The 55,842-nt window shown below is 66.9% G+C and carries 56 protein-coding genes and 2 tRNA genes (1 of these 58 only partly in view); 19 read left to right on the plus strand and 39 right to left on the minus strand.

The genetic code is table 11. The features are described 5' to 3' along the window. Positions 1–573 (minus strand): biotin carboxylase N-terminal domain-containing protein (locus tag JK358_RS36720; RefSeq protein WP_307817909.1); only part of this gene is annotated, 573 nt, incomplete at its 3' end. A 294-nt stretch (positions 574–867) separates the two neighbouring features. On the opposite strand from JK358_RS36720, the gene JK358_RS36725 reads away from it, so the two are divergent. Further along, positions 868–1,458, plus strand: a complete 591-nt coding sequence (locus JK358_RS36725; RefSeq protein ID WP_201957952.1) for a hypothetical protein — start codon at positions 868–870, stop codon at positions 1,456–1,458. Between the two features lie 92 nt (positions 1,459–1,550). Here JK358_RS36725 and JK358_RS36730 read toward each other — a convergent pair whose 3' ends face one another. Next, positions 1,551–2,369, minus strand: coding sequence for an alpha/beta fold hydrolase (locus tag JK358_RS36730; protein ID WP_201957955.1), 819 nt, complete (start codon positions 2,367–2,369; stop codon positions 1,551–1,553). A 96-nt stretch (positions 2,370–2,465) separates the two neighbouring features. Then, positions 2,466–3,101 (minus strand): membrane protein YczE, encoded by a 636-nt coding sequence (gene yczE / locus JK358_RS36735; RefSeq protein WP_201957956.1) that lies wholly within the window; start codon positions 3,099–3,101, stop codon positions 2,466–2,468. 89 nt (positions 3,102–3,190) lie between these two features. Between yczE and JK358_RS36740 the strand changes: the two genes are divergently transcribed. Further along, entirely contained in the window at positions 3,191–3,367 is a 177-nt protein-coding gene (locus JK358_RS36740; protein WP_201957958.1) for a DUF1737 domain-containing protein, read from the plus strand. A gap of 4 nt (positions 3,368–3,371) precedes the next feature. Here JK358_RS36740 and JK358_RS36745 read toward each other — a convergent pair whose 3' ends face one another. Then, on the minus strand, positions 3,372–3,743 hold the full coding sequence (locus tag JK358_RS36745; RefSeq protein ID WP_201957965.1) for an SgcJ/EcaC family oxidoreductase: 372 nt from the start codon (positions 3,741–3,743) through the stop codon (positions 3,372–3,374). Beyond that, positions 3,730–4,638, minus strand: coding sequence for an IclR family transcriptional regulator (locus JK358_RS36750; RefSeq protein WP_201957967.1), 909 nt, complete (start codon positions 4,636–4,638; stop codon positions 3,730–3,732). Before JK358_RS36750 ends, JK358_RS36745 begins: the two co-directional genes overlap by 14 nt. Positions 4,639–4,745: 107 nt before the next feature. On the opposite strand from JK358_RS36750, the gene JK358_RS36755 reads away from it, so the two are divergent. Both JK358_RS36755 and JK358_RS36760 read left to right on the plus strand, forming a co-directional pair. Further along, positions 4,746–5,957 (plus strand): DUF445 domain-containing protein, encoded by a 1,212-nt coding sequence (locus JK358_RS36755; protein WP_201957969.1) that lies wholly within the window; start codon positions 4,746–4,748, stop codon positions 5,955–5,957. 218 nt (positions 5,958–6,175) lie between these two features. Then, complete coding sequence (locus JK358_RS36760; protein ID WP_201957971.1) at positions 6,176–7,597, plus strand: short-chain fatty acyl-CoA regulator family protein; 1,422 nt, start codon at positions 6,176–6,178, stop codon at positions 7,595–7,597. Positions 7,598–7,606: 9 nt separating this feature from the next. Here JK358_RS36760 and JK358_RS36765 read toward each other — a convergent pair whose 3' ends face one another. The 6 genes from JK358_RS36765 to JK358_RS36790 form a co-directional block, all read right to left on the minus strand. Beyond that, positions 7,607–8,104 carry a hypothetical protein gene (locus JK358_RS36765; protein WP_201957972.1) on the minus strand — a complete coding sequence of 166 codons (498 nt, stop codon included), beginning with the start codon at positions 8,102–8,104 and terminating at the stop codon, positions 7,607–7,609. 7 nt (positions 8,105–8,111) lie between these two features. Continuing rightward, the gene (locus JK358_RS36770; RefSeq protein ID WP_201957973.1) at positions 8,112–8,843 is read right to left on the minus strand and encodes a sterol desaturase family protein; all 732 of its coding nucleotides are present in this window, start codon (positions 8,841–8,843) and stop codon (positions 8,112–8,114) included. Beyond that, positions 8,824–9,564 carry a FadR/GntR family transcriptional regulator gene (locus JK358_RS36775; protein WP_201957974.1) on the minus strand — a complete coding sequence of 247 codons (741 nt, stop codon included), beginning with the start codon at positions 9,562–9,564 and terminating at the stop codon, positions 8,824–8,826. Before JK358_RS36775 ends, JK358_RS36770 begins: the two co-directional genes overlap by 20 nt. Positions 9,565–9,726: 162 nt before the next feature. Then, positions 9,727–10,653, minus strand: a complete 927-nt coding sequence (locus JK358_RS36780) for an EamA family transporter (protein ID WP_201957975.1) — start codon at positions 10,651–10,653, stop codon at positions 9,727–9,729. Between the two features lie 79 nt (positions 10,654–10,732). Then, the gene (gene recG / locus JK358_RS36785; RefSeq protein WP_201957976.1) at positions 10,733–13,009 is read right to left on the minus strand and encodes an ATP-dependent DNA helicase RecG; all 2,277 of its coding nucleotides are present in this window, start codon (positions 13,007–13,009) and stop codon (positions 10,733–10,735) included. Between the two features lie 25 nt (positions 13,010–13,034). Beyond that, positions 13,035–14,861 (minus strand): DAK2 domain-containing protein, encoded by a 1,827-nt coding sequence (locus JK358_RS36790; protein ID WP_307817910.1) that lies wholly within the window; start codon positions 14,859–14,861, stop codon positions 13,035–13,037. A 333-nt stretch (positions 14,862–15,194) separates the two neighbouring features. Here JK358_RS36790 and rpmB point away from each other — a divergent pair, with 333 nt between their 5' ends. Further along, positions 15,195–15,386 carry a 50S ribosomal protein L28 gene (gene rpmB, locus JK358_RS36795; RefSeq protein WP_039799620.1) on the plus strand — a complete coding sequence of 64 codons (192 nt, stop codon included), beginning with the start codon at positions 15,195–15,197 and terminating at the stop codon, positions 15,384–15,386. 89 nt (positions 15,387–15,475) lie between these two features. After that, positions 15,476–15,976, plus strand: coding sequence for a GNAT family N-acetyltransferase (locus JK358_RS36800; protein ID WP_307817911.1), 501 nt, complete (start codon positions 15,476–15,478; stop codon positions 15,974–15,976). Here the strand turns inward: JK358_RS36800 and JK358_RS36805 are convergent. The 3 genes from JK358_RS36805 to JK358_RS36815 are packed head-to-tail and all read right to left on the minus strand — an operon-like array spanning position 15,960 to position 17,896. After that, positions 15,960–16,214, minus strand: a complete 255-nt coding sequence (locus tag JK358_RS36805) for a hypothetical protein (RefSeq protein WP_201957978.1) — start codon at positions 16,212–16,214, stop codon at positions 15,960–15,962. The genes JK358_RS36800 and JK358_RS36805 overlap by 17 nt on opposite strands. A 35-nt stretch (positions 16,215–16,249) precedes the next feature. After that, positions 16,250–16,927 carry a uracil-DNA glycosylase gene (locus tag JK358_RS36810; protein ID WP_201957980.1) on the minus strand — a complete coding sequence of 226 codons (678 nt, stop codon included), beginning with the start codon at positions 16,925–16,927 and terminating at the stop codon, positions 16,250–16,252. A gap of 48 nt (positions 16,928–16,975) precedes the next feature. Then, complete coding sequence (locus JK358_RS36815; RefSeq protein WP_372440805.1) at positions 16,976–17,896, minus strand: thiamine-phosphate kinase; 921 nt, start codon at positions 17,894–17,896, stop codon at positions 16,976–16,978. A 192-nt stretch (positions 17,897–18,088) separates the two neighbouring features. On the opposite strand from JK358_RS36815, the gene JK358_RS36820 reads away from it, so the two are divergent. Continuing rightward, entirely contained in the window at positions 18,089–18,832 is a 744-nt protein-coding gene (locus JK358_RS36820; RefSeq protein ID WP_201957986.1) for a DUF3515 domain-containing protein, read from the plus strand. On the opposite strand, the gene JK358_RS36825 is transcribed toward JK358_RS36820, so the two are convergent. The 3 genes from JK358_RS36825 to JK358_RS36835 form a co-directional block, all read right to left on the minus strand. Next, complete coding sequence (locus tag JK358_RS36825) at positions 18,833–19,126, minus strand: DUF6191 domain-containing protein (RefSeq protein WP_201957988.1); 294 nt, start codon at positions 19,124–19,126, stop codon at positions 18,833–18,835. A 105-nt stretch (positions 19,127–19,231) separates the two neighbouring features. Then, on the minus strand, positions 19,232–20,329 hold the full coding sequence (locus JK358_RS36830; protein WP_201957990.1) for a D-alanine--D-alanine ligase family protein: 1,098 nt from the start codon (positions 20,327–20,329) through the stop codon (positions 19,232–19,234). Between the two features lie 44 nt (positions 20,330–20,373). Further along, positions 20,374–21,369: an NAD(P)H-dependent glycerol-3-phosphate dehydrogenase gene (locus tag JK358_RS36835; RefSeq protein WP_201957992.1), complete on the minus strand. Its 996-nt coding sequence runs from the start codon at positions 21,367–21,369 to the stop codon at positions 20,374–20,376. A gap of 240 nt (positions 21,370–21,609) precedes the next feature. Here JK358_RS36835 and cofC point away from each other — a divergent pair, with 240 nt between their 5' ends. The 3 genes from cofC to JK358_RS36850 all read left to right on the plus strand — a co-directional run bounded on the left by cofC (position 21,610) and on the right by JK358_RS36850 (position 25,516). Further along, positions 21,610–22,293 (plus strand): 2-phospho-L-lactate guanylyltransferase, encoded by a 684-nt coding sequence (gene cofC / locus JK358_RS36840; protein ID WP_201957994.1) that lies wholly within the window; start codon positions 21,610–21,612, stop codon positions 22,291–22,293. A 62-nt stretch (positions 22,294–22,355) separates the two neighbouring features. Next, on the plus strand, positions 22,356–24,560 hold the full coding sequence (locus tag JK358_RS36845) for an RNA degradosome polyphosphate kinase (protein ID WP_201957996.1): 2,205 nt from the start codon (positions 22,356–22,358) through the stop codon (positions 24,558–24,560). A gap of 44 nt (positions 24,561–24,604) precedes the next feature. Beyond that, positions 24,605–25,516: an NUDIX hydrolase gene (locus tag JK358_RS36850; protein ID WP_201957998.1), complete on the plus strand. Its 912-nt coding sequence runs from the start codon at positions 24,605–24,607 to the stop codon at positions 25,514–25,516. Positions 25,517–25,609: 93 nt separating this feature from the next. On the opposite strand, the gene JK358_RS36855 is transcribed toward JK358_RS36850, so the two are convergent. The 3 genes from JK358_RS36855 to leuC form a co-directional block, all read right to left on the minus strand. Then, positions 25,610–26,245 (minus strand): HU family DNA-binding protein, encoded by a 636-nt coding sequence (locus JK358_RS36855; RefSeq protein WP_201958000.1) that lies wholly within the window; start codon positions 26,243–26,245, stop codon positions 25,610–25,612. Positions 26,246–26,400: 155 nt separating this feature from the next. Then, positions 26,401–27,009, minus strand: a complete 609-nt coding sequence (gene leuD, locus JK358_RS36860) for a 3-isopropylmalate dehydratase small subunit (RefSeq protein ID WP_201958002.1) — start codon at positions 27,007–27,009, stop codon at positions 26,401–26,403. Positions 27,010–27,056: 47 nt separating this feature from the next. Next, positions 27,057–28,481 carry a 3-isopropylmalate dehydratase large subunit gene (leuC, locus tag JK358_RS36865; RefSeq protein ID WP_201958003.1) on the minus strand — a complete coding sequence of 475 codons (1,425 nt, stop codon included), beginning with the start codon at positions 28,479–28,481 and terminating at the stop codon, positions 27,057–27,059. Between the two features lie 155 nt (positions 28,482–28,636). Here leuC and JK358_RS36870 point away from each other — a divergent pair, with 155 nt between their 5' ends. Further along, entirely contained in the window at positions 28,637–29,338 is a 702-nt protein-coding gene (locus JK358_RS36870; RefSeq protein ID WP_201958005.1) for an IclR family transcriptional regulator, read from the plus strand. A gap of 484 nt (positions 29,339–29,822) precedes the next feature. Here the strand turns inward: JK358_RS36870 and JK358_RS36875 are convergent, their stop codons facing one another. After that, positions 29,823–30,794 (minus strand): Acg family FMN-binding oxidoreductase, encoded by a 972-nt coding sequence (locus tag JK358_RS36875; protein ID WP_201958013.1) that lies wholly within the window; start codon positions 30,792–30,794, stop codon positions 29,823–29,825. Between the two features lie 135 nt (positions 30,795–30,929). Continuing rightward, positions 30,930–31,589: a response regulator gene (locus JK358_RS36880; RefSeq protein ID WP_201958015.1), complete on the minus strand. Its 660-nt coding sequence runs from the start codon at positions 31,587–31,589 to the stop codon at positions 30,930–30,932. Between the two features lie 142 nt (positions 31,590–31,731). Between JK358_RS36880 and JK358_RS36885 the strand changes: the two genes are divergently transcribed. Continuing rightward, entirely contained in the window at positions 31,732–32,235 is a 504-nt protein-coding gene (locus tag JK358_RS36885) for a pyridoxamine 5'-phosphate oxidase family protein (RefSeq protein WP_201958017.1), read from the plus strand. A 90-nt stretch (positions 32,236–32,325) separates the two neighbouring features. On the opposite strand, the gene JK358_RS36890 is transcribed toward JK358_RS36885, so the two are convergent. From JK358_RS36890 to JK358_RS36905, 4 genes are all read right to left on the minus strand, one after another. Then, a tRNA-Glu gene (locus tag JK358_RS36890) sits at positions 32,326–32,398 on the minus strand. Positions 32,399–32,460: 62 nt separating this feature from the next. Further along, positions 32,461–32,532: transfer RNA gene (locus tag JK358_RS36895), tRNA-Gln, on the minus strand. Positions 32,533–32,663: 131 nt separating this feature from the next. Beyond that, positions 32,664–34,133 (minus strand): glutamate--tRNA ligase, encoded by a 1,470-nt coding sequence (gene gltX, locus JK358_RS36900; RefSeq protein ID WP_201958019.1) that lies wholly within the window; start codon positions 34,131–34,133, stop codon positions 32,664–32,666. Positions 34,134–34,146: 13 nt separating this feature from the next. Next, complete coding sequence (locus tag JK358_RS36905) at positions 34,147–34,920, minus strand: fumarylacetoacetate hydrolase family protein (RefSeq protein ID WP_201958021.1); 774 nt, start codon at positions 34,918–34,920, stop codon at positions 34,147–34,149. A 327-nt stretch (positions 34,921–35,247) separates the two neighbouring features. Between JK358_RS36905 and JK358_RS36910 the strand changes: the two genes are divergently transcribed. After that, positions 35,248–36,426, plus strand: coding sequence for an MFS transporter (locus JK358_RS36910; protein ID WP_201958023.1), 1,179 nt, complete (start codon positions 35,248–35,250; stop codon positions 36,424–36,426). A gap of 208 nt (positions 36,427–36,634) precedes the next feature. On the opposite strand, the gene JK358_RS36915 is transcribed toward JK358_RS36910, so the two are convergent. Beyond that, positions 36,635–37,642 (minus strand): 3-isopropylmalate dehydrogenase, encoded by a 1,008-nt coding sequence (locus JK358_RS36915; protein ID WP_201958031.1) that lies wholly within the window; start codon positions 37,640–37,642, stop codon positions 36,635–36,637. 230 nt (positions 37,643–37,872) lie between these two features. After that, positions 37,873–39,471, minus strand: a complete 1,599-nt coding sequence (gene serA, locus JK358_RS36920; RefSeq protein WP_201958036.1) for a phosphoglycerate dehydrogenase — start codon at positions 39,469–39,471, stop codon at positions 37,873–37,875. Positions 39,472–39,666: 195 nt separating this feature from the next. On the opposite strand from serA, the gene JK358_RS36925 reads away from it, so the two are divergent. Next, positions 39,667–40,758, plus strand: coding sequence for an alkaline phosphatase family protein (locus JK358_RS36925; RefSeq protein WP_201958042.1), 1,092 nt, complete (start codon positions 39,667–39,669; stop codon positions 40,756–40,758). A 65-nt stretch (positions 40,759–40,823) separates the two neighbouring features. Here JK358_RS36925 and JK358_RS36930 read toward each other — a convergent pair whose 3' ends face one another. The 6 genes from JK358_RS36930 to JK358_RS36955 all read right to left on the minus strand — a co-directional run bounded on the left by JK358_RS36930 (position 40,824) and on the right by JK358_RS36955 (position 46,186). Further along, positions 40,824–41,240 carry a globin domain-containing protein gene (locus JK358_RS36930; RefSeq protein ID WP_201958044.1) on the minus strand — a complete coding sequence of 139 codons (417 nt, stop codon included), beginning with the start codon at positions 41,238–41,240 and terminating at the stop codon, positions 40,824–40,826. Positions 41,241–41,272: 32 nt separating this feature from the next. Continuing rightward, positions 41,273–42,010 (minus strand): DivIVA domain-containing protein, encoded by a 738-nt coding sequence (locus tag JK358_RS36935; RefSeq protein WP_201958054.1) that lies wholly within the window; start codon positions 42,008–42,010, stop codon positions 41,273–41,275. Beyond that, the gene (locus JK358_RS36940; RefSeq protein WP_201958056.1) at positions 42,001–43,173 is read right to left on the minus strand and encodes an FAD-binding oxidoreductase; all 1,173 of its coding nucleotides are present in this window, start codon (positions 43,171–43,173) and stop codon (positions 42,001–42,003) included. The genes JK358_RS36935 and JK358_RS36940 overlap by 10 nt, the downstream gene beginning before the upstream one ends. Positions 43,174–43,439: 266 nt before the next feature. Beyond that, complete coding sequence (locus JK358_RS36945; RefSeq protein WP_201958059.1) at positions 43,440–43,577, minus strand: hypothetical protein; 138 nt, start codon at positions 43,575–43,577, stop codon at positions 43,440–43,442. Between the two features lie 198 nt (positions 43,578–43,775). Then, on the minus strand, positions 43,776–43,982 hold the full coding sequence (locus JK358_RS36950) for a cold-shock protein (RefSeq protein ID WP_201958060.1): 207 nt from the start codon (positions 43,980–43,982) through the stop codon (positions 43,776–43,778). 161 nt (positions 43,983–44,143) lie between these two features. After that, positions 44,144–46,186 carry an ATP-binding protein gene (locus tag JK358_RS36955; protein WP_201958070.1) on the minus strand — a complete coding sequence of 681 codons (2,043 nt, stop codon included), beginning with the start codon at positions 46,184–46,186 and terminating at the stop codon, positions 44,144–44,146. 330 nt (positions 46,187–46,516) lie between these two features. Here JK358_RS36955 and JK358_RS36960 point away from each other — a divergent pair, with 330 nt between their 5' ends. Next, positions 46,517–47,557, plus strand: a complete 1,041-nt coding sequence (locus JK358_RS36960) for an MBL fold metallo-hydrolase (protein ID WP_201958071.1) — start codon at positions 46,517–46,519, stop codon at positions 47,555–47,557. A 17-nt stretch (positions 47,558–47,574) separates the two neighbouring features. Here the strand turns inward: JK358_RS36960 and JK358_RS36965 are convergent, their stop codons facing one another. Next, positions 47,575–48,027, minus strand: coding sequence for a winged helix-turn-helix transcriptional regulator (locus JK358_RS36965; RefSeq protein WP_201958073.1), 453 nt, complete (start codon positions 48,025–48,027; stop codon positions 47,575–47,577). An 82-nt stretch (positions 48,028–48,109) separates the two neighbouring features. On the opposite strand from JK358_RS36965, the gene JK358_RS36970 reads away from it, so the two are divergent. After that, positions 48,110–48,784, plus strand: coding sequence for a nitroreductase (locus JK358_RS36970; protein WP_201958075.1), 675 nt, complete (start codon positions 48,110–48,112; stop codon positions 48,782–48,784). Between the two features lie 3 nt (positions 48,785–48,787). Here the strand turns inward: JK358_RS36970 and JK358_RS36975 are convergent, their stop codons facing one another. Then, on the minus strand, positions 48,788–49,420 hold the full coding sequence (locus JK358_RS36975; protein ID WP_201958077.1) for a TetR/AcrR family transcriptional regulator: 633 nt from the start codon (positions 49,418–49,420) through the stop codon (positions 48,788–48,790). A 55-nt stretch (positions 49,421–49,475) separates the two neighbouring features. On the opposite strand from JK358_RS36975, the gene JK358_RS36980 reads away from it, so the two are divergent. Both JK358_RS36980 and JK358_RS36985 read left to right on the plus strand, forming a co-directional pair. Next, positions 49,476–50,144: a class II aldolase/adducin family protein gene (locus JK358_RS36980; protein ID WP_201958079.1), complete on the plus strand. Its 669-nt coding sequence runs from the start codon at positions 49,476–49,478 to the stop codon at positions 50,142–50,144. Further along, on the plus strand, positions 50,141–51,055 hold the full coding sequence (locus JK358_RS36985) for a carbohydrate kinase family protein (RefSeq protein ID WP_201958081.1): 915 nt from the start codon (positions 50,141–50,143) through the stop codon (positions 51,053–51,055). Before JK358_RS36980 ends, JK358_RS36985 begins: the two co-directional genes overlap by 4 nt. Before the next feature lie 9 nt (positions 51,056–51,064). Here the strand turns inward: JK358_RS36985 and JK358_RS36990 are convergent, their stop codons facing one another. Together JK358_RS36990 and JK358_RS36995 are read right to left on the minus strand one after the other, a co-directional pair. After that, positions 51,065–52,045, minus strand: a complete 981-nt coding sequence (locus JK358_RS36990; protein ID WP_201958083.1) for a NaeI family type II restriction endonuclease — start codon at positions 52,043–52,045, stop codon at positions 51,065–51,067. A 30-nt stretch (positions 52,046–52,075) separates the two neighbouring features. Beyond that, positions 52,076–53,158 carry a DNA cytosine methyltransferase gene (locus tag JK358_RS36995; protein WP_232852536.1) on the minus strand — a complete coding sequence of 361 codons (1,083 nt, stop codon included), beginning with the start codon at positions 53,156–53,158 and terminating at the stop codon, positions 52,076–52,078. A 144-nt stretch (positions 53,159–53,302) separates the two neighbouring features. Between JK358_RS36995 and JK358_RS37000 the strand changes: the two genes are divergently transcribed. After that, on the plus strand, positions 53,303–54,154 hold the full coding sequence (locus tag JK358_RS37000; RefSeq protein ID WP_201958087.1) for an NgoMIV family type II restriction endonuclease: 852 nt from the start codon (positions 53,303–53,305) through the stop codon (positions 54,152–54,154). 26 nt (positions 54,155–54,180) lie between these two features. On the opposite strand, the gene JK358_RS37005 is transcribed toward JK358_RS37000, so the two are convergent. After that, positions 54,181–55,842, minus strand: the 3' portion of a protein-coding gene (locus JK358_RS37005; RefSeq protein ID WP_232852537.1) for a Z1 domain-containing protein. 1,266 nt of this gene lie beyond the right edge of the window; only the last 1,662 of its 2,928 coding nucleotides appear in the window; its start codon lies beyond the right edge, outside the window; the stop codon is at positions 54,181–54,183.

Genomic DNA, 55,842 nt, shown 5'->3' on the forward strand with positions numbered 1-55,842 from the left:
CGCCGATTCGGCCTCACGGGAGGCGGCCTCGATCGATTCCCGCAGCTGCGCGGGATCGGCGACCCGGCGCATACCGCGCCCGCCACCGCCCGCGACGGCCTTCACGAAGATCGGGAAGTCCATGGTCTGCGACGCGGCCAGCAGCGCGTCCACATCCGCGGACGGCTCGCTGGACTTCAGCACCGGCAGTCCGGCGGCCTTGGCGGCGGCGATGGCCCGCGCCTTGTTGCCGGTCAGCTCCAGCACCTGCGCGGACGGCCCGATGAAGGTGATGCCCTCCCGCGCACAGGCGGCAGCCAGGTCCGGGTTCTCGGAAAGAAAACCGTAACCCGGGTAGACAGCGTCCGCCCCCGCGCTCTTGGCCGCCTTGATGATCTCCTCGATCGACAGATACGCCCGGACCGGATGGCCGGGCGTACCGATCTGGTAGGCCTCGTCGGCCTTGAGCCGGTGCACGGAGTTCCGGTCCTCGTAGGGAAACACCGCCACGGTGCCGATGCCGAGTTCGTAGGCTGCGCGGAACGCTCGGATGGCGATCTCGCCGCGGTTGGCGACCAGGACTTTGGAGAACATTCGCCTAAGGTACCTGCCCCCGGATCTCGAACAAGCATCGAACGTCGCTTCGCAGCAATCTTCACAGTCACACCCCGGGCGATTGCGAATCTGTGTTAACGGCCAGGCAACATGGCCGGTAGTCCGGCTCCGGCGCGAATCGGCCATGATTTGCCGGGATGCTAAGCAGGGCAGGCGGCCTCGCGGCCCACGACCCGCGCGCGGCTGGGTAGGCTCTCACAGCGTTGGGCCGAGGTGTGAGCTGCCGTGGCCGCGCACGGTTTGGAGGTAGGCGTGCCACCGGCACAAGAGGATATGGATCCGACGGAAAGCCCTGCGGCGCAATCCGATCGCGCCCGCACCCGCGGCGTCTCGTGGAAGACGGTCGCGGGGGCGCTGGTCCTGGTCGCCACGCTGGTCGTGCTGGCCCTCGAGATGTCGCCCGGCCGCGACCACTCCCAGGCCGGGGCGCCGAGCCGCACGGTGGCCACCCCCACCTCGGCGATAGCGAATTCGCCCCTGGCCGCCGCGAATCCGCCACTGCCCGAGACGGATTCACCGGTGAGCGGAAACGACGTCCCGGTGAGCGAAACAGTCGCGCCCCCGCCGCCGGGCGGCGCGATCAGTGCCGCGCCGAGCCCGGAACCCACCGTCGAACCGGTCGAGCGGATCGAGACCGGCAGCCCTGCGACCACCCCGCCGGTATCGAGCGCGCCTGTCCCCGATGGGAGTTCGGCGTCCGCACTGGAGCAGTGCCACCACTACGCCGCACTGGTGCAGCAGGTCGGAGCCGACGGGGCGATCAGCGTGCTGCGCGACAGCCCCGCCTGGGATATGACCTCGGCCCAGGATCAGGCGATCGCGATCGAGGCCGTCCGCCTGGCCGAGGCCGGAGCCTGCGGCTGAGCGAGTCCGCAGGACGTCATCCCGGCGTACGCCTCACCTGCCCCCACCGCGTGTCCCCGTCATCCCGACGTGCTCGACCAGGCGATCAAGCCTCACTCTCGGGTGAGGAAGTCCAGGGTGTCGGCGATCAGCCGGGGATCTTTGACGACGCCCATATGCGTCGCACCGCGGTAGACGATGGCTCGGCCGTCCGGAATCCCGGCGGCGGTGCGGCGGAGGTTCTCGACCGGATAGGCGGCGTCCCGGTCACCGCCCAGTACGAGCGCCGGGGCGGTGATCTCGGCCAGCCTGCCGGTCAGGTCGAAGGGGTCCTCGGCGCGCACGAAGGCGAGGGTGTCGGCGGGGTTGCGGGGCCGCACGAAGGGGTCGATCAGCCACATGGCCGCGGCGGCGAGCCGGGCGCGCCATGGGGAGGCGATCACCATGGGCGCGCCGTGGTGCAGGCCACGGCGGCCGGCCGCGACCGCCTCGGCATAGGCGAGCTGGGCGGTGCGCACATGCGGTTCGAGGCGGTAGCCGGAGGAGATGGTCACCAGGGTGCGGACGATGTCCGGGTGATCGACCGCCAGCTGCAGGGCGACCGAACCGCCGGAACTGACGCCGATCACGTCCACCGGTTCGCCGAATTCCGCGCGCAGGGCGGCGGCGTGCTGGGCGGCGATATCGGCCATGGTGGTGCCGGGCGCGGTCCCGGGGGCGCGGTTGATCGCGTAGACGCGGAAGTCCCGGGCGAACGGTCGCAGCGTCTCGATCAGCGAATTCCGCATGCGGCCGGTCGGATTGGCGTGATCGGGGGTGAACCAGCTCAGGAACGCCAACGGCCGGCCGGATCCGAGCGCCAGGTACGGCAGGCCGTGTTCGAGAGTTCCCTCGGTGACGCCGGATTCGAGCGCGGGGGCGGTCTTCGTCATGGCTTCCTCCTGGTCCGGTGGGTCGATATCGACTGTGCCGCCGCGTGATCCCACCGTCCAAGATCGGTTTCTTCTGAGTGCCAGCAGTTCCGGTTATCAGGCCGCGGTGAGCGTCTCGGCCTGGGCCGGATCCGATTCCGGCTGCCGGAAGCCGGGGAGGTAGTCGTGCACGAAGGGGATCATGAGCCCGATGAGCGGGCCGATGCCGAAGGCGTAGACGAGGGTGCCGACACCGACGCTGCCGCCGAGCAGGAAGCCGGTGGCCAGGACGGTCGCCTCGATGCCGGTGCGCACCAGCCAGACCGGTCGGCCGGTGCGGCGGACCAGTCCAGTCATCAGGCCATCTCGCGGACCTGGACCCATACCCGCGCCGATGTAGAGCACCGTCGCGATCGCGTTGATGACGACCGCGGCCGCCATCGCGCCGATGCGCAGCGGCAATCCGTGCAGGTCGGGCAGCAGCCAGAGACCGGCGTCGACCGCCACCGCGATGACCACGACATTGCTCACGGTGCCCAGGCCCGGCTTCTGCCGCAGGGGAATCCAGGCCAGTAGCACTACCACGCCGGTGATCGCCACGACCAGTCCGAAGCTGATCGGCACCTGCAGGGTCACCCCCTGATGGAAGACGTCCCACGGGTCCAGCCCCAGGCCCGCCCTGATCATGACGGCCATCGAGAGTCCGTAGAGGACGAGGCCGACGTACAGGGCGGTCAATCGACGAAGCAGCATCGGTCCAGCATGCCCGGCAACTGGACCGTGAATACAGAGCCAGTTGCCGATTGCTGGACCGTTCCGGACCGCCGCCTACGCTGACGGTTATGACCGAAACACCGCGCCTGCGCTACCGGCTCATCACCGGACCCGACGACGCGAGCTTCTGTGAGCGGATCAGCGCACTGCTCGCGGAGGGGTATCGCCTGCACGGGTCCCCGTCGATCACCGCCAACGGCGGCCGCGTGATCGCCGCGCAAGCGGTTGTGCTGGACGAGGATTGAGCGTTCAGCCGCCGAAAGCGCGTGTGAGGCCGCCCATGTCGAAGTAGTCGCGCCAGGCGGCGATCTTGCCATCGGCGATCTCGAACACGCCCATGACCGGGAGCGGGGTCTGCTTACCCGCACCGCGCAGGGTGTCCGTGCGCTCGTTCATCACCAGCGTGCCGTTCACGGTCTGGCGGTGAATGGCGAAGTCGATGCCGTCCAGGGCAGCCGAGAAACTCGTGATGAAGTCGCGAATGGCCTCGCGGCCCACCACCGGATCCATCGGAATATTGTGGTACACAGCGTCTTCGGTGAAGTACGAGGCGATCTCGTCGGCATCGAGGCGGGCCCAGGCCGCGCACATGGCGCGCACCAGGCCGTCAGGGTCGGACATGGTTCTTCCTTTCCAGGCTGCCGCCGATGCGGCGCGCGGCCGCCTCCAATTCGCCGAGATAGCGGCGGCGTTCGGCGCGGGTGACGTCCACGCGCAGGGGCCCGATCTTCAACTCCAGCACGGCATGGCCGCCGCCGTCGAAGACCGGGACGCTCATATAGCTGAGCGGAAGCGCGGCCTCGCCGTCGAAAGTGGCTCGGTCGTAAGCGCTTCCGATGATGGTGGCCAGCTGGGCGAGCACCCGGCCGTGCAGTTCCTTGCTCGACGGGTGATCCGCCAGGTGATGCGCGACATCGGAGAGCACCCGCACGGTGGGCAGGCTGTCGGGTTCAAGCCGCCAGGCGCAATAGCCCGCTGCGCGAAGGGTTTCCAGCACGGACTGCTGTTCGGCGCGGCTCTCGGGTGCGCCGGTGGCGAGCCAATCCTGTTGGCGCGCGGGGCTGGAGTGCGCGATGATCGCCGCTCCGGCGGGGGCGAGCAGGGGAATGCGCGCGCCCTGTTCGATGCCCGCGGTCATCCGGTCCCGGGTGACGGCCACGAATTCCAGGTGATCGCCGCTGATGGCGGTCAGCGCCGCGCCGCAGTCGGTGCGTTCGGCGAGGCGCTCGAGTTCGGCCTCCAGCCGGGCGCGGTCGCCGTTGGAGTCGGCGGCGCGCAGGCCGAGCGCGACCAGCGCCGGACCCAGTTCGTAGCTGAGGTCGGGCAGTCGCCGCACCCAGCCGCGTTCGGCGAGGGCGGTGAGAATGGACCCGGCGGTGGAGCGGTTCAGCTCCAGGGCGTCCGCTATCTCGGCCGCGGTGAGCGGGCTGTGCTGCGCGGCAAGCAGTTCCACGATGGAGGTGACCCGCTGGGTGGGCGGGGAGGTCTCCCCGGCCCGGGTCTTGCCAGTCGGCACACGTTCTCCTAGCCTGTGCATCGATACAAATAGTCGTACCGATTAATGCGGATAATCGTACCGAGGGGACTGGCCTTGCGCACCACCATTGCGGAACCGATCGCGTCGTGATCGCCGATTTCGCCGACAACTGGCTGCTGTACCTGTCCATCCCCGTCGTCGCGGCGCTCATCGGCTGGATCACCAAGATCGTCGCCGTCGAAATGCTCATGCGCCCGCTGCATTTCGTCGGCATCCCGCCGTATCTCGGCTGGCAGGGCGTGGTGCCGCGGGCCTCCGCGCGGATGGCCACCATCGCCGTGGACCTCATGTTCACCAAACTCATCGATCCGCAGGAGATGATCGACCGGATCGACGTCACCGAGCTGACCACCCGGCTGCGCCAGCCCCTCGACGCCGCCGTCGACCACATGGTCCGCGAGATGATGATGCGGCATCAGCCCCGGCTGTGGGTGAACATGCCACCGCTCGCGCAGCGCGCGCTCATCGAACGCGTACAGGAGGGCATGCCGCAGCTCATCGAGGAAATCGTCCTCGACCTGCGCACCAATATCGATCAGGTGATGGACCTGCGCGGCATGGCCATCGACACGCTGGTCAACGACAAGGCGCTGCTGGTCGAGATGGTGCGCCGGGTGGGGCGCAACGAGCTGCGGTTCATCGTGCGCTCCGGGCTCATCTTCGGCACCGTGCTCGGCCTGGTGCAGATGCTGGTCTGGGCGTTCACCCACAATCCGCTGCTCATGCCCGCCTTCGGCGGATTCACCGGCCTGGTCACCGACTGGCTCGCACTGCAGATGATCTTCCGCCCGGTCAAGCCGTTCGGCCTCGGCCCCTTCCGCTGGCAGGGCATGTTCCACCGCCGCCGCGAGAATGTGTGCGCCGACTACGCCGACCTGATCGCCAACGAGATCTTCACCCCGGCAAAGATTCTCGAAGCCGTCCTGGAGGGCGAGCGCGCCGACCGGCTCGCCTCCCTGCTCGCGCACCGCATGCGCGTCTTCGTCGACGGTCAGGCCGGACCGGCCAAACCACTGGTCATGCTGGTGGCCAAGGACGCGGTGACCGCACTCGAAACCGAGGCCGTCACCTACGTTCTCGACTACATCCGCACCGCGGCCACCCTGTTCGACAAGCAGGCCATCGAATCCCTCGATATGCAGTCGCTGGTGGTGGAGAAGACCCGGCTGCTCACCGACGACGAATACGAGGGCCTGCTGCGGCCGGCCTTCAAACAGGACGAATGGAAGCTGGTGGCCATCGGCGCGGTGCTCGGATTCCTGGTCGGCGAACTTCAGGTACAACTGATCCTCGGCTGAAATCCGCCTGTCGGGCAAACTTTCCGACGACCGTTCGGCCGCGCGGAACAGCACCGCCGCGTACCATGGGAACCCGCGCGCGAACTCGCGGACGCCGTCGAATTCGCATGCTACGCAGCCACACCGAAACGCCGAAAACCCTCGCAGTGGGCGAGTTGGCACGGCGAGTCCGCTCAAATAGCGATGTTTGCGAAGCCTGATCGGTACCATCACGCACTGTGCGCAAGATGTATGCGGGTGCCCGACTACGGCGGTTGCGCGAGGAACGTCGGATGACCCAGGCGGCCTTGGCCAAATCCCTGGACCTCTCACCCAGCTACCTCAACCAGCTCGAGCGTGATCAGCGCCCCCTCACCATTCCCGTGCTGCTGAAGCTGAACTCGACGTTCGATCTGGACGTGCAGTTCTTCGCGGCCGACTCCGATGCCCGGCTGGTATCGGATCTGCACGAGATCCTGGTGGAGGCCGCGGGCGGCAATGCCGCGCCCGTGGCCGAGGTGGAGGATCTGGCCACCCGCATGCCCGAGGTCGCGAAAATCGTTGTGGCCATGCATCGGCGACTACGGGCGGCCACCGACCAGCTGGATCTGCTGTCCTCGAAGGTCGCCACACCCACGGGCGCGCCGGGCGTACCCATGCCCTACGAGGACGTGCGCGACTTCTTCTACGACCACCACAATCACATCGCACAGCTCGACCTCGCCGCCGAGCGGCTGTTCGAGGACTGCGGGCTCACCATCGGATCACTGGACCGGCAGCTCGCCCGCGTCGCCGAGGAACGCGCCGGAGTCACCGTCCTGGTGCGCGGCGACGGGGCCGACCCGAATGTGCCCAAGCGGCACTACGAACCGGAGACGCGCACCTTGACGCTGGCGCGCCGGCTGCGGCCCGGACAGCGCGCCTTCCAGATCGCCACCACCCTCGCCTTCCTGCTGCACGGCAACCTGCTCGACGAGGTGCTGGACGAAACACCCTCGCTCACCGACGAATCCAGGACGCTCGCCCGCATCGGGCTGGCCAACTACTTCGCGGGCGCACTCGTGCTGCCGTACAGCAAATTCCTGCGCTCCGCCGAGGAACTGCGCTACGACATCGATCTGCTCGGCCTGCGCTTCGAGGTCGGCTTCGAAACCGTATGCCACCGGCTGAGCACCCTGCAGCGCCAGGGCCAGCGCGGAGTGCCGTTCTTCCTGATCCGCACCGATCGCGCCGGGAACATCTCGAAACGACAGTCCGCCACCGCATTCCACTTCTCCCGGGTGGGCGGCAGCTGCCCGCTGTGGGTGGTGCACGAAGCCTTCGCGCATCCGGGTCGCATGCTCACCCAGATCGCCTCCATGCCCGACGGCCGCCGCTACCTGTGGATCGCCCGCACCGCCAACCCCTCCCCCACCGGATACGGTTCGACCGGAAAGGAATTCGCCATCGGGCTGGGCTGCGATATCGAATACGCCGACCGGCTCGTCTACTCCAAGGGCCTGCAACTCGACGACCCCGGCGCGGCCGTGCCCATCGGCGCGGGCTGCAAGGTGTGCGAGCGGCCCAACTGCGCGCAGCGCGCCTTCCCGCAGATCGGCCGGCCGCTCGCCATCAGCGAGCACACCAGCACCGACCTGCCCTACCCCCGCATCCCCCGATGAAAAGAGCTGTCACACCCGCGCTTTGGTCACCGTGAAGGTCGTGCATCCGGCCGCCTTGGACACCTTCCCGCTGATCGAGTTCACCGCGACCGCGTCAGCGATCAGATCGATCATGAGGTAGTTGTCCGGCCGCTGGATCCACGACCGCTGGGTGAAATTCAGCGTCCGATCCACATAGCGGGTATCCATATCGAAACTGCCCTGCGGCACCGCGGGATTTCCGGGCGTCGGCCCGAACGCGAAAACCGTTCGGGCCGCACTGTTCACCGCGCGCTCGATGGTCAAGGTCAACGCCGTCTCCCCCTGCGCGCACACGTAGGTTCCGGTCCACGTACCCTCCAGCTGCGCCAGCGGCACCGGGCCCTCGACGGTCGAACCGGTCGTCGGCGCGGTACTTCCCGATGTCCTGACGGCCGACGGATCCGGCTGCGCGATTCCCTGCACGGTCTTCCCGCACCCCGTGACCACCAGCAACACGAACACCAACCCCAGCAACCGGTTCCCCACCCGGAGATCATGACATATGCAGCGCCTTGGCGGTCGGCGAGTTCGGGGTCCGCGCCGGGTCCGGGTACGTGCGCAGCACGCGATCGGCGGTTCCCGTCGTGGTCACCGTGAACCAATAGTGCTCGTTCTTGAAATGGTGCAGGCGATGGTTCTTGCGGACGGCTTTGAAAAGGCGGCCCGTGGGCTGGTAGTCGGTGTGGATGAGGTAGTGGGTCCACTCGTAGTAGAGGCCCAGGATGCCTACCAGGACAAGGAAAGTCAGGCCGAGGGCGGGGCGGGGGAAGGCGAGGAGGGTGATCGCCAGGAGGGCGGGGACCAGCCAGAGGAAGGTCTGCCAGGGGATGAAGATCAGGGGGATGTCGCGTGGGTTCGAGTGGTGCTCACGGTGTTTGCGGGCGAGCAGGGAATCCACGGTGACGGGGCCCAGGCGGCGGGGACGCCAGTGCAGGATGAAGACGTGGATGAGCCATTCCACCACTGGGAATGCCGCCAGCATGATCAGCGGGACCAGGGCGTCGGTGATCTGCCAGTCGCCCAGGGCGATTCGGGCTGCGAGGGCTCCGATCAGGATGGCGGCGATGATCCACGGGGTGGGGTGGCGGAGCCATTCGCGGAAGGCCGCGTCCAGAGAAAGCTTTGTGCGGCGCGAGGATTCGGCATCGTCGGCGGCCAGGCGGGCGTGCGCGCGGCGGTCGACCTCGGCGTCGGGGACGCGACGGTCAGGGTTGATCGGGGTCATGGTGCGCCTCCTGTAGACGGCGGATGAAAGTGGTGAATTCCGTTGTCGCCAGGGACAACAGTTCCGTGGCGGCGGTGCGGGCCGCCGGGGCGTCACCGGCGGCGACGGCGTCGGCCAGGGCGCGGTAGCGCTCGGCGTGACCGACCTCGGCGGCCATGACCGAGGCCAGGGCCGCCATGGCGGGCTCGTAGACCGCGCGCAGGTTGTTGAACATGAGGCGGTAGACGATGGAGTCGGCGGCATCGACCAGGTGATCCCAGAAGATCAGCGCGAAACGCTGCTGGGTGATCGGATCGTCGTGGGCGACAAGCTGATCCACTGCCTCACGCAGGGCGGGGACGATGGCCTCACCCCCGCGTTCGGCGGCCAGGCCCGCGATTTCGCGGCCCATGGCCTCGCGGGTCTCCAGAATGCTGCGCAGCACCGCGTGATCGAGCTCGCCGTGCCGGAAGATCAGGCGCGGCAGCATGTCCAGGCCGCCGAAACGGCGGAAGTCGCGGACGGTGGTGCCACCGCCCTGCCGCACCTCCACCAGGCCGGTGTGCGCGAGGCGCTGTAGCGCCTCCCGCACGGTCGGGCGGGATACGCCGAGCGCCTCGGCCAGTTGACGCTCGGCGGGCAGGGTCGCCCCGGGTTCCAGTTCACCGTCCAGCACGGTGTCCACCAGCTGGTCGAAAACCTCGTCCGGGACGGTCCTGCGATCGATCCGCTTCAGCGCCATGCCACGACGGTACGGGGCCGATTGGTCAGAGGTCAAGTGGTCAGACCAATTTGATTTCGCGCAGGTAGGGACACTGTTACGGAGCTAACGCTCGGGTCGAGCACTCCGGGCCGGCCCGACGACGGCGAAACTCCGGCCTATCGGCGCGGCATGCCCGACAACTCAGTCCTTGACCGGCGGAGTGTCCTTGGAGCTGGTGCGCGTGGCTCCCGCCGAGGCAGCGACCACGCAGACGACACCGGCCCATTGACCGAAGCCGAGGACCTGGCCCAGGACGAGCAGGCCCGCGAGCGCGGCGACCGCCGGTTCCAGGCTCATCAAGACGCCGAAGACGCGCGGCGGAATGCGGCGCAGGGCTTCGAGTTCCAAGGAATACGGGACCACCGAGGACAGCAGGGCCACCGCGAAACCTACGGCCAGGACGGCGGGATCGAGCAGGGCGCTGCCCGCTTCGGCAATGCCGATCGGGGCGATGAGAAGACCGCCGAAAGCCATGGCCAGCGCCAAACCGCCGCCGCCACTGGTCCGTTCACCGAGTTTGGCGCTGAGCAGAATGTAGGCCGCCCAGAAGGCTCCCGCCGCCAGCGCCAGCAGAACGCCGGTCATGGAAACGTCGCCGTCGGCCTGAGTGAGGAGCACGACACCACCGAAGGCCAGCAACGCCCACACGGGGTCTATCCATTTGCGGGAACCGGCGAGTGCGACGGCCAGGGGGCCGAGGAATTCGATCGTCACCGCCATGCCCAGGGGGATGCGGTCGATGGCCTCGTAGAAACACAGGTTCATCGAACCCAGGACCGCGCCGTAGGCCAGCACCACCGGGATCGCACGGCGATCGACGCGCAGGGCCGAACGCCAGACGACGAGCAGCACAATGCCCGCGAAACCCAGACGGAGGCCGACCGCACCGGCCGGGCCGATCGAGCCGAAGAGCTGTTTGGCGAAGGCCGCGCCCAACTGCACGCTGACGATGCCGCCCATGACCAGGGCGGTCGGCGGCATGCCGCCGAGCCCCTGCCAGGCGGGCAGGCGGCGGAAGGACGGTCTGCCCGTGGATCTGCGCGGACCGTCGATACCGATCGCCACCATGCGTACTCCTCCTACGGTTCGCCCCCGGAAAACCGGACCGGCGTCGATCCGCCCCCACCGGCCCTGCCGACTACATCGGCTACGACTTGGCCAGATATTCCAGGCGCTCGCCGTCCACGGCGGCGCGCATCATGCTCGCCAGGCCCGGATGCTTCTTCAGGCCCGGATCCGACTCCACCACCTCACGCGCCAATTGCTGTGCGGCGGTGATGACTTCGAGGTCGTCGAGCAGGGAGAGCAGGCGCAGGCTGCGGGCGGTGCCGGACTGCGCGGAGCCGAGCACATCACCTTCCCGGCGCTGGCGCAGGTCGAGGACGGCCAGTTCGAAACCGTCGTTCGTGGCCGCCACGGCTTCCAGACGGGCCATGGCGGTACCGACCGGATTGGTCTCGGTGATGAGCAGGCAGAGACCCGGATGCTTACCTCGGCCGACACGGCCGCGCAGCTGATGCAGCTGGCTGACGCCGAAACGATCCGCGTCCACGATCGCCATGATGGTGGCGTTCGGGACGTCGACGCCGACCTCGACGACCGTGGTGGAGACCAGGACGTCGATCTCGTGATCGTTGAGGGCCCGCATGACACGGTCCTTCTCGTCACCGGGGAGGCGGCCGTGCAGCAGGCCCACGCGTAGGTCCTTCAGCGGGCCGGTGCGCAGCATCTCGTAGACGTCGAGCACCGAATGCGTGGTGGGGCCTTCCTTCTCCTCCTCGGACTTCTTGCGGCCCTTGGCTTTCGAACCCTTGCCGTTCTCCTCGTCGTCACCGATGCGCGAGCAGACGACATAGGCTTGACGGCCCGCCTGCACCTCCTCGTGAATGCGCTCCCAGGCGCGATCCACCCAGGACGGCTTCACCTTGGCCGGAACGACTTTCGAGACGATCGGCGAACGACCGCGCGGAAGCTGGGTCAGCACCGAGGTTTCCAGATCGCCCAGCGTGGTCATGGCGATGGTGCGCGGGATCGGGGTGGCCGTCATGACCAGCAGATGCGGGCTGACGCCGTTCTTCGCCTTGGCGCGCAAGGCATCCCGCTGCTCCACGCCGAAGCGGTGCTGCTCGTCGACCACCACCATGCCGAGATCGAAGAAATCGACATTGTCCTGGATGAGGGCGTGCGTGCCGATCACCAGACCGGCCTCGCCGGTGACGGCGTCCAGCAGCGCGGCCTTCTTCTGACCGGCCGACATGGAACCGGTCACCAGCACCACCTTGGTGGCATTGTCGGCCGCGCCCAGCTCACCGGCGCTCCCGAGATCGCCGAGCATATTCTTCAGCGACCGATAGTGCTGGGCGGCAAGGACTTCCGTGGGCGCGAGCAGGGCGCACTGCCGACCGCTGTCGACCACCTGCAGCATGGCGTGCAGGGCGACGATGGTCTTACCGGAACCCACCTCACCCTGCAGCAGGCGGTGCATGGGGTGCGGACGGGACAGGTCGGCGGAGATCTCGTCGATGACGGTGCGCTGGCCCTCGGTCAACTCGAAGGGCAGACGCTTGTCGAAAGCCGCCGCGATGCCGTCGGTGCGCGGCGGACACGGTTCGGCGCGGCGGCCCTCGGTCTGATGGCGGCGTTCGGCCAGCACCAGCTGCAGGGCCAGGGCCTCGTCGAAACGCAGGCGGTTGCGCGCCTCCTCTATATCGGACTTGCGCTCGGGTAGGTGGATCAGGCGCAGGGCATCGGAGACCGGGGTGAGCGCATGTTCGGCGCGCAGGCTCTCCGGCAGCGGATCGTCGACCGGGTCCAGCTGATCGATGACCTGACGGACGCAGCGCAGGATGTCCCAGCTCTGCACCTTCGCCGTCGCCGGATACACGGGGATGAACTCGCGCTCGAAGAACGACATGTCCACGCCGCCCGCGCCTTTCGCGCTGTTGGCGAGACCGCGCAGCGCGCCGCCGCCGTGCACGGACGTGACCTTGTCGACCTCGCCGTCCACCTTGTTGGGCAGGATCAGATAGTCGGGGTGCGAGAGGTTCCACTGATCGGGCCGCCAGTAGTGCACGGTGCCCGACATCATCGCGCGCACGCCCTCCTTCACCAGATGGCGCACCTTGTCGCCATTGAAGAAGGTGATGTCCACCGGGCGCGGGCCGCCGCTGTCCAGCGACACCTTGAGCAGGCTGCCGCGACGGTTCTTCATCGGCCGCAGATCGGTTTTCGTCACCCGGCCGATGACCGTGATGTGCTGGCCCTCCTCCGGCTGCTCCTCCGACAGGGGCTGCCCCTGGGTGGCGTAGCGCAGCGGATAGTGTCGTAGTAGATCCTCGACCGTATTCATATCGAAGGACTCGGCCAGCTGGTCGGCGGCCTTCACCCCGAGCACATGGTCGAGCCGGTCGTTCAGTGTCGCCATCAGCCCATCACCTCGATCCGCACCGCTATTCCACCCCGATCTGCACCAGATCCACGGCCTGACCGCCGGGATAGACCACCACTTCCACACCCGGGAACCCGGCCGCCACATGCTCGGCCAGCTCCTCCGAAAGTCCTTGCGGCGCTTGCGCGCCCATCAGCATGGTCACCAATTCGCCACCGAGACCGAGCATGCGGTCCAGCAGGGTGCGAGCGGCCGCGCGCACATCGGGGTCGATCACCACCACATCGTGACCGACCAGGCCGAGACCATCACCCGCCGCACAGGTGCCCACAATCGTGAGGGCGCGCTCCGGCGCGATACGCAAAGCGCCCCACCGGGTTCCGGCCGCGGCCTCGGACATGGCGAACGCGTCGTCGGCCGCCGCGCGCCCGGCGTCGTGCATGGACAGCGCCGCCAGCCCCTGCACCATGGAGCCGCTGGGCAGCATGAGCACCTCACGATGCCCGTCGCGCGCGGCCACACTCACCGCGACGAGTTCGTGGGCGGGCAGCGCGCCGTTCGGCAGCACCAGCACCTCCCGCTGCGGCATCCGCTGAATCGCGGCAAGCAGCACGTCGGCCGTCACCTCGCCCTCGAGCACCGCCGCGCCCGCATCCTCGAAAAGCCGCACCGCGCCCGCCCCCGATGCGACCGCCAGAATCCCCCGATCCAGCGGGCCCTGCGGCGCATGCCCCGACACCGCCAGATTCTCGATCCGAATCCCGCTCAGCCGCCCCGCGGCCAGCCCCGCCTCCACGGCGGCACCCGCATCCGCGCAGTGCACGTGCGCCGACCACATTCCGGCCCCGTCCCCGACGACAACGACCGAATCACCGAGCCCGCCGAGCAGATCCCGCAGCTCCGCCATCCTCCGCTCATCGGTGTCGGCGAGCAGGTACATGACCTCGTACTGCGGCACGACCCTATCGTGCGAGACCGAAACATGCTGGGCAACAGCAGATTCCGGCACGGCGACGCGTGCGCCCCCGCTCGCGCCGACGGTGCCGCTGCCGGCGGCACCATTCCCGGCGGCGGTGCCGCTGCGCGCCCGATCGCTCCTCGCCTCCGCAGGCCGAGCCTGGCGGCGATACTCCGGGCGCGCCGGGGCCTGGCCACTCGTCACCGCCACCAGTTGATCCAGCAGTACCAGCAATCCGCGAGCACCGGCGTCCACCACACCGGCTTCGCGCAGCACCCCCAATTGCGCGGGAGTCTCACCGAGCGCCTTCGCCGCACCATCGGCGGCGGCCAGCGCGACAGCGGCCAGCGACTGCTCCGAACAATCAGCGGCCCGCTCGGCCGCCCGATCGAGCACGGTCAGCATCGTCCCCTCCACCGGAGAACTCAATGCCTCCCGCACCAGCACCGCCGCCCGCCGCAACGCCCTGCGCAAGGCGGCCTCCGACAGCGGCCGGTCGCCCACCGAATCGGCGACACCGCGCAGCACCTGCGACAGGATGATCCCCGAATTCCCCCGCGCGCCCACCGTCGCGGCCCGTGCCATCGCCCCGGCGACCGCATCTGCCCGCAGCACGGACGTGATCGGGGCGGCGTCCCGCGCCGGGCCGACCTTCCCTTCGCCCGCGACAGCCGCGGCACCGGCATTCTCAGCGACCTCGGCCGACGCATCCGCCGCCGTGGCCTGCGCGGGCGTGGCCTCCGCCGCCAACGTCTCCTCGGCGGCGATTTCGGCAGCACGCACGGCCGCGCGCATGGTGCTGAGCAGATTCGTGCCGGTATCGGCATCAGCGACGGGAAACACATTCAGCGCATTGATCTCATCCCGATGCTCCTCCAACCCGGCCAGGCAGAGCTGCCCCCAGCGCAGTAGCGCAGTACCGTCGAGCACGTCCCCTACCCCGGGCACCGTCACCGTCCTTCCGCCGCACACACCAGTCCGCCAACCCCGGCAGCCAGCCTAGTCGCCACCACCGACACCACGCTGTCATCCGCTGTTCGGACGGCGCTCATCCGATGTCACACAGGGGGCAATTGGACACGCCCGATACCGTCCGGTTACTCTTGCAGGGTTGCCGTGGCGCAGCGCCGATTCTCCCTCTCAGGTATTGGCCAGCGCCGGCCGGTGTTCTCCACCGGTAGGCACGTCCAAGACACTTAGTTTCCGGACTCGCTGTTTTCGATGCAGCGTGTCCTTACACATGACATGAAGGAGCTCGCGACTATGGCTGCCGTCTGCGACGTCTGCGCCAAGGGCCCCGGCTTCGGTAAGTCGGTTTCGCACTCGCACCGGCGCACCAACCGTCGCTGGAACCCGAACATCCAGACTGTGCGTGCGCAGGTTGCCCCGGGCAACACCCGCCGGATGAACGTGTGCACCTCCTGCCTGAAGGCCGGCAAGGTCGCCCGCGGTTAATCAGTTCTGACGAACGCCCCGGTACCCAGACAATGGGTCAGCCGGGGCGTTTCGTCGTTCCTGGGGAACAGGTCTAGCGAGGGGGTGCGGTGCCCGAGTGGCGGGTCGTTCCGTTGACGAGCGAGCTCGCGCGGAGCATGGCCGAATGCCATATCGATTGCTGGCGTGAGGCGTACCGGGAGCTGGTGCCGCGGCATGTGCTGGACGCCTTCGATGTGGATCGGCGCGCGGCGGCCTGGGACAGGGCGCGCGAGGATCCGGAGCGCACGCTCATGGTGGCCGAGATCGATGGGTACGTCATCGGGTTCGCGGTCGCGGGGGCGAGCCTGGACGAGGCGCCGGTCGCCGAACGGCAGGTGAATGCCCTGTATGTGCGGTCACGCTGGTACGGGTCCGGGGTGGCGCACGATCTGATGCGGGCGGTGCTGACCGAGGACGCGGACACCTCGCTGTGGGTGTTCGAGGAGAATCCGCGCGCCCAGGCCTTCTATCGAAAATTCGGCTTCGAACTCGACGGACAACGCCGAGTCGAAGCCTTCACTCCCGCAAGGGAAGTGCGGATGGTGCGCCGCGTCAGCGGTCGCCGGTGAAGCAGTCCAGGTTCTGGCTGATGGTCATCGGCAGGCAGGCGATGCGCGAGGTGATGCTCGACGACATGGTGGTCGCGCTGTTGGTGTCGAACAAGCTCGCGACGGGTGCGGCAGGCTCCGGCGTGGCGGCGGCCGGCTCCAAGGTGAGGGGCGCAGCGGTTGCGGCGGCCGGGGCTGCGGCGAGCGCCGCGCCCGCGGCGAGCGCGACGAAAACACCACGGGCAGTCTTGTTCTGCATACACATGCTCCTGAATCGGATCAACGGATTGCGGCCTACGGCAGACGCCAGTCCACCGGGGCGGCACCTAATGTACCCAGCAATTCGTTCGTACGTGAGAACGGCCGCGATCCGAAGAAGCCACGCGAGGCCGACAACGGTGACGGATGGGCGGATTCGATGGACGGCGTCGAACCCAGCATGGGCTTCAACGTCGACGCGTCACGACCCCACAGAATGGCCACGAGCGGCTGGTCACGGGCCACGAGCGCCCGAATTGCCTGCTCTGTCACGGCCTCCCAGCCCTTGCCGCGATGCGAGGCCGGCTGCCCCGGCTGCACGGTCAGCACTCGGTTCAGCATGAGCACGCCCTGATCCGACCACGGCGACAGATCACCGTTGGACGGCGTCGGATGCCCGAGATCCTTGGTGTACTCGGAGAAGATGTTCGCCAGGCTGCGCGGCACCGGCGAAACATCCGGGGCCACCGAGAAACTCAGGCCCATCGGATGTCCGGGCGTCGGGTACGGATCCTGGCCGACGATCAGCACCCGCACCTTGTCGAACGGACGCTGGAAGGCGCGCAGCACGTTCTCCCCCTTGGGGAGATAGCCGCGCCCGGAAGCGTTTTCGTTCCGCAGGAATTCGCCCATCTCAGATATACGGTCAGCCACCGGTTCCAGGGCCTCGGCCCAGCCCGTATCGATGACTTCCGACAGTGGTTTTCCACCCATGTCGGGAAAACCTATCGTGGACAGTTTCACGGCGAAACCTCACCCACCCTATGCGAAAGATTCCCAACCGGTAGGTCCGATTCGGACGGCGCCGTCGACCGTCACACCCGAGCCCGCGGCGACCCGTCCGATGGGTACCCAACCTGCGGGCAAATCCCCGGAATCGGCGAAAGTGGCGGCGAAGGCATGGTCCTCGCCGCCGGTCAGAATCCAGTCGAGGGGGGTTGCACCGAGCGCGGCGGCGACCGGCTCGAGCGCCGGATCGTGCAGGGCGGCGGAATCGAGATCGATGGCCACACCGGAGGATTCGGCGATATGCCCGAGATCGGCGAGCAGACCGTCGGAGACATCGGTGAGCGCGGTGATCGCCGCCGACTCCGGCAGATTCAGCACCGCCGCATAGTCCGGGCGCGGGACACGGTGCGCCGCAACCACATCCGCCATGCGATCGACGGGCGTGCCGGTCACCGGATCGGCATCGGCCAGCAGCACCGCCAGCCCCGCCGCCGACCAGCCCAGCTTGCCCGCCACCGCCACGAGGTCACCCGGGCGGGCACCCGAGCGCGTAATCGGTTCCCGCCCACGCGGATCCCCGAACGCCGTCACCGAGATCACCAGCAGCGGACTGCGCACGAAATCACCGCCGGCGATCGAACCACCCGCCCGCTGGGCCTCGGCCCACATACCGTCGGCGAGCCGCTCCATGAACTCGACCTCGGTGTCCGACGGGCACCCCAGCGACACCACGAACGCGCTCGGCGCCGCGCCCATGGACACCACATCCGCGGCATTCTGCGCGATCGCCTTGCGGCCGATGTCCTCCGGATCCGACCAGTCCAACCTGAAATGCCGGTCCTGCAGCAGCATGTCGGTGGTCACCACGAACCGGCCGTCCGGCGCGGCCACCACGGCGGCGTCATCCCCCGGTCCTAGCAGCACGCCCGGCGCCTGCTTGCGATCGGCGGTGATACGCGCGATGAGCGCGAACTCCCCGAGCTCGCGGACGGTACGCGGATGACTGCTGGCGGTGATGACGGTCTCCTCGGCAGTGAGTGGAATGCGGACGGCGAACCATGCGACGGTACCCTCAGACCAGCAATCGACGACCACCCGCCGGGACGTGCCGTGCCCGGCCCGGCACGAGCGGGGACCGACCACCGGATGAGCAACGACAGCACCGACGCGAGCGACGACGCCACCGCGCGCGGGGACAGCACGGCCGTGGAGCTGACCAAGAAGGCCGACGGCGGCGCGGGCGCAACCGGTTCCGGGACGAGCCCTGGCGTCGAGCTCACGAAGGACGCGCAGACCGCCGGAGACACCGTGAAGGTGGCCGCGGACTCCGGTGAAGACACCGACGAGTACTCGCCGCAGCGCTCGCCCGCGCTCATCGCGACCGCTGTCGCGCTGCCCATCGCCCTGGTCGTCGGCGTGATCGTGGCCGGGGTGCTGGCCGGCCGGAATCCGGTGCGCGAGCCGCTGGCGCTGGGATCGGTACCCGCGCCCACCGCCGAAGGACCCGCCTGCACGGCCCTGCTGCCCGCCCTGCCCGCGGACCTCGGCGACTACACCACCGCCGAACTGCGCGCACCCGCGCCGACCGCGACCAAAGCCTGGCAGCTGCCCGACGGCGGTGAGCCGATCGTGCTGCGCTGCGGCCTGGATCGGCCGCTGGAGTTCAACCGGGCGTCGCCGCTGCAGATCGTCAACGGGGTCAACTGGTTCGAGGTGCGCGACGAGACCAGCGGGGTGACATCGGGCACCTGGTTCGCGGTGGACCGCGGCACCTATATCGCCGTCACCATGGCCAATGACGCGGGGCCGACTCCGCTGCAGGAGATTTCGGACACCATCTCCGAGACGATCCCGCAGCAGCCGCTGGATCCCGGGCCGCTGCCCAACTGATCAGTCCTTGCGCAGGACGGCCTTACCGGTGGACAGGTCCACGGCGAAGTCCTTGTCGCCGTCGCCGGGGTTCTCACGGTGCATGAGGACCGACTGGCGCTGTTCGAACTCGGCGCGTTTGCCGGAGTTGAAGAGGGCGTCGAACTGCTCGAAGCCGATGCCCGCAGCACTGCGCGGCTCGTCGTCGCCGCGCATCCAGGGCAGGCACGACCGACCGGTCGCCTTGCGATAGGCGACGTCGGCGAAGGCCACCGCGGTGATCAGCAGCGCCAGCCCGGGGATCGTGAAAGCCATGAGCACGCCCTCGAGGCTACGCGGAGCCGGGGGCTGAGACCTCCCCCGCGGGAGGGATGCCCCCTCGGCCGCGGGGTCCACGGCACCGGGCCGTACCCGAGTGAATCAGCGCAGCCCGGTGCCGCGGGTCAGCGCGGTTTCGATGAGGGTGTGCACCAGCGTCCGATTGTCGATGCCGGTGGCCTCCCACATGCGCGGGTACATGGAGATGGAGGTGAAGCCGGGCATGGTGTTGATCTCGTTGATGACCGGACCGTCCTCGGTCACGAAGAAGTCGACGCGGGCCAGGCCCTGACAGTCGAGCGCCTTGAAGGCGCGCACCGCGAGCGCCCGGATCTCTTCGGCCACATCGTCGTCCAGCTTCGCGGGGACGTCGAACTCGCACACGTCGTCGATGTACTTGGTGTCGAAGTCGTAGAACTCCGGGGTGTCCTCGGATTCGTCCGGCATCCGGATCTCCGCCACCACACTGGCTTCCACGCGGCCGTCCGGGAATTCCAGTACGCCGCACTCGACTTCGCGCCCGACGATGCCGGCCTCCACGATCACCTTCGGATCATGCTGGCGGGCAACGGCAATCGCGTCATCCAGCCTGTCCCAGGAGTCCACCCGGGTGATGCCGATGGAGGAACCGCCGCGCGCCGGCTTCACGAACACCGGCAGGCCCAGGCGATCTCGATCCGCCGCCGACAGCGTGGCCACACCCGGCCGCAACACCACCTGGACGCCGACCGGAAGTCCTTCCGCGGCAAGGAGTTTCTTGGTGAACTCCTTGTCCATACCGGCCGCGCTCGCCAGCACGCCCGGCCCCACATACGGCAGCCCGGCCAACTCCAGCATGCCCTGCACCGTGCCGTCCTCACCGAAAGCGCCGTGCAGCACCGGGAATACGACATCGACGGTGCCCAGCACCTTGTCGGCCCCGTCCAGCGGCACCAGATCACCGGAACGACTGGGGTCGGTCAGCAGCGTCAGCGCGGTACCGGCAGCCTCGGTCACCGCCAGCTCCTTGGCATTGCCGGACAGCGCCAGCGGATCGCCGCTGCCCAGCACCCAGGTGCCCTCGGTGGTGATACCGATCGGAACCGCCTCGTAGCGTTCGGGATCTAGGCTGCCCAGCACGGTACGCGCCGACACACACGAGACGCCGTGCTCGTTGCTGCGCCCGCCGAAAACCACCGCCACCCGGATCCTGTCAGTCATGCCCGGAACCGTACCCGGTCGCGGATGACGGGACGGTTACACGGTCACTCCGACTTGAGCCTGCGCCCCAACAGGTAGCCCACCGACTCGGACGCCGGCATGCCCTCATGGCATACCTGATGCACCATTTCGGTCAGCGGCATCTCCACGCCGTGCCGCTGCGCCAGCGCCCGCACCGAGGTGCAGGACTTCACGCCCTCGGCCACCTGACCGTGCGTGGCCTGCTGCGCGATCTCCATGGAACCGCCCTCACCCAGCACATGACCGAACGAGCGATTGCGCGACAGCGGCGACGTGCAGGTGGCGACCAGATCGCCCACCCCGGCCAGGCCCGCGAAGGTCACCGGTTCCGCGCCCACGGCCACGCCGAGACGGATGATCTCGGCCAGGCCGCGCGTGATGAGACTGGCGATCGAGTTGTCGCCCAGACCCATTCCCGAGGCGATACCGCAGGCCAGCGCGATCACGTTCTTGCACGCGCCACCGATCTCGCAGCCGATCACATCGGTATTGGTGTACGGGCGGAAATAGCCGGTGGCGCTGGCGTGCTGCACGGCCTCGGCGCGCGTGACATCGGTGCACGCCACCACGGTGGCCGCGGGCTGACCGACGGCGATCTCGCGGGCGAGATTCGGCCCGGACAGCACCGCCACCCGGCTCGGATCGGCGCCGCTGACCTCGGCGATCACCTCGCTCATGCGCAACAGGGTGCCGGTTTCGATGCCCTTGGCCAGGCTCAGCAGGGTGGCGTCAGCCGGAATGGTCTCTTTCCAGGCGGCCAGATTGCCGCGCAGCGACTGCGACGGCACCGCCAGCACCACGATGTCCGCGCCCTTCAGCGCCACGGTGTGATCATCGGTGGCCGCGATCGGGGGCAGCTCGATATCCGGCAGATACCAGGGATTGCGGTGCTCGGCGCCCAGCACCTCCGCCACCTCCGGTCGCCGAGCCCACATGGTGACCTCGGTTCCAGCCTCCGCCAACACCTTCGCGAACGCGGTCCCCCAGGAACCCGCTCCCAGCACTGCAGCCCTAGCCATCAGCACAGAGTACTTGGCCCTCCGCTGCGCTCCGGGCGCGTTCTCGGCCCTGCCGGCTCGGTCTTCCCTCCTCCGCTCCTCCGCTTCGCTCCCCCGCTCCGTCAGTCCAGACCGAGCCGGGCCGAGAACTTGCACGGCCGCTGATTGCCCCGCGCGGTTACCTGCGGTTCATCGGGAGGTGGGAGGATTCGGGCACTGCACGCGAGACCGCCCCGAGCGACGAAGGGCAGAATCAGCACCATGCACGCAGTGATCGCGGTGAAGAGTCTGGCGGATGCCAAGAGCCGGCTCGCGGATCGATTGCAACCGCAGGATCGGCCGCGGTTGGTGCTCGCCATGCTCACCGACACCGTGACAGCGGCCGTGGCCGCGCCGGGGATATCGACGGTGACCGTGGTGACGCCGGACGGTGAGGTGTCGCGGGTGGTGCGGGAGCTGGGGGCGTGGGTGGAGCCCGAACCGCTGCCCGAGGGGCAGGGGGGTCTGAATGCTGCGCTGTCGGCCGGGGCGGCCGCCGTCCGGCAGCGGCACGGGCCGGTCGATCTGCTTGCGCTGCAAGCTGATCTGCCCGCGCTGCGGCCGCAGGAACTGTCGGGCGTACTGGCCGCCGCCGGGCCGCGGCGTTCGGTGGTGGCCGATCACGAGGGCAGCGGGACCGTGGCCCTGCTGGTGCGCGACGGCGCGGCACCGCTGCGGCCGCTTTTCGGTCCCGATTCGGCACGGCGGCATATCGCGGCCGGTGCGGTGGAACTCCTGGGCGAGTGGCCCGGATTGCGGCAGGACGTCGACACCGCCGCGGATCTCGACCGCGCGGCGGCCCTCGGCGTCGGAGTGGCGACCGGCGCGCTACTCCGTGAACTCGGCGTGTCTCGGGCGTGTCACGCTGCCAAACAGGTTCGCCGAGCCGGGTCTTCACTGTGCTGACCCGGCGTGATCTGCGTTGCAATGGAAGGTGTCACAGCGACACCCCGTAAGCGACATAAGGAATGATCGTGAGAGTGAGCGATACGGAAACCGTCAAGCAACCGCCGCTACTGCCCGCGGCGCCGCCCGCGGCAACGCCTCCGCCCACCACCACGGTCCTGCCGCCCGACCGGTATGTGAACCGGGAGCTGAGCTGGCTCGACTTCAACGCGCGCGTCCTCGCACTCGCCGAGGACACCTCCCAGCCACTGCTGGAGCGCGCGAAATTCCTCGCCATCTTCGCGTCGAACCTGGACGAGTTCTATATGGTGCGCGTGGCCGGGCTCAAGCGGCGCGCGGAAACCGGGCTGTCGGTCCGGTCGGCGGACGGGCTCTCCCCCACCGAACAGCTGGAGATGATCGCCGCCCGCACCCAGCAGCTCGCCAAGCGGCACGCCGGAGTGTTCCTCGACGAGGTGCTGCCCGCACTCACCGCGGAGGGCATCGCCATCATCCGCTGGGGCGAACTCGACGACGCCGAACGGCAGCGGCTCTCGGGCTACTTCCAGGACCAGGTCTTCCCGGTCCTCACCCCGCTCGCGGTGGATCCCGCGCATCCGTTCCCCTACATCAGCGGCCTGTCCCTGAATCTCGCCGTGACGGTGAAGGATTCGGCCACCGGCGGCGAGCACTTCGCCCGCGTCAAGGTGCCCGACAATGTCGACCGCTTCGTGCGGGTGCGCCGAACCCCGCCCGCCGGTAGGGATTCCGGCAGCCGGGACGGCAGTTCCGGCCAGACGCCGGCCATGGCCGCCTTCCTGCCCATGGAGGAGTTGATCGCCGCACACCTCGATCAGCTGTTCCCGGGAATGGAAGTGGTGGAACAGCATTCGTTCCGCATCACCCGCAACGCCGACCTCGAGGTCGAGGAGGACCGCGACGAGGATCTGCTGCAGGCCCTCGAACGCGAACTCGCCCGCCGCCGCTTCGGATCGCCCGTGCGCCTGGAAGTCTCGGACGATATGACCGAGCACATGCTCGATCTGCTGCTGCGCGAACTGGATGTGGACCCGGGCGACGTCATCCAGGTGCCCGGCCTGCTCGACCTGTCCTGCCTGTGGCAGGTGTACGGCGTGGACCGGCCCAACCTCAAGGACGCCCCCTACGTGCCCGCCACCCCGCCCGCCTTCGGCGAACGGGAAACGCCCCGAAACGTTTTCGCCGCCCTGCGCGAGGGCGACGTGCTCGTGCACCACCCCTACGACTCGTTCTCCACCAGCGTGCAGCGGTTCATCGAACAGGCCGCGGCCGATCCGCAGGTGCTCGCCATCAAGCAGACCCTGTACCGCACCTCCGGCGACTCCCCCATCGTCAACGCGCTCATCGACGCCGCCGAGGCCGGTAAGCAGGTGGTGGCGCTGGTCGAGGTGAAAGCCCGCTTCGACGAGCAGGCCAACATCAAATGGGCGCGCGCACTGGAACAGGCGGGCGTGCACGTGGTCTACGGCCTCGTCGGCCTGAAGACGCACTGCAAGACCTGCCTGGTGGTGCGCCGCGAGGGAGCCACCATCCGTCGCTACTGCCACATCGGCACCGGCAATTACAATCCGAAGACCGCGCGCCTGTACGAGGACGTCGGATTGCTCACGGCCGCACCGGAGATCGGCGCCGACCTCACCGACCTGTTCAACTCGCTCACCGGCTACTCGCGAAAAGCCAACTACCGCAACCTGCTCGTCGCCCCCAGCGGGGTGCGCCAGGGCATCATCGAACGCATCCAGCGTGAGGTGGAGCTCGCCGAACAGGGCGTGCCCGCGCGAATCCGGCTGAAAGCCAACGCCATCGTCGACGAGCAGATCATCGACGCGCTCTACCGCGCCTCCCAGGCCGGCGTACCCGTGCAGATCGTGGTGCGCGGCATCTGCGGACTGCGGCCCGGCGTTCCCGGACTGTCGGAGAACATCGAGGTGCGCTCGATTCTCGGTCGCTACCTGGAACATTCGCGCGTCCTGCACTTCCAGGCGCAGAACGAATACTGGATCGGCAGCGCCGACATGATGCACCGCAACCTCGACCGGCGCGTGGAAGTGCTGGCGCAGGTGAAGGATCCGCGTCTGGCCGAACAGCTGGCACAGGTGTTCGACTCCGCGCTCTACCCCACCACCCGCTGCTGGGTGCTGGGGGCGGACGGCAACTGGCAGGCCCAGCCCGATCCCGACGTCCCCGGTGAGGAGATCCGCGATCACCAGGAATTCCTGATGCGGCTGCGACGACCGGATCACAAGTGAGCACAGCGAGATCCGAGAACGGGAGCAAGTACTCCGATCCACGCGTGAGCCCGAACATCCTTGCGGCAGGGGCGGTCCTGTGGCGCTACGACGCCGCCGGCGAGATCGAGATCGCCATGGTGCACCGCCCCAAGTACGACGACTGGTCGCTACCCAAGGGAAAATTGGATCCCGGTGAGACTCCTGTGGTCACCACCGTGCGCGAGGTGGCCGAGGAAACGGGCCTGAATTGCCGTCTGGGGCGTTATCTCGGCCATGTGACGTATCCGGTCACCGGGCACCGCAAACTCAAGCGTGTGGACTACTGGGCGGCCCATGTGCTCGACGGGGCCTTCGAGTCCAACACCGAGGTCGACGAACTCGAGTGGTGCCACATCGACCGGATCATGGACGCCATCTCCTACCCCATGGACCGCAGCATCATCCGCAATTTCCTTCGCCTACCGGCCGATACCGACACCATGCTGCTGGTGCGGCACGCCAAGGCGGGCCGTCGCGACCGGTACGCCGGCCCCGACGCGGATCGGCCGCTCGAAAAGGCCGGGCGCGCACAGGCTCGTGAGCTGGTGGGCAATCTGCTCGCCTTCGGGGCGACCGAAATCCACTCCGCCCCACCGGCGCGCTGTGTCCAAACCGTTACCCCGCTGGCGGAGAAACTCGGCGCGCAAATCGAACTCGAACCATTGTTCTCCGAAACCGGTTACGCCGCAGCGCCCGACGCGGCCCGTAAACGCGCCGTCGACCTGGCCGCGACCGGCGCGATCCCGGTGATCTGCAGTCAGGGCAAGGTGATTCCCGATCTGCTCGACTGGTGGTCCGCCCGGGACGGAATCGCCCTGCCACCGGCCCGGAATCGCAAGGGCAGCGTCTGGGTGCTGTCGCTGCACCAGGGCCGACTCGTCGCCGCCGATCACCTCGACAAGGCCTTGACCCCCATCGACATTCCCGTCCGCTGACCCGAGATCCCCCCGCTCGGAGCAGGATTCCTGCAGAAATGCGAAACGGCCCGGCAATGCCGGGCCGTCTCACATATTTTCGCGATGCGACCGTCAGCGACGGGCGGTGCGCTTGGCGGCGGTCTTCTTGGCCGGAGCCTTCTTCGCCGTCTTCTTGGCCGTGGTGGCCTTGGCGGCAGTCGCCTTCGTGGCAGCCTTCTTGGCCGGAGCCTTCTTGGCGGCCTTGGCCGGAGCCTTCTTGGCGGTGGTGGCCTTGGTGACTGCCTTCTTGGTGGCGGTCTTCTTGGCCGGAGCCTTGGTGGCGGCCTTCTTGGCGGTGGTCTTGGCCGGAGCCTTGGTCGCCGCCTTCTTCGCCGTCTTCTTGGCGGTGGTCTTCTTGGCGCCCGCCGCCTTGCCCGACACCGGAGCCGCCACACCACGTTTCACGGCCGGGCCGCTCGCGGTGATCTTCTGCTTGCCGGCGATGATCGCCTTGAACTGCGCACCCGGACGGAAGGCCGGGACGGAAGTCGGCTTCACCTTGACGGTTTCACCGGTCCGCGGGTTACGCGCGACACGCGCTGCCCGCTTGCGCTGTTCGAACACACCGAAGCCGGTGATGGTGACGCTCTGACCTTTGTTCACCGCACGCACGATGGTGTCGACCATCTGCTCGACCGCTTGAGTCGCCGTGCGCCTATCAGTACCCAACTTCTCGGTCAGAACATCGATCAGTTCCGCCTTGTTCATTGAATCCTCCGCAGACTAATGGCCCGTCGTCGGACCGACTAGGTACCACGGTAAACCTTTAGACGGCAAGAGTCTATGTGCCACGCCTATTTTCATGAGACATGGCACACGCCCAGCAACCGGCTCCGGAGCCGTACAGCTATCGTTCGCCTTGATTACGATTCGGAAATGCGCGCCGGAATGGTGGTGGGTTTCCATGTCGGCCTTGCGTTTTCGAACTCGGTGATCTCGTCGCAGCGCCGGAGGGTCAGACCGATGTCGTCCAGACCTTCGAGCAGACGCCAGCGCGTGTAATCGTCAATATCGAACGGCAACACGACGGTTCCCGCCGACACGGTGCGCGCCTCGAGGTCGGTCGCCAATTCCAAACCGGGCTGTTCCTCGAGCAACTTCCAGAGCAATTCCACATCGCTCTGGGCCATCCGGGCCGTCAGAAGCCCGTCCTTACCGGCGTTCCCGCGGAAGATGTCGGCGAAGCGCGACGAGATCACCACGCGGAAGCCGAAGTCCTTGAGCGCCCAAACAGCGTGCTCGCGTGAGGATCCGGTACCGAAATCCGGACCGGCGACCAGGACGCTGCCCCGGTTGTAGGGCTCGGTGTTCAGAATAAAGTGGGGATCCGTCCTCCAAGCCGCGAACAGTCCATCCTCGAAACCCGTTCGGGTAACGCGCTTCAGATAGACGGCCGGGATGATCTGGTCGGTGTCGACATTGGATCGGCGCAGCGGAACGCCGATCCCCTTGTGAACCTTGAAGGCTTCCATGGTTGATTCTCCTGAGTCGGTGCGGGCAGCGGGATCTGGGGCCGGGATCAGTTGAGATCCGCAGGTGAGGACAGGGTTCCGCGCACCGCGGTGGCCGCCGCGACCAGCGGCGAGACCAGATGCGTGCGACCGCCCTTGCCCTGTCGCCCTTCGAAGTTGCGGTTCGACGTGGACGCGCAGCGCTGGCCCGGGGAAAGCTGATCCGGGTTCATGCCCAGGCACATGGAACAACCCGCCTGACGCCATTCCGCGCCCGCGGCGGTGAAAATCTCGCCCAGGCCCTCTTTTTCCGCCTGCAGCCGCACCCGCATGGAACCGGGAACAATCAGCATGCGTACGCCGTCCGCGACCTTGCGATCCTTCAGAACGCCTGCCACGGCACGCAAATCCTCGATGCGGCCATTCGTGCACGAACCCACGAAAACGGTGTCGACGGTGACATCTCGCAGCGGGGTGCCCGGCTTCAGGTCCATGTACTGCAGCGCCTTCTCGGCCGCCGCGCGCTCGTTCTCGTCGACGATCTGCTCCGGATCGGGCACCGTATCGCCCAGCGGCGCACCCTGTCCCGGGTTGGTGCCCCAGGTCACGAAGGGGGTCAGCTGCGAGGCGTCGATATGCACCTCTTCGTCGAAAACCGCGCCCTCGTCGGTCTTCAGGGCATCCCAGGCCGCAACGGCCGCATCCCAATCCGCGCCCTCGGGGGCGTGCGGACGGCCCTTCAGGAACTCGTAGGTGATCTCGTCGGGGGCGACCATGCCCGCGCGGGCGCCGGCCTCGATCGACATGTTGCACATGGTCATCCGGGCCTCCATGGACATGGCCCGGACCGCGTCACCGCGGTATTCGAGCACATAGCCCTGGCCGCCGCCGGTGCCGATCTGCGCGATGACGGCGAGGATCACGTCCTTGGAGGTGACGCCGTCGGGCAGGTCGCCGTCGACATTGATGGCCATGGTCTTGAACGGGCGCAGCGACAGCGTCTGCGTCGCCAGCACGTGTTCCACTTCCGAGGTGCCGATACCCATCGCGAGCGCGCCGAACGCGCCGTGCGTGGAGGTGTGCGAATCACCGCACACCACCGTGGTTCCCGGCTGCGTCAGGCCCAGCTGCGGGCCGACCACGTGCACGATGCCCTGATCCAGATCGCCCATGGGGTGCAGGCGGATACCGAATTCCTCGCAGTTGCGGCGCAGGGTTTCGACCTGCGTGCGCGAGACGGGATCCGCGATGGGCTTGTCGATGTCGACCGTCGGGACGTTGTGGTCCTCGGTGGCGATGGTGAGATCCGGGCGTCGCACCGGCCGACCGGCTTGGCGCAGGCCGTCGAACGCCTGCGGGCTGGTGACCTCGTGCACGAGGTGCAGGTCGATGTAGATGAGGTCGGGTTCGCGGTTCGCGCCTTCACCTTCGCCGCGAACGACGACGTGCTGATCCCAGACCTTCTCCGCCAGAGTGCGTGGCCGATCGGCCATAGCTCCATCACCTCTCGATAGACATACCCGCGCCGGGGCTGGTGACGCGGGAGGTTCGCTGCGCCCGCATGAACCGGATTCCGGTCCGGGCCGAGAGCGCCGAGCGGCGGATCCCGGTTTGCGTTTCCCAACATGCGAGACGCTATGATCAATCTATGAGACAGCATAGCGGTATCGGCGTTCTGGACAAAGCCATGGCGGTCCTGCACGCCGTCGCCGAGCAACCCTGCGGCCTCAACGAGCTCTGCGCCCGCACCGGCCTGCCCCGCGCCACCGCCCACCGCCTGGCCGTGGGCCTCGAGGCGCATCGCATGCTCGCCCGCGACAACCAGGGCCTGTGGCGTCCCGGCCCGGCCCTGTCGGAGCTGGCCACCACCGCCAGCGACCCGCTGCTGGACGCCGCCGCCACCATTCTTCCGCGCCTGCGCGAGATCACCGGCGAGAGCGTCCAGCTCTACCGCCGCGACGGCAACGCCCGCGTCTGCGCGGCCGCCATGGAACCCGCCGCCGGCCTGCGCGACACCGTCCCGATCGGCGCGCGCCTACCCCTGACCGCCGGTTCCGCCGCGAAAGTCCTGCTCGCCTGGGCGGACCCGGAACTCCAGCGCACGGTCCTCCCGGAAGCGGTATTCGGTGAGCGCGCCCTCGCGGAGGTGCGCCGCCGCGGCTGGGCTCAGAGCGCCGCCGAACGCGCCGCCGGCGTGGCCAGCGTCTCGGCCCCCGTGCGGGACGCGTCGGGCACGGTCGTCGCGGCCGTCTCGGTATCCGGACCCATCGACCGCATGGGCCGCCGCCCCGGCGCCCGCTGGGCCGCCGACCTGGTGGCCGCCGCCGACGCCCTCCACAAGCGCCTCTGACGCGACACCGGGGCCGGTCCCAGCCCGGATCCCGATTTCCCTCCGCCACAGCTGTCACGGCAACCACAGGGGCCACCACGGCGCCCGCGCGAGCCAACACAGGGCGGAAGCTCGATCCCCACAGCACAGTTCGGCGGCCGCCGGTCACGGAAAGACCGGCGGCCGCCGATCGCGTATTCGGTTGTGCCGCCTGCCCTCCCTGAGCACCCGACCAGCCACGACAGCGACCGTAATCGGGCCGGTTGTGGCCGAACCGGCGTCGGCACGCAGGGCCGGCCGGACCCGGAGTGGCACGGTGCACCAACCAGGCCGACGTCGGCGCCCGAGGCCGGCCCGACCTCGGGGCGGCACGGTGCACGACATACGAATCGGCCACCAGGCGCGGCCGACATCGCTCCCGCCGGTTCGACCCCGCCGCCGCGAGCCGCACTCGACGCGTGCGTGGCTCACCGCAGCGTGCGTGGCTCACCCCAGCGGGCATGACTCAGTGCGGCGTGCGCGCGAAGACCTCGTCGGTGCCGCGCCGAGGGGTTTCGGGGAGGGGGGCGGCGCTGGAGCGGACCCAGCCGGCGCGGACCATGGCCTGCGGAAAGCGGCCCTCGCACAGGCCGAATCGGATCTCCTCGCGCAGGTCGGGGACACCGAGGGGTTCGGTCTGGATGCAGGTGGCCAGGCCCAGGTCAGTGGCCGCGAGCAGTAGGGCGCTGAGGGATTCGCCGGCCTGGAGCTGGGCGCGGCGGTCGTCGCGGCCGGTGCTGACGACCAGCCATTCGGCGTCGTCGTGGGATCGGGCGATGTCGATCAGGACGGGGTCGGCGAAGGAACGGCAGGGCAGTTGGTCGTCGGTGCGGACCGCGGTCACATTGCGGGCGGGGACGCCGTCCGAGGTGCCGCGGCGGCCACTCCAGGCCGCGAGTTCGACCTGATAGAGGGCGTCGTCGGCATGCCGTTCGGCGGCGGTGCGGATGAGTTTGCCGAGTTGCGGGCGCATGGTCTCGGGCACGGTGTGGACGGCCGCGCCGAAGCGGGTCGCGTAGTCCGAGGCGGTGCGGATGTAGCGCTGCGGCACCTCGCCGTAGGCGAAGCGGCGCCGGTCGCTGCGGCGGTGCACCATCGCGGCGGTGAGTCCGAAGTCGGTGCCGCGGGCCCGTTTCCGGGACAGCCGGAGCGTGGCCAGGTGATTCGGATCCGCGGGATCCGGGAGGTGTTCGACCTCGGTGGCCCAGCCCAGTGCGGCGAGCGCGACGCGCAGGTGGTGCAGGACCGCGCCGCAGCTCAGGACGAGTGCCCGCTGTTCGGGGTCGGTCGCGGTGAGGTGCCGGGCGGGGTCGGCGTAGAGGTCGAGCTCGCCGCCGTCGAAGTGCCAGCGCCAGGGCTGGGAGTTGTGGACCGACGGCGCGCGCTGAGCCAGTCCGATCGCGGCTCGAATCGTTTCGAGGCCGGGGTTTCCACGCATGACTCGGGTGGTCCTTTCGGGTGGATGGGAGGGTCTCCTCTCCACTTGTCCCCGGTCAGCGGGCATCCGGCAGCGATTCGAAGGTCATGAGAATTCGTGACTTCCGGGCATATGCCCTGCTCGCCCGCATGCGATTCAGCTCACCTCGGGCATATCGGGCGCGAGCCCGAGCCGGGCGGCCACCACCGCCGCCTGCGCCCGGCGCTCCAGGCCCAGCTTTCTCAGCAGCTGGGAAACGTAGTTCTTGACCGTGCGCTCGGACAGGAACATCCGCCGCGCGATCTGCCGATTGGTCAGCCCCGCGCCGAGCATGCGCAGCAGCTCGTATTCGCGGTCGGTGAGGTCGTGGAGCGGGCCGGGCCTGCCCGCCGCGGTGTCGGCGCGCAGGCGGCGCATGAGGGCCGCCGTGGCGTGCGTGTCCAGCAGCGACTTGCCCTGCGCCACCGCGCGGACGGCGTCGAGCAGGTCGCGGCGGCCGACATCCTTGACCAGGTAGGCGTTGGCCCCGGCCAGCACCGCGCCGATGATGGCCTCCTCGTCGGAGTACGAGGTGAGGATCAGCAGCCGCAGGCCGGGCAACAGATCGCGCAGGTCGCGGCATAGTTCGATGCCGTTGCAGTCGGGCAGCCGGACGTCGAGAATCGCCACGTCGGCGGGCTGATGCGGGAGCAGCGTGCGGGCTTGCGCGCAGGTGGCGGCCTCGCCGGCGGTGCGCATATCGGGTTCGCCGTCGATGAGGCAGCGCAGGCCGATCCGGACCACCTCGTGGTCGTCGACGAGGAAGACCCGGATCATCGCTCACCCCTGTCGTTTCCGAGTGTTTGAAGTCCAACCGGTCGGTACTACATCTGGTGCGGATACCCGGCGTGATCAGGCCCAAACGCCGCCGGAGGAGGGTGTGTGTCCTGCGTCATACGGCGTAAATTACAGTCGCCACATGGGAGTTAATCAACGCGCGCAGATCGTGATGTCCGAACAGGAGATCAGCGATTTTCTCGAGCGCAGTCGCGTCGCCACGCTGGCCACACTGGGCCCGACGGGCACGCCGCACCTGATCGCCATGTGGTACGCCCTGATCGACGGCGAGATCTGGTTCGAGACCAAGGCCAAGGCCCAGAAAGTGGTCAATCTGCGCCGCGATCCGCGGGTGACGGTGCTGGTCGAGGCCGGCGATACCTACGACCAGCTGCGCGGCCTGTCCATCGAGGGCCGCGCGGAAATCGTGGACGATCCCGAAGCCCTGTTCCGGGTGGGTATCAGCGTGTGGGAGCGCTACACCGGCCCGTACAGCGACGATATGAAGCCGTACGTGGACGCCATGCTGAACAAGCGGGTGGCGATTCGCGTGGTGCCCGAACGTATCCGCAGCTGGGATCACCGCAAACTGGGTCTGCCCGCAATGCCGCTGGGCGGATCCACCGTGCAACCTTCCGATGTTTAATCCAACAAACAGCGGAACGATTCGGCAACCGGCCTGAGAACACGCGAAAAGCGAAGGCCCCCAGCAGTTCTGCTGGGGGCCTTCGCTTTGTAGTCCCGACGGGATTTGAACCCGCGCTACCGCCTTGAGAGGGCGGCGTCCTAGGCCGCTAGACGACGGGACCAGGAGTGAGATTTCGGCGGCGGTGCCGCCGAGTTTCTCGAATGAGAACCGGAGTTCTCACAGCTGGGGTACCAGGACTCGAACCTAGAATGGCTGAACCAGAATCAGCTGTGTTGCCAATTACACCATACCCCATTGGCCCGGACTCTCGGCCTGCCCCTTGTGGGAGCTTCCCGGCCGCTTTCCGAACGAGAAGAAGATTAGCAGGCCGAGCCCGGGGAACCACAAATCGGCTGGTCAGAGGCCGGTTTTAGGTCGTGCTCCGATCATTTGGGGGTGGCTTCGAGCCCCGCGCGGAGCCGATCCATGGACACCTCGCGGCCCAGCAGCTCCAGCGACTCGTAGAGCGGCGGGCTGATGTGCGAACCGGTGACGGCCACGCGCACGGGCGCGAAGGCCTTACGCGGCTTGAGGCCCAGCTCGTCGATGAGCGCCGTTTTCAGCGCCTCTTCCAGAGCAGCCCCTGTCCACTCGGAAACACCGTCCAGCGCGGAAATGGCAGCCTGCAAAACGGGTGCCGCATCCGCGCCCAGGTTCTTTTCCTTCGCGGCCGGATCGATGGCGAACTCTTCCGGCTTGATGAACAGGAACTTCAGCAGATCCCACGCATCACCCAGAACGACGATCCGCGTCTGCACCAACTCGGCCGCCGTCTCGAAGAGCTTCTCGTCGATCTCCGCGCCGATATGTCCGTGTCCGGTCAGATACTCCCGCAGCCGGTGAGCAAAATCACCGGGGCTCAGCAACCGAATATGTTCGGCGTTCAGAGCGTCGGCCTTCTTCTGATCGAAACGCGCCGGATTGGAATTAACCTTCGAAATATCGAAGGCCGCCACCATCTCCGCCATCGAGAAGAGGTCATGATCATCCGCGATGCTCCAGCCGAGCAGCGCCAGATAATTCAGCAAACCCTCCGGAATGAAGCCCCGGTCCCGGTGATTGAACAGATTCGACTCGGGATCACGCTTGGAAAGCTTCTTGTTCCCCTGGCCCATCACGAAGGGCAGATGGCCGAACTCGGGGGTGAAGTCGGCGATGCCGATCCGCTGCATGGCGGCATAGAGCGCGAGCTGCCGCGGGGTGGACGAGAGCAGATCCTCGCCGCGCAATACATGCGTGATCTTCATCATCGCGTCGTCGACGGGATTCACCAGCGTGTAGAGCGGATCGCCATTTCCGCGGGTGAGCGCGAAGTCGGGCACCACACCGGCCTTGAAGGTGGTCTCACCGCGCACCAGATCGTTCCAGGTGAGGTCCTGGTCGGGCATGCGCAGCCGGATGACGGCGGGCCGTCCCTCGGCCTTGTAGGCGGCGATCTGCTCGGGCGTCAGGTCGCGGTCGAAGTTGTCGTAGCCGAGTTTCGGGTCGCGACCGGCGGCCTTGTGGCGGGCCTCGACTTCCTCTGGCGTGGAGAAGGATTCGTAGGCCTCCCCCGCCGCCAGGAGCTTGGCCACCACGTCGAGATGAATGTCACGCCGCTGCGACTGCCGGTATGGACCGTAGGGTCCGCCGACCTCCGGCCCCTCGTCCCAGGTGAGCCCGAGCCAGCGCAGCGCGTCGAGGATGGCCTGGTAGCTCTCCTCGGAATCGCGTGCGGCGTCGGTGTCTTCGATGCGGAAGACGAAGGTGCCGCCGTGGTGGCGCGCGTAGGCCCAGTTGAACAGGGCGGTGCGGACCAGGCCGACATGCGGTGTGCCGGTGGGGGACGGGCAGAATCGGACCCGAACGTCTGTCATGACTCTCTCTCGATCAGCGTTTGGCGGCAACGGGATTGGTGAGGGTGCCGATACCTTCGACGGTCACCGAAACGGTCTGACCGTCCTGCATCGGGCCGACACCGGCGGGGGTGCCGGTGAGGATGACATCGCCGGGGAGCAGCGTCATCACGGTGGTCACCCATTCGATGAGCTTCGGAATGTCGTGCAGCAGAAGTGAAGTGCGGCTGCGCTGGCGGACCTCGCCGGCGAGTTCGGTGGTGATCTCCAGATCCGAAGGGTCCAGGGCGGTCTCGATCCAGGGGCCGAGCGGGCAGAAGGTGTCGTAGCCCTTGGCGCGGGTCCACTGGCCGTCGTACTTCTGCTGATCGCGCGCGGTGACATCGTTGGCGACGGTGTAACCGAGGATCACGTCCTTGGCGCGAGCGGCGGGAACGTCCTTGCAGGGGCGGCCGATGACGATCGCCAGCTCACCCTCGTAGTCGACCTGAGACGAGCTGGGCGGCAACACAATAGGGGCGTTCGGGCCGATGATGGAGGTATTCGGCTTCATGAAGATGACCGGGTCGGCGGGGGCCGGGCCGCCCATTTCCTCGGCGTGTGCGGCGTAGTTCTTGCCGATGCAGATCACCTTGCTGGCCAGGATCGGCGCCAGCAGGCGCACATCCGCGAGCGGCCAGCTCCGTCCGGTGAACGTCGGCGTGCCGAACGGGTGTTCGGCGATTTCGCGGACGACGGCGTCGCCGCCTTCTCCCTCGACGCTGACGAAAGCGACTCCATCTGGGCTGGCAACTCGACCTAGGCGCATGGTTGGCATCCTATCGACCGGTCTCCCACCAGCCGAAACGCGCCCGACCGCGGGGCGTGCGGGGGTCGCGGAAGCGAGACGGGCGTCTCGTCGGCATGCCACGCGTGCGGGGGCGGCATACCGGTCCGCACGGCCCGCCGGGAAATGTGGAAAGCCCTTGTGCGCAAGGTAACTCACCGTGCGGAGGGCAGACCTCCGGCCCGACTTTCCGGTGTGAGCAAACAAACAGCGCGCACCGGAAATAGCCAAACGCAACAGGTGTATCGTAAGCCGCGAGTTCAGAGTGTGGAACTACAGTTCCAGATAGTGAGATTCGAGGTGTTGGCCATGGCCACCGTGACGCAGATCGGAACCAGTCGACGGTGGATCATGCTGGCCCTCGGCGTCTTCGCCCAAGCCTCCAGCGCGGTCTTCGTCCACGGCACGCCGTTCCTGCTGCCCGCCCTGACAGACCGCGGAATGTCGCTGGCCACAGCGGGTCTGCTGGTCTCCATGCCGACCGTCGGACTGGTCTGCACGCTGATCGCGTGGGGCTATATCGTGGACCGGATCGGCGAGCACCGGGTGCTGGTGGCCGGTCCCGCGCTGATGCTGGCGGCGGGTGTCGCGGCCGCGACCGTTTCCAGCTATGTCGCACTGGGCGTGTTCCTGTTCCTGGGCGGGATGGGCGCCGCGAGTACCAATGGCGCGAGCGGCCGGGTGATCGTCGGCTGGTTCCCGCCGAATCAGCGCGGGCTGGCCATGGGTATCCGGCAGACCGCACAACCGCTGGGCGTCGGTATCGGCGCACTGTCCATTCCGGCTGTCGCTGCCGCACACGGGTTCTCGACGGCGATTCTGGTGCCGGCCGTGATGGCGGGGGCCGCGGCCGTCGCCTGCCTGATCGGCATCATCGACCCGCCGCGGCCCGAAATCACCGGTGACACAGGGCGTCCCGTCAATCCCTACCGTGGCGATTCGACACTGTGGCGTATTCACATCGTGTCGGTGCTGCTGGCGATTCCGCAGGGCACGCTGTGGACCTTCGCCCTGCTGTGGCTGCACCGTGACGTGGGCTGGTCGCTGGCGGCGGCGGGCATTCTGGTGACGGTCACCCAAATCCTGGGCGCGGGTGGGCGAATCGGGGCGGGTATCTGGTCGGATCGGGTCGCGAGCCGGTTGGGTCCGCTGCGCACCATCGCGATCGCGGCCGCAATCTCCATGGCGGCCTTGGCCTTCGCGGCGTGGACGCACTGGTGGTGGGCGGCGATCCCGATTCTGGTCGCGGCGTCGGTGATCACGGTGACCGACAACGGGCTGGCGTTCACGGCGGTGGCGGAGATCGCCGGACCGTACTGGTCGGGACGTGGTCTGGGGATTCAGAACACGGGCCAGAATCTGGTGATGGCGATCCTGGCCCCGGCCTTCGGCGCTCTGATCACGGTCGCCGGGTTCCCGGCCACCTACCTGCTGACGGCGGTCATCGCGCTGGCGGCAGTTCCCTTGGTCCCCAGGGTATCCCGCTGACAGAACCTCCTGTTTCGGGCCACGCGCACCGCCGCCGGGCGCGTGGCCCGGCGATGCGTCGAATCCTCCGCAAATCCGGAAGACGTGTGCCCGTTACGTTTTCGCATCCGAATGCATGAATGCGATATAGCTCACTGCCCCAGCGGGTTTGAACAAAAAGCAAGCCCCGCAGCCGAATCGACGGCTGCGGGGCTCGGTGACGACCAGTCTAGACCGCCGCGGCGATCCGGTCGCCGATGGCGACGGTGGAGGCGGCGCCGGAGCGCGAGGCGAGGTCCTTGGCGACGGCGGCCTCGATGCGCGCGGCCTCCTCGGTCTTGCCCAAGTGGTTGAGCAGCAAGGAAACCGAGAGGATCGCGGCGGTCGGGTCGGCCTTGGACTGGCCCGCGATATCCGGCGCGGAACCGTGCACGGGCTCGAACATGGACGGGTTGGTGCCGGAGGCGTCGATATTGCCGGAGGCGGCCAGGCCGATGCCACCGGAGACGGCGGCGGCGAGGTCGGTGATGATGTCGCCGAACAGGTTGTCGGTGACGATCACGTCGAAGCGGCCCGGGTCGGTCACCATGTGGATGGTGGCGGCATCGATGTGCTGGTAGGCGGTTTCGATATCCGGGTACTCGGTGGCGACCTCGGCGACGGTGCGCGACCACAGCGAGCCCGCGAAGGCGAGCACGTTGTTCTTGTGCACCAGGGTCAGGTGCTTGCGGCGCTGGCGCGCGGTCTCGAAGGCGTAGCGCACCACGCGCTCGATGCCGAAGCGGGTGTTGGTGGAGACCTCGGTGGCGACCTCGTGCGGGGTGTTCACGCGGATCGCGCCGCCGGTGCCGGTGTACGGCCCCTCGGTGCCCTCGCGCACGACCACGAAGTCGATGTCCGGATTCCCGGCCAGCGGGCTGTTCACGCCCGGGTACAGCTTGGACGGCCGCAGGTTCACGTGGTGATCGAGTTCGAACCGGGTGCGCAGCAGCAGCCCGCGCTCCAGCAGTCCGGACTGCACCGACGGATCGCCGATGGCGCCCAGCAGGATCGCGTCGTGCTGCTTCAGTTCGGGCAGCACATTGTCGGGCAGGATCTCCCCGGTCGCATGGAACCGCTTGGCTCCCAGGTCGTATTCGGTCTTCTCGACTCCGGGCACCACGACGTCGAGCACCTTGAGGGCCTCGGCGATGACCTCGGGACCGATACCGTCGCCCGGGATGACAGCGAGTTTCATGAAACATTGCTCCGTTCGGATAAGACTCTGCGCAGCGAGTTCGAGGCCACGATAGCGGAGGGTTTCCCCACCCCTGTCACCAGGGCGAACCCCTCCCAACCAGTGGGATCGCAGTCCCGCCGGTATGTTCGATGGCCGGTTTCGGGACCGGGCGAATACGAAGCGAGCCCCTTCCATCGGCGATGGAAGGGGCTCGGGGCTTGTCCTTTCGGGCCGGAGCCCGTCGGGTACTAGTCCAGGTTGACCTGGGCGACCTTGGACGCACCCACGGCCTCGGTGATGGCGGCCTGGACCTCGGCCGGGACATCGGAGTTGACGCGCAGGATGACGGTGGCGCCTTCGGCGTCGAGGTCCTGGGTCAGCTGGGCGGCGAGGATGTCGATGCCCGCGTCGCCGAGCTTGGTGGCGAGGCGGCCGAGCTGGCCCGGCTTGTCCTCGTAGTTGAGGACGGCCACGTTGAGGCCCTCGGCGCGCATGTCGTAGTTGCGGCCGTTGATGTTGACGATCTTCTGCACCTGCTGCGGCTCGGTCAGGGTGCCCGCGACGTTGAGGGTGCGGCCGTCGCCGAAGACGGCGCGCAGGTCGACGAGGCTGCGGTGGGTGGGGCTCTCCGTCACGGTGGTGACGGTGGCCTCGAGGCCGCGCTCCTTGGCCAGCGACGGGGCGTTGACGAAGGTGACCGAGTCTTCGATGAGGGCGGAGAAGACGCCGCGCAGGGCCGAAAGCTCCAGCACCGCAACATCTTCCGAGGAGAGCTCGCCGCGCACCTGCACCTCGAGGCTGACCGGCAGCTCATCGGCGAGGGCACCGAGCAGCGCGCCCTGCTTGCGGACGATCTCCAGCCACGGGGCGACGGTCTCGTTGACCGAACCGCCGGTGACGTTGACCGCGCCGGGCACGAACTCACCGGCGAGGGCGAGCTGCACGGACTTGGCGACATCGGTGCCCGCGCGATCCTGGGCCTCCGAGGTGGACGCGCCGAGGTGCGGGGTGACGACGACCTGCGGCAGGTCGAACAGCGGGCTGTCGGTGCAGGGCTCGGTCTCGAACACGTCGAGGCCGGCGGCGCGCACGTGGCCGGACTTGATGGCATCCGCGAGGGCCTGCTCGTCGATGAGACCGCCGCGGGCGGCGTTCACGATGATGACGCCCGGCTTGGTCTTGGCGATGGTCTCCGCGTTCAGCATGCCCTTGGTCTCGGGCGTCTTCGGCAGGTGGATGGAGATGAAGTCGGCGCGCTCGAGCACCTCGTCCAGGGTCACCAGCTCGATGCCCAGCTGCGCGGCGCGGGCCGGCGAGGTGTAGGGGTCGTACGCGATGATCTTGGTCTCGAAGGCGGCGAGGCGCTGCGCGAACAGCTGGCCGATGCGGCCGAGGCCGATGACGCCGACGGTCTTGCCGAGGATCTCGACGCCGTTGAACTTGCTGCGCTGCCAGGTGTGCTCGCGCAGGGTGGCGTCGGCGGCCGGGATCTGGCGCGCGGCCGAGAGCAGCAGGGTGACGGCGTGCTCGGCGGCGGTGTGGATGTTGGAGGTCGGCGCGTTGACGACCATGACGCCGCGTTCGGTGGCCGCGGGCACGTCGACATTGTCGAGGCCGACGCCGGCGCGGGCGACGATCTTGAGGTTCTTGCCCGCCTCGAGCACCTCGGCGTCGACGGTGGTGGCCGAACGGACCAGCAGCGCATCGGCTTCCGGGACGGCCGCGAGCAGCTCGGGACGGTTCGGGCCGTCGACCCAGCGAACCTCGACGCCGGAGCCCAGCGCGTCGACGGTCGACTGGGCGAGCTTGTCGGCGATCAGAACTACGGGACGGCCTGCTTGGCTCACTGTGGGGTACTCCTGAGGAAGGGAACCGGAATTTACGGCCGCCAGCTTAGTGTGCGTGAATTCGGCTTGCCTTACCGCCCGGTAGACGGGTGCCCTCACATGGGTGACATGCGGGTTTTCCCACTCACCGGGACTTTCTCGGTCAATTGACCAAATTTGCCGCGCGGTTCCCCGCCGACGACTAGGTTGCCGCGCATGCCTGCGACTCACAGAATTCTGGCCGCCGCCGCCCTGGCCGCGCTCCCCCTGGCCGCCGCCGCGCCCGTGTCCGCCGCACCGACGGTGAACAAGGTCGTCGTGATCGGCATCGACGGGACGCTGTGGAGCGAGGTGCAGGCGGCGAGCGCGCCGAATCTGGATCTGCTGGCCGCGCAGGGCACGCTGGCCCGCACCTCGATCGCACCGCACACCACCATGTCGTGCGTGTCGTGGGCGACCGCGCTGACCGGCGTATGGGATACCAAGCACGGTATTCAGGACAATGGATCCACCTGCAACGCAGCGGCTTTCGCGCCGTACCCGACGGTGTTCACTCAGGTCGAGCGAGCGAATCCGGGATTGTCGACCATGTCCCTCGGCACCTGGGACAAGATCGGCATGATCGCGCGCACCGGCAGCCCGAAGGCCGATCGGGTCGAGGTCACCCAGATCGATCCCACCGGCGCGGGCGTATGCGAGACCACGGCTGATTCCAATGCCGCGGCACAGGTGGTTTCGGCCATCGAGAGCGACGGCCCCGACCTGCTGTTCACCCATTTCGATCAGGTCGACATCGTCGGCCACACGCTGCGCGGCATCTGGCCGCAGGCGTACCGCGACGCCATCGCGCGGGTGGACACGCTGGTCGGCGATATCACCAAGGCGGTCGACGCACGGGCCCGCGCGCATGCCGACGAACGCTGGACGATTCTGGTGACGACCGACCACGGCCACAAGCCGGAGAACGGCCACGGCGGCCAGAGCGCCTACGAGACAGCCAGTTTCGTGATCGCCCGAGGCCCGGACTTCGCGGCGAACACGGAGAACAACGGCTACACCCTCGCCGACATCACCCCGACCGCACTGGATCTGCTCGGCGTACCGGCCCCCGCGTACTCCGACGGCCGTTCGATGCTGGACGGCGGTTCCGGCAATCCCGCCGCAACACCGCCCAACACGCCCGCCATCGACTCCGGAATCACGGGCTCGACCTCGGGTTCCGCCCAGCTGGCCATGGTGAACAACCCGCTCTGCATCCTCGGCAGCGGCTCCGCGAGCGGTTCGGCGAGCGGCTCCTCCGACCGCTAGCGATCGGTAATACACAGCGGCGGGGCCGATTCCGAACCACATCCGGAATCGGCCCCACACTGCTGTCAGACGGCGGCAGGTTCCGCCGACAGCATGATGTCGGCGACCGCACCGTAGGCGGCGGCCCAGGTGCCGGCGAGCTCCTCGGTCCAGGCATCGCCGTGGAAGTGCTCCAGTGTGGCGAGCAGCGACGCACCGGCTACCGGGTACTGCTCGGCCACCACACCGTTGGCGGCGTGGTCGCGACCCAGCTGCTGCACGAACGACGGGTCCGCGGCCAGGGTTTCGACATTGGTGACGATGCGCGCGAGCCCATTCAGGAAGCGCTTGCGCTGGTCGGCCATATCCTCGGGGAACATGGGGCGCACGGCGGGCGCGGCCTCGAACAGGTGGTTGTAGAAGTACTCCACCGCCTCGGGCCCGACGGCTTCGACGTTCTTCCAGCTGGCCTGCAACAGTTCGATATTCATGTGGTTGACCACCACTTTCCTTGTGTATCCGTCGACTTGGGCTGTCAGTTTCGGGATGCGTTGTCGCCCAGGTCGACCGGTAGGTCGTGCTGGGACAGCGCGCGGGTCGGCTCGGGGAGCGCGGTCACGGTGGTGTCCGCGGTTCCGGGGAGCGCCCAGAGGGCCAGCTTGTCGGCTTCGACCGACAGGGTCTGGCTCATCGCCTGTAGTTGCCCGCGCAGCAGATCGGAGTAGGCCCGCAGGTGTTCGAGCCGCTGGTGCTCGGCTTCGTAGTGGGTTCCGTTGGCCCCCACCGATTCCCGCGCGAGCGCCAGGAGCTCGCGCTGCTGTGCCCGGGCGACGGCCATGAGGTCGCGGGCATGCGCCTCGGCCTGTTCGATGATGGAGTCGGCCGCGAGCTGGGCGCGGTTGAGCACGTCCACGGACTGGGCGCTGATGCCCTGCGCGTCCTTCTCCAATTCGGCCTGCAGCCTGGCGATCTCCCAGTTGGCGGTGGCCAGCTGCTGCTGCAGTTCGGCCATGTCCCCGGCGGAGATCATGGTGTGCATCTGCATCTGCAGGGCTTCGCTCTTGGCCATCAGCTGCATGTTCTCGCGTTGCAGCCGAGCCACTTCCGGGGCGTTGCTGGTGAGGGTGAGCTGCCGGTTCTCCCGGGTCAGCTTGGTCATGGCGGTGCGGACCTGTTCGAGGAAGCGGTCCACGTCCTCGGCGTCGTAGCCTTTGCGGCCGAGCCGTGCGCCCTTGAACCGCACGGATCGCAGGTCTTCGGGTTTCACATCCATTGGGCCACCTTGTCCCCACTGCGCTGCTCGGCGGTCCCGGTGTCGTGTGACTGGCCGAAGGTTTCGAATCTGATGGCGTGCCTGGGCAATCCGGCATTGGACAGCGCCGCGACACTGGCGGACACCATGGCGGGCGAGCCGCACACCAGGGCGGTGCAGCCGGCCAGGTCGCGGGCGCGGGCGGCGACCGCGCCGACCGCGCCGTGTACGCCCTGGAAGCTCGGATCCTCCGAGACGACGGGCGTGTAGGTGAACCACGGGCGTTCGGTCAGCGCCGAAAGCGCTTCGTGGTCATAGAGATTCCAGGCGGTGCGGACACCGTGGAACAGCTGCACACGGGGCGCGAGTCCGGTGTCGCGGTAATGCCGGTCGATGCGATCGACGACCGCGCGCAGCGGCGCGAGCCCGGAGCCGCCCGCGACGAGCAGCAGGTTGTCGACCGCGTCGGGCGGGAAGGTGAAGGCGGTGCCGACCGGGGAGCCGAGCCGGATCCGGTCGCCGGGCCGGACCTGACGGGCGAAGGCCGCGCTGACCTCACCGCCGTCCACGACCTGCACGTGCAGGTCGACGGTGCCGTCCGCGCGCGGCGCGTTGGCGGGCGAGTAGTAGCGCCACAGCCGCGTCCGCTGCGGGATCTCGACGGCGAGCGATTGCCCGGCCTCGTACTCATAGGGCTGGTCCGGTCGCACGGTGTGCACGGTGACGTCGACGCTGCGGCGTTCGGTGGCGATGATCTCCGCGTCCCACCAGGCCGGGGTGTGCTCGGCGGCGCTCGCGGCGGCGGTCATCAGGTCGGCGACGGCGAAGTACGCGTCGGTCCAGGTCTGGGCGAGTTCGTCGGTCCAGCGGCGGCCGAGGAAGTGCGCGAGGGTGGCGAGCAGCGAGGCGCCCGCGGCCGGGTAGTGGTCGGCGATGACGCCGAAGCGGCGGTGGTCGCGGCCCAGCTGCTGCACGAAGGCGGGGTCGTCGGCCAGAGTGGTCACATTGCTGACAATGCGGCCGAGCGCGGCGAAGAATTTGGCGCGCTGCCCGGTCATCCGGATGGGGAACATCTCCCGCACTTCGGGATGTGCGAGGAACAGATGCGCATAGAAGTACTGCGTGGCCTCATCGCCCGCGCGCTCGACGTAGCGCCAGCTGTCCTGTAGCGCCTCGATGTTCACATCACGACTCCTACTCCTCGGTACTTGGACGGCCGTCCGAGCAGGGGCCAACTTAGATCAACTTCGGGGGTCTGTCGAAACGAACGAAAACCCGGAATTAGAGCTAACTTTCAGTTATCAAAACGAATTGAGACGCACGCCACATTCCCGCGCCGACTGGCGAAAATCCGCCTTCTTCAGAGGTATTTGGACAACGAAAAAGCCGCTCTCGGAGCTACGGAGTCCGAGAGCGGCTATTTCGAGTCGAATAATCGACGTCAGCTAGCTCACTTGCCGAAAGAGCCGGTCCACAGGGTGTTCAGGACACCGGACAGGGCGGCCGAGCCGGTGTTGACGACACCGTCGAAAGCGGCGGAACCGGTGGCAAGGGCAACGTGGATGGCGTCGATGATGACGTTGATCATGGGGTCAATCCTCTTCTTCGAATTCCCAATTGAACTTTCAGACGCCGAGCATATCGGGCGGCATTCCGGGCCCGTTACCAGGGTTTACACGAATGTGAGGTGGACAACATTGTGTAACAGCAGGTGCGTCGGTTCATATCGGGAAGACGAATTCCCGCCGATAACGCGCTGATCACGCCCCTATTTCTATGGGCTCCGTCAGCCGATGACGCGGACGGCCACGGCCTCGGGTCCGGGCTTCGTCCGGCGCACTTCGAATTCCACGCGCTGGCCCTCGGTGAGCGTCCGGAATCCATCACATTCGACGGCGGTGTACTCGACGAACACGTCGGGACCGCCATTGTCCGGGTGGATGAACCCGAAACCCTTCTCCGTGTCGAACCACTTCACAATGCCGTAGACCATTAGCTCCTCCGCGTCCCCGCGACTTCAGCGCCCGGCAGAGAGCCGTTGACCGTACTGGACGCGTGCCGGCGACCGGGAGCGGCACCGATTCTAGACGTACCCGGCGAGTTACCCTCCCGCCACCAAATCGGTGGGTCGCCAAGCGAACACGGTACGCGGCATCACCCCGCCCGGCGATCACCCGGCGGCTCTTCCTCGACATCGCCGCGCATGGCGTAGACGCGATCGAGGAAGTCGCGGTGGGCGCGCAGGGTGGAGTCGAGCAGTTCACGCCAGGTGCGCCGGTCCACGCGGCCGTCACTGAAGAGTGAGGACAGCGACGCCGGGCCCAGCCTGTCGATGTGGTCGACGATGAACGTGAGCCGCCGGCGCGGGAACTGGGCTCCGATGCGCGGGTTCTCCTCCAGGAAGCGGTCGAGTTCGTAGAGGTAGTTGACCGCGCGGTTGTACTCCTCGTCGGTGAGGTGGTAGTCCATCCGCTTGATCTCGACGATCCACAGTTCGCCGGAGTCGTGCAGCAGCACGAAGTCGGGTTCGCGTTTCGGGCTGCCGATGGTGGAGGTCACCAGGGGCGCGCCGAATCGCTGTGCGTACCAGCGTTCGAAGCTGGCGCGGACGCGTTTGAGCGATTCGTTCATGCCCAGCGGCGTCCATTCGGGGGCGAGCAGCCAGGGCGCGCTTTCGATGAGCTCCTGGAAGGGGCGTTCCAGGGAGCGGCGGTCATCGATGAGCGAGCGCAGCCGGTCCACGACGGCGACGCGTTCGCTGGCGATCTGTCCGAGCGAATAGATTTCGGCGACGCGGGCGCGTTCGAACAGCGCGACCACGACATCGAGTTCGGGATCGGCGTCCTCGGCGATCTCCTTGAGGGTTTCCAGCAGGCTGCGCTGCGGACCCAGGGAAAGCGCCAGGCGCAGCATGTTTTCCACATGTGCCGGATCGTCCATGGAGGCACGGTCCTTGTTGGACACCAGAATCCGGGCGGCATCGAGGACGGAGTCACGGAACAGCCGGTCCCCCGGCGCGATGGATTCCAGGGTTTCGTGGATGCGGGAGCGTTCCACGAACTCCTCCCAGACGCGGCGGCGAATGGATTTCTCACCGAGCCTGCCGATTTCACGAATCAGAGCCTGTCCCCACTGCGCGAGAGCCTCCCCGCGCGGTGAGTTCCACATGATGTCCTGGCGGTCGGAGCGCACCAGATCCTCTTCGTCGTCGAGCCAGTCCACGTGGATCGCGCCGACCAGGTAGGAGCGCAGTTTGAACTCCCCGGTGAATCCGGAGGAGATGCCGAAATCCCTTGTCTGCGCGATGATTTTCCCACGCGCGTAGATGCGCACGCCCGCCATGGCCTCATCCCGGTAGGGGTGTTTGGAGTAGGCGATCCATCCGCTCAAGGGCAGGTACTGCCGTCCGAACCGCACCGGCACCCGCGCCACGTCGATGCGCGTCTCCTCCATCACGTCGATGGGCAGATCGCTGAGCGTGAACGCCTCGTTGCCGATCGAATTGCGGACCTCCACCCGCCAATCCGAGCGTTCGATGCCGAATCTGGCCGCCAGCTGGCGATTCAGCTCGTGCCCGCTGTTCACCCGCTTGCGGAAGAAGTTCCGCATGATCACGGTGGTGCCGCGCTTGGCGGTGAACGTGCCGTCCAGCGCACCGGCTTTCGGGTAGTAGTCGCGTTCGGTGTCGGAGAGCATGTCGTCGAGATCCAGCACCAGATGCGAGATCGGCCAGCCCAGCGGCGTGCGATCCCCGGGCCCGCTGCCCGCGGTGATCACCTCGATGGTGCGGCAGATCCCGAAGGCCGCCAGTTTCCCGATTCCCTTGCGCCCCATGACAGGTCGCCCGCGCTCGCGGGACAGATCGGTCCCCGTGCGCACCCGCCGATCCGATCCCACCATCAGGTAGTGCCGGTTGACCTCCTCGGCGGTCATGCCGTGCCCGTTGTCGGAAACGATGATCTCGTGCGGGGTTTCGTCGGCGGCCCGCACCGTGCCCGCCAGGGTGACGCCCCACGGTAGCGACACCTCGACCTCGGTGGCGTCGGCATCGTAGGAATTGGCAATGAGTTCGGCGAGTACCGCGGAAACCCGGTCATAGAGCCGGATGCCGAGCTTATCGATGGCAAGCCGGCTGATACGCATCGTGTACTTGTGGTCGTCGCATCCCTGCGTGGCCACATGCACGTCGTTGTACATGGTGGGCCCCCAATAACCCTGTCGGCAGCCTTCGTGCAGCTACCCCTTGCTATTCGATGCAACGCCGGGTTTCTAACAGGAGGCTGAACATTTGCCCACTGGTTCATCACGATTCGACCGGTGATTCCCGAGCTCACCGTGTGTCTTGTGTGCGAAACCGCATCCAGCCGACCTGCACCCCGGCGCGCGATGGTCGCCCGCACCGGAATTGGGCACGCATGTTGTGCCGTGGGCAGGTGACAGCCTGATCCGGCGCGGGCAGAATGCGGAACCGCGGGCACAGCCGCCCGATCCGAGCACGAAGGGGACCGCAGCGTGGTAGGTATTCCGATGTCCTGGCGCGACCGGCTCACCACCCCTGACCTGCCGGTACCGACGCTCACCGAGACGATCGCGGCCCGGCGGCGCTTCTTCGGCGACGCGGCGGTGGACCCGCGATCGGGTGCCGTGCGCGCGGATCAGGTGCTGGTGGCCTGGTTCGGCTGCGCGAGTTTCGCCGTCGCCCTCGGCGGCACGGTGGTGCTGCTCGATGCCTGGGTGCCCCGGGGCGTCACCTCCGGCTATGTCCCCACCACGCCCGCCGAGGTGGCGGCGCTGCGTCCGGCGGCGATCTTCATCGGGCACGGGCATTTCGACCATGCGGCCGATGCGGGGCCGATCGCACTGGCGAGCGGCGCGGTCCTGCACGGCACCGCCGAGCACTGCGCGACCGCGCGCAAGCAGGTCGACGGCGAATTGCGCTGTGTCGAACTGGGTTCCGCGTCGTCCCAGCCGGGCGACAGCTACGAGTTCGAATTGCACGATGGCTTGTCGGTGACAGCGGTGCGGCACATCCACTCCGCGCGCACGCCACGCCACGAGGGGCCGGGCGCGTCCGCTCCGGTGCGGCCCACCCCCTGCCTGTGCGATATCCGCACGCACCCACCGACTCTCGCGGACGGCGCGCATCTGGCGCGCAACATCGCCGCTCCCGAGGGCGGGGTGCTGCTGTACCAATTCCGTTGCGGCGACTTCATTCTCACCTGGCACGACTCCTCCGGCCCGCTGCTGGACAGGGCGCCGCAGGTACTCGACGCGCTCCGCGCCCTGCCGCGGTCCGATGTGCACATCGGCGCGGTGCAGGGCTTCAACCAGTTCACCAACGGCCTGCGCGACCCCCGCAGCTATATCGAGGCGCTGCGCCCGAAGGTGTTCGTGCCCAACCATCACGACAACTGGTTGCCGGTGTTCACCGCCCGCGGCGAGGCGTTCCGCACCCCGCTGCACGACGAGATCGCCCGGCTGCCCGAGGCCGAACGGCCGGAGATCCGCATGTTTCTCGACCCCGCCGACTATCTCGCCTCCGGGCGTCTGGCGTTCGACCTGAGCTGATCAACCGGGCCACAAAGCTATTCGGCGAGGATCCCCGGACTGAACTCCGGGGCCACGTCGCGTGCCGTGAGTTCCTCCCCGCACGCGTCGCATTCGAGGTGCACCCGCGCCTCCCCCGCACACCCCTTGTGCCGGTAGATGATCGGCTGCCCGTTGGGGGCCATGTGCTCGTCGCCCCAGTCCCGGAAGGCCATGAGAATCGGATACACGGCATGCCCCTTGGGCGTGAGCCGATACTCCTCGTGCGCCCCGGTCGCCGCCGGTTGCTTGACCAGGATCCGGTGCTCGACCAACCGGTCCAGCCGATCCAGCAGCCGCCCCTTGGAGATCCCCAGGTAGCTCTGGAACCCGTTGAACCGCCGAATCCCCGCGAACGCCGCCTTCAAGATGAGCAGCGTCCACCGATCCCCGAACACCACCAGTGACCGGGTGATCGAACACGGCTCGTCCGCCAATTCCTCGTACCGCACCCTTCCAATCCTAGCGACCCGGTCCTAATATGAGACCGAACTACGGATGGTCTCAAAACGAGACCGACACCCAGGGGACACTATGACCGACAGCTACACCGCCCTCGACGGCCTGCTCACCGCCCGCTACACCTGCCGCGCCTTCCGCCCCGACCCGGTGCCCCGCGCCACCATCGAACAGATCCTGCACGCCGCCCAGCGCACCCCCTCCTGGTGCAACACCCAGCCCTGGCACGTCGCCGTCACCGCGGACCCCGCGGCCACCGACCGCTTCCGCAAAGCCCTGCTGGATCACCTGGCCACCGCCACCCCCGCCACCGACCTCCCCTTCCCCGCCGCCTACAACGGCATCTATCGCGAACGCCGAAAAGACTGCGGCGCAGCCCTTTACACCGCCGTAGGCATTCCCAAGGGCGACAAGGCCGGCTCCCTGCGCCAAACCCTGCGCAACTTCGACCTTTTCGACGCACCGCACGTAGCCGTCCTCACCACCGAAGCGGACCTGGGCGTCTACGGCGCCGTCGACAGCGGCCTGTACCTGCAATCCTTCCTCCTGGCGGCCCAAAGCCTCGGCGTCGCAACAGCTCCCCAGGCCGCCCTGGCCACCTACTCCCCCTTCCTGCGCGACTACTTCGACCTCCCCGCGAATCGTCAAGTGCTAGCGGGCATCTCCTTCGGCTACCCCGATTCCGACCACGCCGCCAACAGCTTCCGCACCACCCGCGCGGACCTCAGCGAGGCCGTCACCTGGCACTGAATCTCACCCGCGCCCCGCCAATTCCGCCAGGTAACCGCGGATGGCGGCCTTCAGCTCCCGCAGCACCGCCGGATCCCCCTCCGGATCCCGCCGGAATGCCTCCTGCATGAGCGCATCCGCCATGAGATGCGCACTCATGCAGGCCCCCGCCAGCCAATCCCGTTCCGGCAGCAGATCCTGCGCCCTGATGAACCGATGCAACCCCGCCGCCATCCGCTCCTTGTGCGCCCGATCCGCGGCCCACGTCGCCGCCGTCGGCTGCCGCCCGAACCACAACGCCCGAAACCCCGGCTCCCCCCGATAAATCCCCGCGAACACCTCCACCAGCACCTCCGCCGGATCCCCCCAATCCTGTTCCCCCGCAACAGCGATCAGCCCCTCCAACACCCCCTCGATCCGCTCGAGATACGCCACCGCCAACGCCTCCAACACTGCGTCTTTATCGGGCAGGTACTGATAAACCGCCCCCACGGATACGTCGGCCTCGGCGGCGATCCGAATCATGCTCAACGCCCCCACCCCCTCCACCGCGATCACTCGATCAGCAGCCGCCAACATCCGCCCCAACCGCTCCCGGCTCCGAGCCTGCCGAGGCACCCGCCGCAACATCCCCTCCGGCACACCCAACTCCGCCATCCCACGCTCCCCGAACTGAATGTGAATCTGATTCAGCTTTAGTACATTACCCACCATGCCGACCACCACCCAGGAAGCGCGAGAATCCGTAGCCGCCGCCTCCCGCCACCTGGCCGCGGCCGGCCTGCTGATCGGCACCGCAGGCAATGTCAGTGTCCGAGTGGACAACTGGGTAGCGGTGACAGCCACCGGCACAGTCCTCGCCGACACCACCCCCGACCTGGTCACCATCGTCGACCTCGAGGGCACAGTCCTCCAGGGAACCCTCGCCCCCACCTCCGAGTTGGAACTCCACCTGGGCATCTACCGCGGCTTCCACACCGGCGCAGTGGTGCACACCCACGCCCCCAAATCCACCGCCGCAGGCTGCGTCCTGGACGAACTCCCCGTCCTCCACTACCAGCAGCTCCTCCTCGGCGGCGCGACACCGGTCGTCCCCTTCCACCCCTTCGGCACCCCCGAGTTAGCCGAAGCAGTCCGCCAAGCCCTCCCCGGCAAACAGGCCTGCCTCCTCGCCAACCACGGCGCAATAACCCACGCCCCCACCTTGGAACAAGCCGTAGCCCACGCCCTCCTCCTGGAATGGGCCTGCACCCTCCACCAAGACGCCACCGCCCTCGGCACCCCCCGCCCCCTAACCCCCGAACAACAAACGGCGGTCATCGAAGTAGCCCTCAAAACCGGCTACGGCACCCCCAAACCCATTGAAAGCCAACACAAATGAACATCATCACCCTCGGCGCGCACGTCCTCGACATCCTCGTCCACCCCGTCGATTCGATCCCCGAAGGTCAACAAACAGCCCTCGTCGAAAACATCCACATCTCCCCCGCCGGCACCGCAGGCGGCACCGCCGTAGTCCTCTCGAAACTCGGTGCCACAGTGCGCACAGCAGGCGCAATAGGCACCGACCCCAACGGCGACCTCCTCCTCTCCCTCCTCCAGCGCCACGGAGTAGACATATCCCTCCTGGTCCGCAAACCAGCCCACCCCACCGCCACCACAGTCCTGCCCATCCGCCCCAACGGCGACCGCCCCACCTGGCACCTACTGGGCGCCAACCCCTTCTACACAGCCGACGACATCAACTGGGACGCCATAGCCTCGGCCGACTACCTCCACCTGGGCGGCCCCGAACTCCTGGGCCCCGACCTGTCCTCCCGAATCCTCCGCCACGCCAAAGAATCCGGCGCCGTAACCTCCGCCGACCTCCTGGCCCCCGGCTCCATGGGTTCCATCGACGCCATAGCCCCGATCCTCCCCCACGTCGACTACTTCCTCCCCAACGAGGAACAAGCCCTCGGCTTCACCAAAACCACCGACCTCCTCGCCGCCTGCCACATCCTCCACTCCGCCGGCGCAGGCACCCTGGCCATCACCCGCGGAGCCGAAGGCGCACTCCTCTTCTCCTCCAGCACAATCCAAGAGATCCCCGCCTACAAAACCAAGGTTGTCGACACGACCGGCTGCGGCGACGCCTTCACCGCCGGTTTCCTGCGCGCCCTCGATCTCGGCAGAAGGCCACATGAAGCCGCCGAACTGGCCTGCGCCACTGCAGCGCTAGCCGCCCAAGGGTTAGGTACAGACTATGGTGATTTCGATCTTGCTACGGTCGAGAGGCGAGCTACTCACTGAACCATCTGTTCACTGCCAAATCAATGGCGCCGTAATAACTGGGTCGTCGACGCCGCGAACAACGTAGTCAATGTTACCAATTCTTGTTGCAGGTCGGCGATCTCCAATAGGAGGCAGAGACAGCGTCGTCGACACCCATGAGCCTTTGAACGGGATCGGCAACCCGAGTTCCCTGGCGACTCGCGGTCCGTCTTTCTGATGCCCCAAAACGACGATCCCCTCGGGTTGCAGGTGCCTCCGCGCATCCCGGATACGCTTCGGCCCATCGTGCTGACTTGCCACGGTTATTGCCGTATTCCTGTCAATAATCTGTCCTTGCACTCTTCGCAGTAACTCATTGACCCGGAGTTGGCCACCGTTCCCGGAACCTCGATGTGAATCCGATGCGGCAAATATCTCGTGCACAATCTGTGGATCAGTCCTACTCAGGTTCAATAGAAGGTTACGCGGCAGACTACCTTCAGGAACGAGCCATCTAATGTCGGCTCTTCCAGTCTTTGAAATCGTTCTTTTTTGATCTCGATTCTTGCCTTGATTGAGTCGCTGATCAGAAATTCTCAAAAGACCAACCTGGAACTCACCGCCAGCGTCATCCGCTCTCATCAGGAGGCAAATATGACCAACGGCCTCCAGAGGGATCGTCCAGTTTCTGCCAAGCGTAAATTTGGCGTCGACAGGACAACCTGCGATTTCGTAGTCCATAACGCTACCGAATCCGAGGGAAAACTCGGCTCGAGTAACGATTTCAACCTTGGTACCCAGGTAGGTTTTCTCCGTTGATGCTACGTTCTCACCGTTTATGTCGTAGCGACCGGTTCGCTGGCCGTCCAGAACCTCATCAATAGCCTGCCGAAGAACACACCCAAAACGGCTGACATAGTCTGGCTGTCCCGTGAAGTAATGCCACACTTCTTCCAGCTGCGGATCATCCATCACCGCCCCCTCCATGCATTCGGGTCCGAAGTCAAGCGGCAGAGTGTTCTCGAACATGACTTTGCCTCGGTTTAACCAATCAGATCGTCAGCGAACCAAAGGGCGGAGATAGTTAGCAATAGACTCAGCGAGAACAGGAGGAACAGCATTGCCGATCTGCCGAGCAATTTGGATCTTGGATCCACACCAAACGAACTGCGCGGGAAACGTTTGCAATAGCGCCGCCTCGCGATGAGTAATCGGTCGATTGACTCGATTTCTTGGATTATCCCTATCCCATTGAGGATGAAGGTATTGCCCTTTCTCGGGCTTGAAGAACTCGGTTCTGATAGTCAACGAAGGTTGATCCCAACGCATTCTACCCATGACATCGGTGGTCCCGGTCTTTTTCTCGCGCCAGCACCTCGAAAGGAGCTCGTCGGGCAAGTCGAACCTTCCACCACCAGGCGGAATGCAATCATATCGACGAAGAGAGAGATCGGTGGGTTGCCTTCCGATATGCAGGTCTTCGCTCTTGAATACACCGGGTAGCCTCTGTCCAAAGAATTCTACGGATGATTTGGGAAGCTCTGTAGTTTCAGGAATTTCAGGAAGACCCTCAATTGCATCTCGAACGGTACGCCATTCAGGAAGCAGCGATCCTACAGGCCCATGTGTTGGACTCGGCATCGGAATTTTCTCTCGACGAGAACCGATTACGATCGTGCGCTTTCGACGCTGAGGAGCACCGAAATCTGCAGCGAGAAGGAGCGACCAGTTCAATTTATAGTCTGCAAGCAGTCCACCAGGCTGGGTTTCAGCTTCGAGGAGTTGGAACTCTGTCGACTTCAGGAATCGATCGACATTCTCGATTACAAACACCTTAGGCTTGGCATGTTTGACAAAACGAATATATTCTTTCCACAACTTGTTTCGAGGATCGTTTACATCACGCGACCCCAAGTTGGAGAAACCCTGACACGGAGGCCCTCCGATGATCACATCAGCCTTCGGTATCTCACTGTTCCTGACCTCCGCGATGTCGCCCCAGCGAGTGTGGTCCTCACCAAAGTTGGCCGCGTACGTGGCGGCCGCAGCGAGGTCGTACTCCACAGACATGACCGGTTCGTATCCACCAGCGCTTACGAAGCCAGAGGTCATGCCACCGCAGCCGGCGAAGAGATCGATCATTGTCAGAGGGCGAGGCATGTGTGACAGGTTAGCCGCTACCTCCGACAAACCTTTGCTGGCTCGCGTTACCGGTCAGCTAGATCACCTGCCGCGCCTTGCGTCGGAGCCGTTGCAGGGAGACCGACCGGCTGGCATCGTTGTGGAGTGACCGCGCCTTTTGCCGCCGAACTCTGTGGCTACCGACCTAACGGCAACCCCTCGACGTCAGACAACAGCGACAAGAACTCGATCGCATGGGGGCATGCGATGTTCGGCGAGCTCGGCGTACCGACAGGCAAACCTGAGGTCACTGGAGTTGGGAACGCGATGGAGGTAGCAGTTGCTGAACACCTCGAGTCTGTGCGCTCCGATCTCGTTGTTCGCCGTTCCAGACCTGCCCGAGTGTTCGAGCAGTACACACATCTCGATGTCTTTCGCCAGTTCACACGGTCATACCGGACGCCCGCTGATGAACTGGACAGTTTGGTCAGCGATATGATCAAGCTGCTGCCGCCCGAGGAATCAGCCAGAGCCGCCGAGAGAATGGGCGCGGCCAGGGCACGGGAGAAGGCTAACCACGAACTCGTCACACAACTCATGGGGGCGATGCCGGAAGAGTCAATGCTACAGATCGACATTACTATCTCCTCACCGGTCTTGAAAGATAGGTTGCTGGTGGGCCTTTCTTCCAAATGGTCATTACGAACCGACAGAGCTCAGGACTGTATCTCCCAAGGAGCGAAGCTCGCGAACATGCGGCGCGGACACATGCCACACTTTGCGGTGCTCACCATGGAACCGCGACCAACAATGCTCAAGCTCATTGCGTACGGATCTGGCTCGGTCGATTGCGTGTACCACACAGCTCTGCCCGCCCTCTTGAGCGCCGCGAACAAGCTGGCAGGCGAGGGCAAGACATTCGGCACTCAGAAAGAACTACTGGACCGCATGGTCGCACAGCGTCGCCTTCGGTCGTACCAAGACCTTGTGACCGAGGTGCTACACCTACCTCAGTAGCACGACCGACTATAATTCCGATCAGCTCATGAATCGATTATTGCTGTGTCCCTTGAAGAGTCGATGGTAGCGAACCGCACCCGACGGGCACCGTCGTAGTGCGCATGCTCGGGTGCAACAAATCCGAATCCCATGACGACACGACCAGGCTCAAGGACGCCAGAGTTGGCTGCAACATCGCGATGATCGCGTTCGACCATGGGATACAGCACGACAACGCCCCGACGCTCGGTGCAGAGAACATTTGTGTGAGGGTCGTCCGAGCGACCTGTGCCTCCAGCAATGTAATGCGCAATGACACGGTGTTTGGGATCGCTGATCGCACCGAAAAGGGGCCCCCGGCGGCGGTCACGTTCGAACCAGCAGTATTCGCGGACGGTGGAATCGAGTCGGATTCGCTTGTCGGGTTTAGCGTGTTGAGGAGCCAACAGTACCCAGTCGTCGATAAGTGCCCGTGTCGTGACTCCACGCAAGTAGGTCATGTGAGGTTCAAACTGCGACGGGGCGCTCCATTTGAGGGCCTCGAAAAGGTCACACATGTGGGTGGCACTGACTGTGCCGACTAAGGCCGGGAAGGACAGGCCCTTCTTAGTATCGTAGGTGAACTGGATCGGTTCGGCGGCAAGGGATTCCAGTTCGGGGAGCCAGAGGCGGGTGTTGTGGCGGAGGTCTACGGGGGATGTGGGGTAGGCGGTGGGTTCTTCCCAGCGGCCGGGTGACTGGACCTCGACCAAGCGGGCGTTGTACATCTTGTTCGGCGTTGTAGGTTTCAACAACGGGAAGTGTTGGGACACAAGGGGTGGGACCTGGGCGGGGGTGATCTGGGGCATGCCGTCGACCATGACTGAGTACTGCTTCAGTTCGTCGCGGAAGGCTTCTTCATCGAGGCAGACGGCTTCGAAGGCGCGGTAGAGGTCGATTTCCTGTTTGCCGGTGCTGAGCTTTTCTTCGCGGCCTATGTAGAGGCGTACCAGGTCACGGTAGTTTTTGCGGAAGCCGAACCAGCGGCCCATCTGCATCAGGGCGGAGACGTTGGCGGCGCGGCGGCGGAAGTAGGTGACGGTCAGGCCCTCGACTGTGTAGCCGCGGGAGAGTTTTTGACCGCCTATGAGGATTTTCCAGATGGAGCGGCGGTCGAAGTCGGCTGTGCCGGTCTCCAAGTCTTTGTCGCCGTTAACGACAATGATGGGCTGCTGGTCGGCGCCGATGTTCATGACGGCGGGGCCGATGTAGGGCTGGAGGTCGTCGAATGAGGTGGGGACGGAGACTTTTTCGGCGCGGACCGCGGAGACCGGGGCGAGGTCGGTGTCGAAGAGTTCGCGGAGGCGGGCGTGGCCTTCGGCACTGGAATAGCCTGCCTGCCACCACAGTTTGGTGACACGGCCGAGGAGTTCACGGTGGGATTCCACCCAGTTGGACTCGTGGATCAGCATGGTGTGGTGGCGGAACGCGTCGGGGCCGAGGCCGTCGACCTCCGCGCGGTAGAGCTTCATGGCGGCGGTGAGGACGAACATGTCCATGGCGCGGCGGAGCGGGCCGGTGTCGTCATCGTCGGCGACGATCACATCGCGGACGTGCGCCAGTTCGTTGGAGTTGGCGTAGGTGCGTTCTTCGTCGGATTCGTCGAGGTCGAAGTCGTGGAAGTCGGCTGCGCCCATGTAGCCCTTGGGGCGGTCCAGGGAGATGAT

It is taken from the genome of Nocardia acididurans (assembly GCF_016741815.1).
GTDB classification, from domain to species: Bacteria; Actinomycetota; Actinomycetes; order Mycobacteriales; family Mycobacteriaceae; genus Nocardia; species Nocardia acididurans.

What these genes read in the sequence shown, in the direction of transcription:
- JK358_RS36725 (WP_201957952.1), top strand. Translation starts at nt 868, where the DNA reads ATGGATCCGACGGAAAGCCCTGCGGCGCAATCCGATCGCGCCCGCACC.
- JK358_RS36730 (WP_201957955.1), bottom strand. Translation starts at nt 2,369, where the DNA reads ATGACGAAGACCGCCCCCGCGCTCGAATCCGGCGTCACCGAGGGAACT.
- yczE (WP_201957956.1), bottom strand. Translation starts at nt 3,101, where the DNA reads ATGCTGCTTCGTCGATTGACCGCCCTGTACGTCGGCCTCGTCCTCTAC.
- JK358_RS36740 (WP_201957958.1), top strand. Translation starts at nt 3,191, where the DNA reads ATGACCGAAACACCGCGCCTGCGCTACCGGCTCATCACCGGACCCGAC.
- JK358_RS36745 (WP_201957965.1), bottom strand. Translation starts at nt 3,743, where the DNA reads ATGTCCGACCCTGACGGCCTGGTGCGCGCCATGTGCGCGGCCTGGGCC.
- JK358_RS36770 (WP_201957973.1), bottom strand. Translation starts at nt 8,843, where the DNA reads ATGACCCCGATCAACCCTGACCGTCGCGTCCCCGACGCCGAGGTCGAC.
- JK358_RS36775 (WP_201957974.1), bottom strand. Translation starts at nt 9,564, where the DNA reads ATGGCGCTGAAGCGGATCGATCGCAGGACCGTCCCGGACGAGGTTTTC.
- JK358_RS36780 (WP_201957975.1), bottom strand. Translation starts at nt 10,653, where the DNA reads ATGGTGGCGATCGGTATCGACGGTCCGCGCAGATCCACGGGCAGACCG.
- recG (WP_201957976.1), bottom strand. Translation starts at nt 13,009, where the DNA reads ATGGCGACACTGAACGACCGGCTCGACCATGTGCTCGGGGTGAAGGCC.
- rpmB (WP_039799620.1), top strand. Translation starts at nt 15,195, where the DNA reads ATGGCTGCCGTCTGCGACGTCTGCGCCAAGGGCCCCGGCTTCGGTAAG.
- JK358_RS36805 (WP_201957978.1), bottom strand. Translation starts at nt 16,214, where the DNA reads ATGCAGAACAAGACTGCCCGTGGTGTTTTCGTCGCGCTCGCCGCGGGC.
- JK358_RS36810 (WP_201957980.1), bottom strand. Translation starts at nt 16,927, where the DNA reads ATGGGTGGAAAACCACTGTCGGAAGTCATCGATACGGGCTGGGCCGAG.
- JK358_RS36820 (WP_201957986.1), top strand. Translation starts at nt 18,089, where the DNA reads ATGAGCAACGACAGCACCGACGCGAGCGACGACGCCACCGCGCGCGGG.
- JK358_RS36825 (WP_201957988.1), bottom strand. Translation starts at nt 19,126, where the DNA reads ATGGCTTTCACGATCCCCGGGCTGGCGCTGCTGATCACCGCGGTGGCC.
- JK358_RS36830 (WP_201957990.1), bottom strand. Translation starts at nt 20,329, where the DNA reads ATGACTGACAGGATCCGGGTGGCGGTGGTTTTCGGCGGGCGCAGCAAC.
- JK358_RS36835 (WP_201957992.1), bottom strand. Translation starts at nt 21,369, where the DNA reads ATGGCTAGGGCTGCAGTGCTGGGAGCGGGTTCCTGGGGGACCGCGTTC.
- cofC (WP_201957994.1), top strand. Translation starts at nt 21,610, where the DNA reads ATGCACGCAGTGATCGCGGTGAAGAGTCTGGCGGATGCCAAGAGCCGG.
- JK358_RS36845 (WP_201957996.1), top strand. Translation starts at nt 22,356, where the DNA reads ATGATCGTGAGAGTGAGCGATACGGAAACCGTCAAGCAACCGCCGCTA.
- JK358_RS36855 (WP_201958000.1), bottom strand. Translation starts at nt 26,245, where the DNA reads ATGAACAAGGCGGAACTGATCGATGTTCTGACCGAGAAGTTGGGTACT.
- leuD (WP_201958002.1), bottom strand. Translation starts at nt 27,009, where the DNA reads ATGGAAGCCTTCAAGGTTCACAAGGGGATCGGCGTTCCGCTGCGCCGA.
- leuC (WP_201958003.1), bottom strand. Translation starts at nt 28,481, where the DNA reads ATGGCCGATCGGCCACGCACTCTGGCGGAGAAGGTCTGGGATCAGCAC.
- JK358_RS36870 (WP_201958005.1), top strand. Translation starts at nt 28,637, where the DNA reads ATGAGACAGCATAGCGGTATCGGCGTTCTGGACAAAGCCATGGCGGTC.
- JK358_RS36875 (WP_201958013.1), bottom strand. Translation starts at nt 30,794, where the DNA reads ATGCGTGGAAACCCCGGCCTCGAAACGATTCGAGCCGCGATCGGACTG.
- JK358_RS36880 (WP_201958015.1), bottom strand. Translation starts at nt 31,589, where the DNA reads ATGATCCGGGTCTTCCTCGTCGACGACCACGAGGTGGTCCGGATCGGC.
- JK358_RS36885 (WP_201958017.1), top strand. Translation starts at nt 31,732, where the DNA reads ATGGGAGTTAATCAACGCGCGCAGATCGTGATGTCCGAACAGGAGATC.
- gltX (WP_201958019.1), bottom strand. Translation starts at nt 34,133, where the DNA reads ATGACAGACGTTCGGGTCCGATTCTGCCCGTCCCCCACCGGCACACCG.
- JK358_RS36905 (WP_201958021.1), bottom strand. Translation starts at nt 34,920, where the DNA reads ATGCGCCTAGGTCGAGTTGCCAGCCCAGATGGAGTCGCTTTCGTCAGC.
- JK358_RS36910 (WP_201958023.1), top strand. Translation starts at nt 35,248, where the DNA reads ATGGCCACCGTGACGCAGATCGGAACCAGTCGACGGTGGATCATGCTG.
- JK358_RS36915 (WP_201958031.1), bottom strand. Translation starts at nt 37,642, where the DNA reads ATGAAACTCGCTGTCATCCCGGGCGACGGTATCGGTCCCGAGGTCATC.
- JK358_RS36925 (WP_201958042.1), top strand. Translation starts at nt 39,667, where the DNA reads ATGCCTGCGACTCACAGAATTCTGGCCGCCGCCGCCCTGGCCGCGCTC.
- JK358_RS36935 (WP_201958054.1), bottom strand. Translation starts at nt 42,010, where the DNA reads ATGGATGTGAAACCCGAAGACCTGCGATCCGTGCGGTTCAAGGGCGCA.
- JK358_RS36945 (WP_201958059.1), bottom strand. Translation starts at nt 43,577, where the DNA reads ATGATCAACGTCATCATCGACGCCATCCACGTTGCCCTTGCCACCGGT.
- JK358_RS36950 (WP_201958060.1), bottom strand. Translation starts at nt 43,982, where the DNA reads ATGGTCTACGGCATTGTGAAGTGGTTCGACACGGAGAAGGGTTTCGGG.
- JK358_RS36955 (WP_201958070.1), bottom strand. Translation starts at nt 46,186, where the DNA reads ATGTACAACGACGTGCATGTGGCCACGCAGGGATGCGACGACCACAAG.
- JK358_RS36960 (WP_201958071.1), top strand. Translation starts at nt 46,517, where the DNA reads ATGTCCTGGCGCGACCGGCTCACCACCCCTGACCTGCCGGTACCGACG.
- JK358_RS36970 (WP_201958075.1), top strand. Translation starts at nt 48,110, where the DNA reads ATGACCGACAGCTACACCGCCCTCGACGGCCTGCTCACCGCCCGCTAC.
- JK358_RS36975 (WP_201958077.1), bottom strand. Translation starts at nt 49,420, where the DNA reads ATGGCGGAGTTGGGTGTGCCGGAGGGGATGTTGCGGCGGGTGCCTCGG.
- JK358_RS36980 (WP_201958079.1), top strand. Translation starts at nt 49,476, where the DNA reads ATGCCGACCACCACCCAGGAAGCGCGAGAATCCGTAGCCGCCGCCTCC.
- JK358_RS36985 (WP_201958081.1), top strand. Translation starts at nt 50,141, where the DNA reads ATGAACATCATCACCCTCGGCGCGCACGTCCTCGACATCCTCGTCCAC.
- JK358_RS36990 (WP_201958083.1), bottom strand. Translation starts at nt 52,045, where the DNA reads ATGTTCGAGAACACTCTGCCGCTTGACTTCGGACCCGAATGCATGGAG.
- JK358_RS36995 (WP_232852536.1), bottom strand. Translation starts at nt 53,158, where the DNA reads ATGATCGATCTCTTCGCCGGCTGCGGTGGCATGACCTCTGGCTTCGTA.